Source organism: Paenibacillus solanacearum (assembly GCF_910593845.1).
Lineage (GTDB): Bacteria > Bacillota > Bacilli > Paenibacillales > NBRC-103111 > Paenibacillus_G > Paenibacillus_G solanacearum.
This window is the reverse complement of record NZ_CAJVAS010000034.1, coordinates 1-57671: the sequence shown is the minus strand read 5'-3', so window position 1 is coordinate 57671 and position 57671 is coordinate 1. Positions and strand designations below refer to the sequence as shown.

At 51.0% G+C, this 57671-nt stretch carries 47 protein-coding genes (1 of these 47 running past the window's edge); 5 read left to right on the top strand and 42 right to left on the bottom strand.

Annotated features, from left to right (window positions below):
• From KXG62_RS25625 to KXG62_RS25590, 8 genes are all read right to left on the bottom strand, one after another.
• A protein-coding gene (locus KXG62_RS25625) for a lamin tail domain-containing protein (RefSeq protein WP_218094874.1) crosses the window boundary here: on the bottom strand, positions 1–2301 show its 5' portion. Its footprint begins 834 nt before the window's first position; the window shows 2301 of its 3135 coding nt (coding positions 1–2301); it begins with the start codon at positions 2299–2301; its stop codon lies off the left edge, out of view.
• 281 nt (positions 2302–2582) lie between these two features.
• Positions 2583–2948, bottom strand: a complete 366-nt coding sequence (locus tag KXG62_RS25620) for a hypothetical protein (RefSeq protein WP_218094873.1) — start codon at positions 2946–2948, stop codon at positions 2583–2585.
• A 20-nt stretch (positions 2949–2968) separates the two neighbouring features.
• Positions 2969–3985 (bottom strand): FAD-dependent oxidoreductase, encoded by a 1017-nt coding sequence (locus tag KXG62_RS25615; RefSeq protein WP_218094872.1) that lies wholly within the window; start codon positions 3983–3985, stop codon positions 2969–2971.
• A complete protein-coding gene (locus KXG62_RS25610; protein ID WP_218094871.1) occupies positions 3982–5886 on the bottom strand; it encodes an FAD-dependent oxidoreductase in 1905 nt (634 codons plus the stop codon). Before KXG62_RS25610 ends, KXG62_RS25615 begins: the two co-directional genes overlap by 4 nt.
• 115 nt (positions 5887–6001) lie before the next feature.
• Positions 6002–6805, bottom strand: coding sequence for an AraC family transcriptional regulator (locus tag KXG62_RS25605; protein WP_218094870.1), 804 nt, complete (start codon positions 6803–6805; stop codon positions 6002–6004).
• A gap of 992 nt (positions 6806–7797) precedes the next feature.
• Entirely contained in the window at positions 7798–8439 is a 642-nt protein-coding gene (locus KXG62_RS25600) for a peroxiredoxin-like family protein (RefSeq protein ID WP_218094869.1), read from the bottom strand.
• Between the two features lie 34 nt (positions 8440–8473).
• Positions 8474–8998 carry a hypothetical protein gene (locus KXG62_RS25595; RefSeq protein WP_246627640.1) on the bottom strand — a complete coding sequence of 175 codons (525 nt, stop codon included), beginning with the start codon at positions 8996–8998 and terminating at the stop codon, positions 8474–8476.
• Between the two features lie 13 nt (positions 8999–9011).
• Positions 9012–9599, bottom strand: a complete 588-nt coding sequence (locus tag KXG62_RS25590) for a TetR/AcrR family transcriptional regulator (RefSeq protein ID WP_218094868.1) — start codon at positions 9597–9599, stop codon at positions 9012–9014.
• A gap of 774 nt (positions 9600–10373) precedes the next feature.
• On the opposite strand from KXG62_RS25590, the gene KXG62_RS25585 reads away from it, so the two are divergent.
• Entirely contained in the window at positions 10374–11645 is a 1272-nt protein-coding gene (locus tag KXG62_RS25585) for a phosphodiester glycosidase family protein (RefSeq protein ID WP_218094867.1), read from the top strand.
• Between the two features lie 581 nt (positions 11646–12226).
• Here KXG62_RS25585 and KXG62_RS25580 read toward each other — a convergent pair.
• Genes KXG62_RS25580 through KXG62_RS25560 form a run of 5 tightly spaced genes read right to left on the bottom strand, consistent with a single transcriptional unit; the run spans position 12227 to position 17402 of the window.
• Positions 12227–13513, bottom strand: a complete 1287-nt coding sequence (locus KXG62_RS25580) for a hypothetical protein (protein WP_218094866.1) — start codon at positions 13511–13513, stop codon at positions 12227–12229.
• 27 nt (positions 13514–13540) lie between these two features.
• Positions 13541–14449: a GNAT family N-acetyltransferase gene (locus tag KXG62_RS25575; RefSeq protein ID WP_218094865.1), complete on the bottom strand. Its 909-nt coding sequence runs from the start codon at positions 14447–14449 to the stop codon at positions 13541–13543.
• Between the two features lie 23 nt (positions 14450–14472).
• A complete protein-coding gene (locus KXG62_RS25570) occupies positions 14473–15339 on the bottom strand; it encodes a sugar phosphate isomerase/epimerase family protein (protein WP_218094864.1) in 867 nt (288 codons plus the stop codon).
• A 2-nt stretch (positions 15340–15341) separates the two neighbouring features.
• A complete protein-coding gene (locus KXG62_RS25565; protein WP_218094863.1) occupies positions 15342–16388 on the bottom strand; it encodes a Gfo/Idh/MocA family protein in 1047 nt (348 codons plus the stop codon).
• Positions 16389–16415: 27 nt separating this feature from the next.
• The gene (locus KXG62_RS25560; protein WP_218094862.1) at positions 16416–17402 is read right to left on the bottom strand and encodes a Gfo/Idh/MocA family protein; all 987 of its coding nucleotides are present in this window, start codon (positions 17400–17402) and stop codon (positions 16416–16418) included.
• 268 nt (positions 17403–17670) lie between these two features.
• Between KXG62_RS25560 and KXG62_RS25555 the strand changes: the two genes are divergently transcribed.
• A complete protein-coding gene (locus KXG62_RS25555; RefSeq protein ID WP_218094861.1) occupies positions 17671–18582 on the top strand; it encodes an AraC family transcriptional regulator in 912 nt (303 codons plus the stop codon).
• A gap of 210 nt (positions 18583–18792) precedes the next feature.
• On the opposite strand, the gene KXG62_RS25550 is transcribed toward KXG62_RS25555, so the two are convergent.
• The 7 genes from KXG62_RS25550 to KXG62_RS25520 all read right to left on the bottom strand — a co-directional run bounded on the left by KXG62_RS25550 (position 18793) and on the right by KXG62_RS25520 (position 26109).
• The gene (locus KXG62_RS25550; protein ID WP_218094860.1) at positions 18793–19578 is read right to left on the bottom strand and encodes an IclR family transcriptional regulator; all 786 of its coding nucleotides are present in this window, start codon (positions 19576–19578) and stop codon (positions 18793–18795) included.
• Between the two features lie 75 nt (positions 19579–19653).
• Positions 19654–20412, bottom strand: coding sequence for an SDR family NAD(P)-dependent oxidoreductase (locus tag KXG62_RS25545; protein ID WP_218094859.1), 759 nt, complete (start codon positions 20410–20412; stop codon positions 19654–19656).
• The gene (locus tag KXG62_RS25540) at positions 20396–21733 is read right to left on the bottom strand and encodes an aspartate aminotransferase family protein (protein ID WP_218094858.1); all 1338 of its coding nucleotides are present in this window, start codon (positions 21731–21733) and stop codon (positions 20396–20398) included. Before KXG62_RS25540 ends, KXG62_RS25545 begins: the two co-directional genes overlap by 17 nt.
• 24 nt (positions 21734–21757) lie before the next feature.
• On the bottom strand, positions 21758–23245 hold the full coding sequence (locus tag KXG62_RS25535) for a M81 family metallopeptidase (protein WP_246627639.1): 1488 nt from the start codon (positions 23243–23245) through the stop codon (positions 21758–21760).
• 4 nt (positions 23246–23249) lie between these two features.
• A complete protein-coding gene (locus KXG62_RS25530) occupies positions 23250–24563 on the bottom strand; it encodes a M20 family metallopeptidase (RefSeq protein WP_218094857.1) in 1314 nt (437 codons plus the stop codon).
• Entirely contained in the window at positions 24563–24958 is a 396-nt protein-coding gene (locus KXG62_RS25525; RefSeq protein ID WP_218094856.1) for a RidA family protein, read from the bottom strand. Before KXG62_RS25525 ends, KXG62_RS25530 begins: the two co-directional genes overlap by 1 nt.
• A gap of 50 nt (positions 24959–25008) precedes the next feature.
• Positions 25009–26109 (bottom strand): alanine racemase, encoded by a 1101-nt coding sequence (locus KXG62_RS25520; RefSeq protein WP_218094855.1) that lies wholly within the window; start codon positions 26107–26109, stop codon positions 25009–25011.
• 633 nt (positions 26110–26742) lie between these two features.
• Here KXG62_RS25520 and KXG62_RS25515 point away from each other — a divergent pair.
• Positions 26743–27252, top strand: coding sequence for a hypothetical protein (locus KXG62_RS25515; RefSeq protein WP_218094854.1), 510 nt, complete (start codon positions 26743–26745; stop codon positions 27250–27252).
• A 220-nt stretch (positions 27253–27472) separates the two neighbouring features.
• Here KXG62_RS25515 and KXG62_RS25510 read toward each other — a convergent pair whose 3' ends face one another.
• On the bottom strand, positions 27473–27691 hold the full coding sequence (locus KXG62_RS25510; protein ID WP_218094853.1) for a hypothetical protein: 219 nt from the start codon (positions 27689–27691) through the stop codon (positions 27473–27475).
• 244 nt (positions 27692–27935) lie between these two features.
• On the opposite strand from KXG62_RS25510, the gene KXG62_RS25505 reads away from it, so the two are divergent.
• The gene (locus KXG62_RS25505; protein ID WP_218094852.1) at positions 27936–28352 is read left to right on the top strand and encodes a VOC family protein; all 417 of its coding nucleotides are present in this window, start codon (positions 27936–27938) and stop codon (positions 28350–28352) included.
• A gap of 79 nt (positions 28353–28431) precedes the next feature.
• Here KXG62_RS25505 and KXG62_RS25500 read toward each other — a convergent pair whose 3' ends face one another.
• From KXG62_RS25500 to KXG62_RS25445, 12 genes are all read right to left on the bottom strand, one after another.
• Complete coding sequence (locus tag KXG62_RS25500) at positions 28432–28857, bottom strand: SRPBCC family protein (RefSeq protein WP_218094851.1); 426 nt, start codon at positions 28855–28857, stop codon at positions 28432–28434.
• Between the two features lie 77 nt (positions 28858–28934).
• On the bottom strand, positions 28935–29891 hold the full coding sequence (locus tag KXG62_RS25495; RefSeq protein WP_218094850.1) for a sigma-70 family RNA polymerase sigma factor: 957 nt from the start codon (positions 29889–29891) through the stop codon (positions 28935–28937).
• Between the two features lie 160 nt (positions 29892–30051).
• Positions 30052–30339, bottom strand: a complete 288-nt coding sequence (locus KXG62_RS34715; protein WP_218094887.1) for a DUF2185 domain-containing protein — start codon at positions 30337–30339, stop codon at positions 30052–30054.
• Between the two features lie 682 nt (positions 30340–31021).
• A complete protein-coding gene (fdhA, locus tag KXG62_RS25485; protein WP_218094849.1) occupies positions 31022–32236 on the bottom strand; it encodes a formaldehyde dehydrogenase, glutathione-independent in 1215 nt (404 codons plus the stop codon).
• A 566-nt stretch (positions 32237–32802) separates the two neighbouring features.
• A complete protein-coding gene (locus KXG62_RS25480) occupies positions 32803–33675 on the bottom strand; it encodes an NAD-dependent epimerase/dehydratase family protein (protein WP_218094848.1) in 873 nt (290 codons plus the stop codon).
• A 139-nt stretch (positions 33676–33814) separates the two neighbouring features.
• Positions 33815–34804 (bottom strand): phosphotransferase enzyme family protein, encoded by a 990-nt coding sequence (locus KXG62_RS25475; protein ID WP_218094847.1) that lies wholly within the window; start codon positions 34802–34804, stop codon positions 33815–33817.
• Positions 34805–35389: 585 nt separating this feature from the next.
• On the bottom strand, positions 35390–36268 hold the full coding sequence (gene sigJ / locus KXG62_RS25470; RefSeq protein ID WP_218094846.1) for an RNA polymerase sigma factor SigJ: 879 nt from the start codon (positions 36266–36268) through the stop codon (positions 35390–35392).
• 24 nt (positions 36269–36292) lie between these two features.
• Positions 36293–37483, bottom strand: coding sequence for an NAD(P)/FAD-dependent oxidoreductase (locus KXG62_RS25465; protein WP_218094845.1), 1191 nt, complete (start codon positions 37481–37483; stop codon positions 36293–36295).
• Positions 37484–37706: 223 nt separating this feature from the next.
• Entirely contained in the window at positions 37707–38390 is a 684-nt protein-coding gene (locus KXG62_RS25460; RefSeq protein WP_218094844.1) for a Type 1 glutamine amidotransferase-like domain-containing protein, read from the bottom strand.
• A 175-nt stretch (positions 38391–38565) separates the two neighbouring features.
• On the bottom strand, positions 38566–39405 hold the full coding sequence (locus KXG62_RS25455) for a PHP domain-containing protein (protein ID WP_218094843.1): 840 nt from the start codon (positions 39403–39405) through the stop codon (positions 38566–38568).
• 201 nt (positions 39406–39606) lie between these two features.
• Positions 39607–40521 (bottom strand): phosphotransferase, encoded by a 915-nt coding sequence (locus KXG62_RS25450; protein ID WP_218094886.1) that lies wholly within the window; start codon positions 40519–40521, stop codon positions 39607–39609.
• A gap of 65 nt (positions 40522–40586) precedes the next feature.
• A complete protein-coding gene (locus tag KXG62_RS25445) occupies positions 40587–41057 on the bottom strand; it encodes an NUDIX domain-containing protein (RefSeq protein ID WP_246627638.1) in 471 nt (156 codons plus the stop codon).
• A gap of 464 nt (positions 41058–41521) precedes the next feature.
• Between KXG62_RS25445 and KXG62_RS25440 the strand changes: the two genes are divergently transcribed.
• Positions 41522–42397 (top strand): AraC family transcriptional regulator, encoded by an 876-nt coding sequence (locus tag KXG62_RS25440; RefSeq protein WP_218094842.1) that lies wholly within the window; start codon positions 41522–41524, stop codon positions 42395–42397.
• Positions 42398–42644: 247 nt separating this feature from the next.
• Here the strand turns inward: KXG62_RS25440 and KXG62_RS25435 are convergent, their stop codons facing one another.
• The 9 genes from KXG62_RS25435 to KXG62_RS25395 form a co-directional block, all read right to left on the bottom strand.
• Positions 42645–44315, bottom strand: a complete 1671-nt coding sequence (locus KXG62_RS25435; RefSeq protein WP_218094841.1) for an endonuclease/exonuclease/phosphatase family protein — start codon at positions 44313–44315, stop codon at positions 42645–42647.
• Between the two features lie 355 nt (positions 44316–44670).
• Positions 44671–45966, bottom strand: coding sequence for an ABC transporter substrate-binding protein (locus tag KXG62_RS25430; RefSeq protein WP_218094840.1), 1296 nt, complete (start codon positions 45964–45966; stop codon positions 44671–44673).
• Between the two features lie 466 nt (positions 45967–46432).
• A complete protein-coding gene (locus KXG62_RS25425; protein WP_218094839.1) occupies positions 46433–47347 on the bottom strand; it encodes an anti-sigma factor in 915 nt (304 codons plus the stop codon).
• Positions 47344–47919: an RNA polymerase sigma factor gene (locus tag KXG62_RS25420; protein ID WP_218094838.1), complete on the bottom strand. Its 576-nt coding sequence runs from the start codon at positions 47917–47919 to the stop codon at positions 47344–47346. Before KXG62_RS25420 ends, KXG62_RS25425 begins: the two co-directional genes overlap by 4 nt.
• A 197-nt stretch (positions 47920–48116) precedes the next feature.
• Positions 48117–49733: a plastocyanin/azurin family copper-binding protein gene (locus KXG62_RS25415; protein ID WP_218094837.1), complete on the bottom strand. Its 1617-nt coding sequence runs from the start codon at positions 49731–49733 to the stop codon at positions 48117–48119.
• Between the two features lie 236 nt (positions 49734–49969).
• Entirely contained in the window at positions 49970–51988 is a 2019-nt protein-coding gene (locus KXG62_RS25410; protein ID WP_246627641.1) for a sialate O-acetylesterase, read from the bottom strand.
• Between the two features lie 18 nt (positions 51989–52006).
• The gene (locus KXG62_RS25405; protein ID WP_218094835.1) at positions 52007–54229 is read right to left on the bottom strand and encodes a tail fiber domain-containing protein; all 2223 of its coding nucleotides are present in this window, start codon (positions 54227–54229) and stop codon (positions 52007–52009) included.
• A 47-nt stretch (positions 54230–54276) separates the two neighbouring features.
• Positions 54277–55602, bottom strand: a complete 1326-nt coding sequence (locus KXG62_RS25400) for an ABC transporter substrate-binding protein (RefSeq protein WP_218094834.1) — start codon at positions 55600–55602, stop codon at positions 54277–54279.
• A gap of 329 nt (positions 55603–55931) precedes the next feature.
• On the bottom strand, positions 55932–57176 hold the full coding sequence (locus KXG62_RS25395) for an MFS transporter (protein ID WP_218094833.1): 1245 nt from the start codon (positions 57174–57176) through the stop codon (positions 55932–55934).
• Between the last annotated feature and the right edge of the window lie 495 nt (positions 57177–57671).

Sequence of the window (57671 nt, the reverse complement as noted above, 5' to 3'; positions counted from 1 at the left end):
AATCTTTGGAATTCGATAGCTTTTGCCTGTTGCTGCGCCTCCCGCCCAGACCGGCGCTGTTACAATGCGATGTCCATCCGCTTGCATGATTCTAGCGAAATAGTAATCGTGCTCAGCCGGGACGGTGATATCCCATACTACACTGTTGGACGGTTCACCTTCCCAAGAAGCAATTTTTAACCCCGAGTTGCTGATTATTTCGATCGTTTTAAAATAATCCTTCGGATCAGGATCATACATGTCGAGATGAATACGGAGCTCCTTCGGGGCATCAAGAATACTCCCCATTAATTGTCCGTTCACCGTATACATCACTTGTGCGTTGGCATCCTGTGTGGAAAGCGTTCTCCGCTGGCGAAACGCCTCATATATGTCCTGTCGTGTTTTTCGCGGAGCAATAACTACCGTACGCGTTTGATCCGCTGTGATCCAGTTGCGCGAGTGGTTGTCCTGGTTATTCGTCGGGCCGATATGCCAGCCCTTGTCCAACGCTCGGATATAATTCAAATAATGGTTGTTCGTATCGACCTCCAAAAGCTGTATATGCTCATCCATGGCAGCATCTAAAAGATCGAAATCGTTAAATTCGCCAAACACTTTTGACGGATGGTTAAATTGCGCTATCGAGCGCGAATTTTTTGGTGATTTCAGCCAATCATAAAAGGTTTTTAGCGAATAATCGTTCGGTGATGCCCAGTTATCAACTACGAACGAATTCATATGCCCGTATCTGCCGTTCGAGGATCCCCAGGAGATTTCGAAGGAGGGGATTGCAACAAATTTGTCGTCGTCGTTTATCAAGTCTGCCATGCGCAGCGTTTCCACCCATCTCTGCTTGCCGCCCGGCAATGCATCCTTATACGGAGGATTTGTATGGTCGGAAACCGCCAAAAAGTCAGCCTTCCCCTTATCTCGCGCGTACTCGTACGCAATCTGCGGCGTTTCTGTCTTTAGCCCTTGGTAATCAAGCGAAAACGCCGTATGCGCATGCAGATGGCCGTAGTAAAAGTAGTAGCCGAGCTGCGTGTTTCCAGGTATTTGCCGCTTAGCGTCGACAATGCCCGGGTCTGGCTTCTGATTGCCGCCCAACCTTCGCATCAGCACCGGATCGTCCGAAGCAAAGGGATATGAAAACTTGATGCTTTTCCCTTTTGCCCCGGTATCTTCTCCCGCTCGATTCGGGTTATACTCTGCGACAGCCACTCGCTCCCCGCTGCCATCGCGGTCAAGAGCGATTCTCGCGCGGACTTTGTCACCCTCCAAGCCGGTGCCCGCCAGCTGAAGCTCGTACACGCTTTCGTCTGACAGTGCAGATTCTGCAATGCCGAAATGCTTACGGAAGTCAGCCTTGGTTAATTGCGCAACTCCCTCTCCTTCAGGCTTCAGCCATATTACGGCTGCCTGACCGGCGTTAATCCATAAATGTTCCTTTAAATCCCACGATTTGCTTTGGCCTTCCGAGGTCTCGTAGACGAGCTGGTATTCCTTCAAATCGGCGGAAGATCTTCCTTTGTTAAACAATTCCACGTAAGCATATACATCCAGCGACCCGACATCGGACGACGAATTCACCATCAGCTCAGTAATCAGAAATTCCTTCCCGTTCGGAATTTGATTGTCGAGCAGTTTTCCCGGTGTCGGCAGCTGATTGCCGGATTTATACTGCATCTTTTTCGAGCTGTCCTCAGGATAGCTATAGACGATACTTCTTCCGGTTCGGGTGTCAGTCATCGATTCTGGGATCGGGTTATTGTAGGCAGCCTGAACTGCCTCCGCACCCTCAATAGTGCGCAGACTGACGGTCTGCGGCCCCTTTAGCCCGAGCCCTTCCCCTTCCGCGTACCATATTGCAATTCGCTCATCCGGCAAATCCTCAGCGCTCAGCTTGTAAAACTCGCGAAAGCTTTGCTTGCTCAATTTCCAATTGAGCTGCTCGCTGTATCCTGGCTGAATCCAGACGACTCCGGTTTGCTCCGGCTTCAGCGCAAAATCCGAAACAAGCCGCAAATCGCTTTTTTCGCTGGATCCGTTTTGCAATACAAGTTGATACCCTTTCATTTTCAGAATGGATGCACTGTTGTTGTAGACCTCAATAAATCCGAAAGCATCGCCGTTCGCCTGAATACCTGACACACCATCAACGCCTGTCCTCGGACTTATTTCCGTAATCATGACCACAGGCATTTTAGTCGGGTTGTTAATTTTCCCGTTTCCTAGCCCTGTAGCAGCGATCCATACAACCGCTGCAGCAAAAACAATGGATGCCGCAGCAAAAAACCAAATATGTTTAGAAAGTTTCATTTTCTATCACCTCATCATAAAAGCTTTCGGTATCGGGCTGCATTCTCTTGCTTGCCTAGAATTTCCGCAATGCAGATTGGCCGAACAGGAAATGAGCGCCGGTATCCCATAAATACTCGTCGTCCCCCTGATTCCAGATATATTCCAGCCAAGCTTTCATGCTCTCGTATTGTCCGGGGCTTTGAGGTAAAAATGAATGCTCCACAAATAGAATACAATGAAAGAATGTTCAAAGCCGAACCTTATGTCCGGCTTTGAACATTCTTTCACTTCGTTATAGGCTACTTAGCCAACTCTGCCAGTTTAATCTCCGCCCGCTCCTGCGCCTCCCGCAACGCCGTATTCACATCTTTTTTATTGACGGCGATTTCTTTGGGTATCCCGCGCAATACCGACAATATGTCTGTATCGTAGATGGTGTACTCAATAGCCCGAGTCAATGGATAATCGAAAATCGCCGACAAGTTTTTGTTACGCAACTGCGGAATATCTTGATCGAATTGCCGGATAACCTCCGGATCGCCCGAAGCAGAAATGCGCCCGCTGCGGCTTTGAATCAGCTGCGATTCCTTGGATGTCGAAAGCTCGACCTGAATTGCGCAACGCGATCCCCCCCCTTCTTCCCCCGCAGGTTGAAGTAAACTCATTATAGATTGATCATCATTTATCAGCTTATCGTTTCTGCTAACTGAGCGGCCGCCTCTCCCAGCTGCGCCAATTGAATGATCGTTCGTTCTTCATCCCGGATATCATAAGGAAAAGGCTCCAGCCAACCGCCGGCCAGCACCAGTCCCTTGAGAACCTGTTCATTGTACAGCGCGCCATGCTGAATGACATGTTCACGCTTCCCGTCTGTGCATGTGGCGGCTATCGCGGGACTTGCCCCATTCGCCTGCAATGCGAAGCCCGGCGCTGTCCATGCATCGCCGGCAACATGCGACAGTACCGCCTCTCCTAATCCGGCGATCTGCTGATGAAGCGGCTCCAGTGCGGATTTGACCAGCAATGCATACTCATGCCGCGACAATGCACTCGTGGTGTAAAACGACACTCGCCACTCCCCAGGCCAAAACGTGGGTCGGCACCGTACCGTCACCTCGCCAAAATGCGGCAGCTGCAACGTCAGTTCTTCCGGACACGACACAGCGCGATCCACATGATTGTAAAGTACATGGATAGCCCCTCCCTGCGCTTGAGCCGGCTTTTCTTCATACCAGGCACGAGCAATTTTGCCTTCCGCGGAAGCATCAATAACGAGAGGCGTGCGCAAAAGAGTATAACCGTTTTTCGAGGCAATGCGAATGCCGTTCACTGCTCCGTCTACTGTCAGGAGATGCGCCGGCAGCACCTGAAACCATACATCCACACCGGCTTCCTCCAGCAAATCGTCGAACACTACTTCCGAGCAGCACGTATCCGCCCCCCCGTCCGGAAACCATCCTTTCTTATCGCGCAAACCATTCATCCAGGCAGCAAGTGTCGCCGAACCATGCGAATGCCGCTCCAGGTCGACGAACATACTTCTCGCTCTCCCAATCTCGCGTCCCAAGGCACCTGAGGATTCAATAACAGCTGTCTTCAATCCTTGGTTTGCGGTTGTGCGCGCTGCTGCCAGCCCGGCAATGCCTCCGCCAACAATGACCACGTCAAATTCTCCGCCTTCGGTTTCCCTCAATGTATTCATACGGACGCACTTCCTTCCGGATTTGCCAGACGTGCAAGCATTAGCTCAGCCGCATTGACCGCATATTTACGCTCATCTTTCAGATAGTTGTCCAAAATCGCCTTGCCGCGATGGCCGAGCAATTCCAGAAGGTACGCTGCGCTCAACTCGATTCCCCATTTCATCGATGTACTTTTCCCTAGTGTTGGCGTGATCCCGTGTGAGCCTTTAACAATAAAATCGTCTCCAAGATCAGGCCGCTGCAATAAGGCGAGCACCGCTTCGGCCGTTTGTTTTTTTTGCTCGACAGACATCTTTGGCGAAATGCGGATGAAGTATTGCAGGATAAAGAGCAGGTGCGAGCTTTTGCGCTCCGAACCCAGAATTTGCACCGCATCGTCTATCACGGCATCGCTTTGCATCACGGTCAGCAAAATCAGAGCGGCAATAAAGCGCTCCTCGGAGCACGTAAGCGGATCCGGCTTTTTTGCAGCATCTTTACTGCGGAACGTCTCTGCCAATACGGGAATACCGGCCGGATGACGCAGCAGCCCAAGCGCGAACGCGATGCCTCGACGCTTGGCGCCAGTAGCGCTCGGCAGTTGCTGAAGCAACGGCTCGATACACGGTTCGCCCAATTGGATCATCCACCACAAAGCAGTATCTTCCTCGGGGCCACCCAAATGTGAAATCAACTGCTCCGCCATTTCAAGTGGAGACAATCGCTCGAGTAAGCGCTTTCTTTCATCCCTTGACTCTCCCTCGAAAATCATCCATGGCTCGCTCTCCCGCTGCAAATCTTCCGCCTGCAGCACACCGCGCTCAACGAGTCTGTGCTGCAAGGATTGCACATTTACATTACGGGGCAATACGCCTTCCCTTACACTGAGAGCGGCAGCGACTCCGGCTACCTCTCCAACCTTGTGTATATCGCGCTGCATTCGCAGCGCCATCCCGCAATCGCGATCTTGCGATAGCGCGCGACAGCCGATCAGAAGACCTTCAATTCGCTTTGGCACAAAGCAACGATACGGCACGTCGCCGCCGAACTTTTCCTTGCGCATCCCGAGCACAGCAATATAAATTTGCGTTAACTCGCTTTCATTGGCGTAATCGAACGCGTGGGTATCGTGATGAGAGAAACATTGCATCACTACATCATCAAACCGACGATCCAGCAACAAATCATCCTGGCCCAGTACATATTCCCCGACAATGTATCTCCCTTCACGCACGCCCAGCTGCGGTCCGACCGTCGTATAATGCGTGTTTTCAGGCGTCTCCTCGTATCGCCATGCCGTCCGGCGACCAGTGCGATACGCTCGGGACAAATCTCGCAAGTCCAGCGTGTCCGCCCAGCCGACATCAAAATTTTTGTAACGCAGCACCTTCTCATCATCAACATAACGAGGAACGAGCGAATACGTATGCAACGCTCCGTCCCAAGCGCGTCCCTTCGTGAAGTCGGCTCCGCACAAGTAAGCGATATCTCCGTCCCCTGTAGAATCAATCGTAACCTTCGCCTTCACCTGCAGTTGACCCGTCGCCGTCTCGACTAGTGCACCATGCACTTTATTTCCATCCATGTTCATTTGTGCAACTACCGCGTCATAAACAATGCGGATGCCCAGTCGCTCCATGTAATCGGTCAGCACCAGCCCCTTCCATTCGGGATGAAACCCTTTGCTTTTGCCTGCCGTCAGTTTGCTCAGTTCGCGAACCTGCCGGTCAACGCGGTTTTGAATGCCGCCGAGACTGCCGTAGTAATAAAAATGCACTCCGGCACAAACCCCTACGCCGCCTAGCATATTATCGCGTTCCACCAAAACGACGCGCGCGCCTTCCTCGGCTGCGCCGATAGCTGCCATCACTCCGGCTGTACCTCCGCCAACTACAAGCACATCTGTTTCCAATGTGTCCATTTCCTCTCTCCCTCCGTCTGGCTGAGTTGATTCTGTCTAGCTGCCCTCATCATATAATGGAGACAACCCATTGAACATACAGATATCACCGAAATAGCATGTACTTTATTTTTTCTTACACGCGATGCTGCTGCCGATAAGCAGAAGGACTCATATGCATAGATTCCGTAAAAACACGACTCAAGTAAAAACCGTTGTCGTATCCGCAACGTTTGGCAATCTCATCAAGCGTCCATTCTGTTTCCAGCAGCAAGCTGGCCGCTTTGCGAATACGCAGTGATCGGACCAGTTCGGAAGGCGTCTTGCGAAACGCTCTACGAAACCGCAACGTAAACTGCGACGGACTCAAATGCAACTGAGTGGAAATTTCTTTCATGCTGAATGGGGTTAGCGCTTTTTGCGTTAGCCATGCGGCGGCGCGATTCATCAGTTCATCCTCCGAATCAAACAATTCCCCTTCGGTAAACCTGCTCGTTCCCAATAACCATTCATCGCAAGCCAACTGCCAAATGTCGTTTACAATCCATTGCTTGCGTGCGATGCCATACGTATCGTTTACATAATGCAGTTTGCGCAAATAGGCAAAATTCGATTGTAGTCTGCGCTCATCCGTCGGACATATCTTATAAGTCGGAAGAGGTGGAACTTCGTCCTCGTCCACAAAGGTAAACAATACATAATGCAGCACGACGGAAAGAGTGAGCAACTCGCGATAAAACTGGTGCTGTGGAGCGCAGTAAATCAAATCACCAGCGGTTGCAATCCCCGTTTCATTACCAATCGTATAGCGAAATTCCCCCGCTTCCACCCCAAACATAACCCAAAACGGTGTCTGCTGGCTGGAATACTTGAACTTTCCGATTCTTTCACAGTACAGATGCGATCTTAAGCAAATCGTCTGAATATTGAGCATATCCATACGCATTCTCACCTTTTCAGCTGCGGAAATTTGTACTATTCGTTTATTAGCGTATAACTGGGCCACCAGATCAATCACGCAGCGGCCTTATGTAGTGTCTGCTGAGCTAAATCTGTTCATTCATAACGCCAATCACCATCTTACAAATTATAACATCTCTCACAAGCATATAAGTCTGTTTTTCAATTTTAATTGAGCAAATCTCCCTCTATGGAAAACCGCTTATCTCTTAATTGCTCCAAAAACAAGGATCCGTTCCGTTAGACCAACCTCCACTCTTTTGTTAGATGTGACGAAGGAATGACAGGGCTAGCCTCCAGCAATCGATTGCAGCGTCTCAGCAAACAGCTCCTTCAGTGCAGACTGTACGTCTTCGATGGTCTTCAAGTTGTTGTTCTTGACGAATGCCTTTACCTGTTGTTGCCCGTTACGGCGATAGCCGTTTTTAAACAATTTTATTATCAAATTTAAACGACTTTATTATAAATTCAACTTGCGCTGTACGTCGGTAGGATCGATCCTGCACCGTTGTGATATGTTAATATGCCAAGAGTACAAATTAACAGTTGAATTTACCGGATCATTATAATGAAAACACCTTGATATGTCCGCAAGTGTCTCCAGTTCTGAACCAATAAAACAAATGAAATTACTCAAATCCCGCTATATTAAGGCATTTGAAAGGCACGACAAATTTATGATCCTACATATTGCATGCTTATGCTTCCAAAAATAAAAAGCCCTTGAATAACAAGGACTTCTACGATACATTTCTATAGCTTCGACTCAGCATTACCCCATTGAACTACCGTCTTCGTTAGCGTAACGTGTCTGCCATATAAGATGGTTCTTTATGAAATGTTGGCTGTTATTAGCCCAGGTGGCCGATTACAGAGTGTTTTTCTGTAAAGAGACAAGAATTATTTCGCTTCTATGCATACTGTGCTTCAAGGGTTAGGCTATGTTTGAAGCTGAGAAAGTTGAGTCGACAATTAAAGCTTTCTCAATTCATGCAGAATATTCTCCGGATCCAACCGCTGCATAAAGTCCGGATTCACGTAGGCTGAGCGGATAATGCCGGATTCGTCGATCATAAAGGTGGAAGGAATCGGCAGGATCCAGCGGTTCGTCGCGTTGTATTCCGCCAAGTCCATGCCAATTTGTTTCATAATGTTCTTAATGTAATCTGGAACGTCGTAAAGAATGTTATAGAATGCGGCCACGAGACCGTGTGTGTCGCTAAGCACTTGGAAGGTCAGCCCTTCTTTCTCCTGCTGGGAAAGCGTGTTGTCAGGGCTTTGCGGGCTGATCGCGATCAACTGGCCCCCAAGGGCTTCGATGTCCGGCAGTACCTTCTGATAGGCCTTAAGCTGACTGTTGCAGAACGGGCACCATCCGCCCCGATAGAAAGTCAGGACAACAGGTCCTTTGGACAGTTCTTCATAAAGACTAATCGTTTCTCCCAAAGCATTCTTGAGTATAAAATCCTTTGCCTTCTGCCCCTCCTGTCGGCCGTAAGCAAAACCAGATTCTTGCTGCTCACGGATCTGACGAAACATCTCCGCTTGAATCTCCAAAGGGGTATGCGCGATAAATTCCTGTTTGGCTTCCGCTAAAGCTTGAGTTAATGACATGTCTTGTAGCTCCTTTTTCTTAGTTCATAATACTTCATTCGGCAGTCATCTCGGCTGGCGAGGTGAATGCCGCGAGCCTGTTTTGCCTTCGCAAATGGATGATTTGGGCTGATAGGCCAACGATGAGAATGACGAAGAGAATGCCCTGAGCGCCGAATAGAATAGGCGAATTCAAATTAGCGACTATGGGGTGGCCGTTCGGAACACGGGTCAGGGTTTCGGTAACGGTCGGCAACATCAGCAGAAACGCCGTCAGGCTAAGGAAGATTGTTTCTAGGTACTTGCCTGAACGCTCAAAGCTCGAAATACGCCCTATGCCGTATCCGGCGAGCAGCAGCAGGATCGTTGCGGCTCCAATGACATAACTGACCGACTGATGTGCGATGGGGAATACTGTGATAGCGCCAATCAGCATCGAACAGAAGTAGACGACACCAGGCTTTGACCGAGGCACTATCCGTCCGTAGCGAGCAAACATGTATAATGCCAGCGGAATGGCGGGCAAGCTGCTGAGCGTATGCACCCCTTTCATCTTGAACATAACTGCAACCATCGCCATCGCGGCTTTCAGCTCAAGGGAATCTCGAAGCGAGTCGCTCCAAGAGCGGGCTTGTTACGACGCCGAATATCTTCGGATCGCCATAAGCCCGCGCCGAAAGCATCGCGCCGTGAACTATCGCCATGAACGTTTCGGCCTCCGTATGAGGGGTAGTCATCAGTTGAAGTCGCCCGTGCCGCGCACCGCGCTCCAGCACAGATGTCAACCACGCGGACAGGTAGCTGAAATGCGCCCGGACCTCTAGAGCAACTTCCTCTGGCAGGACCGGGAGCTGGCTTGCCAACAACGCACAGACACAAAAAGGAGCGCTGGCGTCCGCGATACAGGCTTCCCAATAACCAGCATAGGACCGAAGCTGTTCGAGCGGATCGGATACGTGAAGCTCGATATTCGCCATACCTGCTTCAGCTTCTTTCCGATACCGGGCAACTAACGTTCGGACCAGATCGACCTTGCTAGGGAAATGATGATGGATGCTAGCCTTACGAATCCCAACCACATCAGCGATGTCGGCATAACTAAAACCGTTGTAGCCGCCAGCGACGATCAGATTACGCGCACAAGCCAGAATGTTATCGGAGGTGGTAAGTAAATTTTTCATACCATTAGACTACCATGTGGTAGGTAGGTTGTCAAATTTTATAGTTATAGCGGCATTCTTGGGCACAAATGCCCTAGAATGCCGCTGGACTATTCAACTTGAGTCCCAACTATCGTTCTCCGTCCCTCAGTATTAAGGATTTATCTCACGTATGCTTTCAGGATGTGAGCCCATACTTGCTTCCATTTCGGGATAGCGCTTGGCATGTTGTCGGGTGGCCAGCCTGTACCTTCTCAAAATACGGTCAGTCCTCGACAGGGATAATGGCCAAATTTTTGTCGGGATAATCGACAAGGCTTAAACTCACTCAACATGTGGGCCCGTTGTTATGCCGGGAATGGGATAAGGTTCTTGTCACCCGACACTTGTCGGATGAAAGAACCTTATTTTGATCAACTTAACTTCGTAAAGATATTTGTTGTTCTGTTTGAAGCTTTTCGAAATTTCTCATAGATACACAGCCACATGTTTAAATTTTGCAATGCCGACACCGATAATAAGCGTTGAAGAAGTGATTTGATGTTTTGAGTAGAATTCATCTTGTAGTCTTCTTGGTTTGTTTTGGATCCGTTCGCTGGTAAGCATCTGGAACCCATTAACATCATACCAAGGAGCCTTTGTGTTTCTCAAACCTCGTATAAATGTAGGATCGCCAAACCGACATTAGAGAAATTATAATTACCATATTTTCTGTATACCGGTATATAATGGAATAATCATCTTAAGAGAATCTACCAGTCTATCATTCTAAATGAACCAAGGAGGTAGAATGAAATGATCTCAAGAAGAAATGCGAGGAAGAAAGCAAGTTGGATTGCCCTGGTTGCCTTGGGTGCCGCGCTGGTTAGCGCCATCAACGTCAACGCCGACGCCTTGCCGCAAGCGGCTTATGCTGCGGTTTCCGATCCGGCCGATGGCGTCTGGTTCTCCGCCCCCGAAACGATCGCCCCAGGCGTGATCTACCGGTCGTTCCAGCTCACCACGTCGCACGGCTCGGCCTCCGGTCATCTGGTGAACGTGGATTTGCGCAACCCGAAAGTCTCGCTTGAGCTCCTGCACCCGGATGCAGTGGCCAAGAAGGATCGTATTTCGCAGATGGTTGGCAGGCAGGGCGCGGTCGCCGGGGTGAACGGTGACTTCTTCAACGTCAGCGAGACGCATGCCGGCGTTGCGCCGACCAACTCCGCAGTCGGACCGGAAATTACGGGTGGCAAATCCCTCAAGTTCGCGGTGCCAAACAAGCAGCGTTTCGGCCCCAAGCTCCCTGACGGCACGTCCACCCGGGATGTCTTCGGCCTCGGCGTCGACGGTCGGGCCCGGGTATCCAGCCTGGCCTTAAACGGTGAGCTGAAGACCAAGGATGGCCGGATCGCCATTAACGGACTCAATCAATATGCACTGCCGCAAGGCGGCATCGGCGTGTATAACCACGACTGGGGGACTGCTTCCCGGGTCCGGCCGACCTGCGGCTCCGACGCGAGTCGGAGCGCTCCTTGCAGCGCCGAGACGAAGGAGGTCACCGTGCGGAACAGCGTCGTCACTTCTGTGTACAGCCAGCCTGGCGCCGGTGCAATCCCGAACGATACGGTCGTGTTGGTCGGCCGGGAGCAAGGAGCCGCTATTCTCGGACAACTCCAGCCAGGCGACAAGGTGAAGGTCAGCTACCGTCTCGTCGCCGAGGACCATCCGCGCTTCTTATTTGCTGTCGGCGGTTTTCCGATTCTCCGGGACGGCCAGCTGTTAGCCGGTATGGATGACCCGGCGCTGGCGCCACGAACGTCGGCAGGGGTCAGCGCCGACGGCAAGCAGGTGTACCTAGCCGTGGTCGACGGCCGGACAGCCAACAGCGTCGGCATGACCGTCAGCGAGCTGGCTGTGCTAATGCAGACGTTCGGCGCTGCCAATGCAGTCAACCTGGACGGTGGCGGCTCGTCGACGCTCGTCACGCGGCAGCCAAAGGCGCCGGCGGCGACCATACGGAACGCGCCGTCCGACGGGTCCGAGCGCGCAGTAGCCAACGGGATCGGCGTGTTTGTCCGCGACTGACTCGGACGAGAATGTGTAATCTCTCCACGAACTGCACAATGCAACCCGTGAATAGCATAACGCCCCCTGGATTGAAATCCAGCGGGGCGTTTCTATTCACGAGACGAGCATATTATATTACCGGCCGCTCTATAACCACTTCTTGAAGATTGACACCACTGAGATAAGTTCTTCCCCTTCAAAAAAGTCCATTGTGAGTTCCCTGGTCAACATCTTTAAGCTTTATATAATCGAATTCCTTCTCCGGCCACAGTTAAACGGTAGCTTCAATATGACACACGCCGCTACGAACTTAAAAGGAACGACGTTAGAGTTCTCGCCGGCGTTCCCCTCGTAGTCGGGCGTAAATCTGGGGGTTGATGCTTTTTCATGCTCCAACATGCCTTGAATAAAATCTAATGGTGCTTTTGTCGCTTTGACGCAGCCTCCATCCCAAGAGAACGCTCAAAAGCATGGCATTACTGCTAAATTCAACACCAAGTCCTGCAACATCATCAGTCTGAGTGAGAAGAATGAATCATTTCGTGGGAACGCATCAAGGCCGCCTATGACACCGACACCTACATTTGGATGCTACCGTATTATTTCAACCGATTAAGCAGCTCCACGGCGAGCTCCACCAGGCGTTCGCCCGTCTCTTCGGGAAAACGATTACGGAACGTCATCCTCGGTTCATAACCGCCCTGACGATGCGCCTCTCGAGTACATATGTAAGCCCGGATGGTTCCGTTGCACATCGTGTCGATCATCGTATAAGCACTAGGAGATTGCTTCTTGACGTCCAATCCGAACTCGACGAATATTTCGCCGGGCAGGCCAACGACCACAAGCTCGCCGATCCGCAATGCCTGAACTTCCACTTCTCTTGAGGCTGTCGGACATTCTTCCATGATCTTCAATATTTCATGCGCGTATGTGGCTTCTCGAACATCGCTCGTCCCCTGTTGAAGAACAATCCCAGCCGCTTCCGCTTCTTCCGCTGTCGGGCTCCGCAGTTCCACGGTAAAAAAACCGCTAACAGCTTTTATAAGGGCTTCGCCGCTGACATCGATTTTTTCCCGGACTTTGACGACCTCCGCTCCCAGGATACGTCCCATCCAGCGATAATGATCGACAGCCTTTTTTCGCTTCCCGGATACGTCGATGTGATTGATGTTGCCGCATGCTCCAAGAAGAAACAGGCTGACCGCTTGATCGCCAAGCGTCCTTTTGACGAACCGGCTGAGCTCGCCCGGATAATCGGCGCAGTATTCGGACCCGCCGACAGTGTCCGTATGACAGGCGTAATTCGTAACGATACCGATTGGATCCCCATCCGCATCGTCGATCCGCATGACCAGTACCTCTGGGTCGATCGGGCCGGCCGCCCGGTCGATGAGCGGATTGCCGATGCCGGGATTCGTGCGGAATGTGCCGTCCTTCATGAAATATCGACGGTTGAATGCGATGTCCGCCTCATGGCCCCGGCCGAAACCGATCCTTGCCTCTTTGCGGGTATGATACGCCAAAATGGCGCTGTCGGCGGCCTTTTGCGCGAGCCATTCCAGATAAGCCGGATTTTCGATACAGCCCAAGCCCGTCGATACGGGACCACCCGTATGGGTATGCGTGGCGGAAACGAAAATGGCCGCCGGTTCGATACGAACCGCATCTCCCACCAGCTTGCGTATCGTTTGCACCGTCTCCCTCGGAACGGAAATCGAGTCGAGGACAATGATGGCGGCAATGCCGGTGTCCTTTTCCACGACCAACGATTTCGCAACTAACGGATCTTTTATGCCGCTCCCCAAACGCGGCCCGAAATATCCGGGGATCTCACTGCCAAGCACCGGAGTGATATCCACTTCGGCCATTCCGCAACGGATCATTGGTTGTCCTCCTCCATTCGATATCGGTCAGAGCTTTGCGATCATCAAATATTGCGTATAAACGGCTTCAAAACCGGCGGCTTCGAGCCATTCGATTACGGCCGGATCAGACATGGACAAGTTGCTGACGCTCCTCTGGCACGCTTCGTCCGAAGGACCAAAAGCTTCCGCAAGCACCGCGCAGAGCAGCTCCTTCCGGTCGGGACGGGACGAATCGGCCGCGCATTGGAATAACGTGACCCCCTGCAGCTCTCCGTTTTCCCCATACGTCTTCCGGACCAGCACATAGGCGCCGATAACGCCTTCCTGGTCGAGGACGACGATGCCTTCGCCGTCCTTCAAATTAAACCAGGCCGAAGTCCAGGCCGTTTCGTGTCGGAAGAACGGCAGCTTGGCGATTTGTTGCAGCTTCGCCCGTACGGTCGAATACGCTTCTGCCGCGTAGGGTTGAACCGACGAAATGCCGTTAAGTGCGCCCATCCGCTTCATGCCGATCAGCTCGTCGCAAACCAGGAACCCTGCGCTTTCGTAAGCTGCCAGGGCGGCGGCATTTTTTTGCACGACTTCCAGCAAGGCGGTTTCCGCCCCGCCTTCTTTCATCGCCGCGACCGCTTCCCGCATCAGAAGCTTTGCCAGTCCCTTTCCCCGATAAGCCGGATGGACGCCAGTACCGCCATTCCAGGCGAGGTTAACGCCGTCAACCTCCTTCACGGCAACGAGCACAAAGCCGGCCGGTTCGCCACCAATGAAAGCGGCGACTGACAATTCCGGACGAATCCATTCGCTTCCCAGCTTGGCTATGAACTTATCCAGCGTTAGCGTCATATCCGAATAGTAACCGGCAAAACCGAGGTTCCATAGCTCAACCGCCTGTCTGAACGTGCAGTCTGCCAATCGCCGGATTTCAACGGATTCCCGTACCGTAGACGGTTTCACTCGCACTCCCCCCATGCTGCAATCTATACTTCAAATCCGGCATCTTCCAGCATCCGTACCAGGTTGGCGTGAGCTTTAGTGATCTGCCTGTCCAGCTCTGCGGCTTCGATGTTCACGCCATAGGCGCCGTTCTCTCCGTCAAGGCGTTCAACGACGACGGGTCCTGTAAATCCGGACGCATGAAGCATACCGAACATCGCAGGGAAATTGATGTCGCCCTCCCCCGGAATCGGGAAATTCGACTCCGCCCGGTCACCGCGATGATCTTTGGCGATAAACGAAATCGTTTGCTCTGCGATGACATGAAAGTCGGAAACCGGCTCAATGCCTTCATAAAATCGCACGTTACCAGGGTCGTAAGATGCCTTTACATACGGGGAGCCGATGGTCCTAAGCGTATCGGCAATGACATTAGCTGCAGCCGTGTTGCCCGTATGCGGCTTGATCGTCACCATCAGCCCCCGTTTCCCTGCTTCCTCTCCGATTTGGCGAAATTTGGCCGCAAACGCTTCGTTGATCGGCTTCATCTCATCGTCGGTGAGCGGCTCATCGGGAAACCTCTTGTAGCTGGTCGTCCCGAGTGACAACAGCTCTTCCACGCCGATCGTGCGGGCAAAGTCCATCCGCCGCCTAGCCAGCTCGATCGGCTGAGTCGGGGCCAGAACGTCGGTGCTGACGAGCGTAACCGGCCGCAAGCCGTTACGATCCAACAGATCGGCGATTCTTTCGGCTTCCCCCTGCGCACCATCGTCGAACGCTCGTTTCCCTTCGTGCGGCAAACCGAACGAAACGTACCGGTAGCCGGCCCGGGCAATACCTTCCAACGCTCGTTCGAACGGATACTTATTATAAATCCAAGTCATGCAGGCGAGCTTAATTCTCGGCTTCATGGTCATTCCCCGCCTCCAGCCCGCGACGCGCCCAGCACGGAATAGTCAACTGCGACTTCGCGCCGTTCCTTCAAGGAACGATAAGCCGCCTCGGATACGGCGATGACCCGCAATCCGTCTTCTAAAGAGATGAGCGGCTGTTTGTTATAGCAGATGCAATCGATGAAATGCCCGTTCAGCCGAACCCACATGTCGTTATCGGAGAACGATGTTTTCCGTTCGGGACCGTTGTCGTCTTTTACCAGCACTTGTCCGTTGTTGTTCACGACGGTCAACTTCTCCGTCGCGACGCCCGTGATGTCGTACTCTACGCGGGTAACCCAAGGCGTGCTGACTTGGCCGATCCCCCCATTTGCAAAACGCAGCGATACAGTGAAGGCGTCGGCGGCGCTACCTGGCGGAAGCATATACGTGCCGCCGTATGCGAATACCGATTCGATTTCGCCGCACATCCACATCAGCAGATCATAGTCGTGCGAGCCGTGGGAAAATATGGGGCCTTTCGCATCAGCCTCGTTGAAGTACCAGCTCGGCGTATCGTAGTAATGGTCTCGGTATTTGTCATACACCTGTTGATTGGGATCCAGAAAATGGGTACGCATCGACCATGCTTGAATCGGCTTGCCGGCGTCGCCGCGCGAAACGGCTTCTTTCATCGCCAGATAGGCGGGAGCGAAGCGCAGCGGGTAACCGACCATCGCCTTAAGCTCCGGCCGTTTCGCCCCGGCCTCCACGATTTTCGCGCCGTCGGCCACCGAGGTGGCGAGCGCTTTTTCGAGGAACAGATGCTTGCCCGATTCAAGCACGGCAATGGACGCGTCCACATGCAAATGATCGGGAGTCGCCACCCACACTGCGTCCAAATCTTGAGCTAGCAGCATATCGTACGAATCGAATACCGTCGCTCCCACTTCGGCGGCCAGCGCCTCCGCTTTCTCACGGGTGCGGTTATGCACCGCTGCGACCTGCACGCCCGGCAAAGCATGCAGCGTACGCGCATGGAGCGAGCCCATCAAACCGCATCCGATAATGCCGACTTTGATCGTCATCGATTATAACCTCCTGTTCGCTTTCCTTTATAGATTGACGGGAACGCCAAGGCTAGCGTACATCGCCCAAATCGTCCGATGCGATTTCAATATTTCGTGGCCGTCGGTTTCCGGCCGCCGCCCGGTCGCGATGCTTTCCAGGAAATGCTCGATTTCGAATAAAACGTTTTGCCCGGGGCGAACCGGATATTCCTTGGGGCGTTCATACAATGTTTCGGTCCCGCTCTTGGAAACGGCTAGCACCTTCCACATGCTGTTGTCCAGCTCGAGCATGCCTTCGGTCATATGGAGTTGGAACTTCGCCGGCGTTTTCTTGTATTTCATTCCCCAGCTGCTGACGAGGTGCGCCAGCGCCCCGCTCTTGAATTCGATGATGCCGTGCGACGTACCTTCCCCTTCCATCCACTCGGTTCCGACCCGCGTCCCGAAGTGGGATACCCGGGCCGGCTCGCCGAGCAAATAAAGCAGAATATCAATGTAATGGCAGCCGTGGCTGAACAATACGCCGCCGCCGAGCTTCTCTTTGCTTGCAAACCACGTTCCCGGTACCGGGTTTAAATACGCCTCAACCCAGCCTTGCGCGCTGACCGGCCTGCCGTATTGGCCGCTATCTACCGCCTCCTTCAGCTTCCGAATCGCCGGCAGGAACCGGACGACGAAGGCAAGCATAAGCGTTACGTTTTTCGCTTCCGCGGCCCGGATGACGTTCATACAGTCTTGTTCGGAGTTCGCGAGCGGCTTCTCGAGCAGCACATGCTTTCCGGCGGCGATCGCCTGCAGCGCTTGGGGCGCATGCAGATGATGCGGCGTGCACAGGCTTACTGCATCAACGTCATCAAGAATGCTGGTCCAATCCGTCGTATAGCTGCACCCTAGCTCTTCAGCAACTTTTGCTGCCCTTTCCTCGTCCAGATCGACGACCCAGCGAAGCTCCGAACGCTCTGCCAGCTTGTAGGCATGTGCGTGTTCCAGCCCCATGTTAAGGCCGACTACCGCCGTACGAATTTTACTCAAGATCATTCCTCTCCTTCCATAAAGTAGAAAACGTTTGCTTTTCTGTAATCATAATGGTGCTCTTTCATAAAATCTTTGGCAAAAACGACGTAAAATTTGCACTTTTGTCAAAGCATTTGCACTTTATTGAAGCAATGCGATATCCGGGATTCAATTGACGTCTACCATTATATAAGCCATTTTTATGTTACAATATGTACAAAATCGTACTGCTCGCAGCGGGTGAAACGGTAAAGTTCGTTACGCAACTTTCGAAAGGGTGAGAAGCGTGAGCAATAGATACCGGCACATCAGGCTGAAGGAACAAATCAGCATCAATAAAATATACTCGTTCCATTACAATGAGCTGAACAAAGATTACGTTTATCTCGGTGAGCAGCATAATTTTTGGGAGTTTTTATACGTGGACAAAGGCGAGGTCGAGATTACGACCGACTTCTCCACGTTCCATTTGAAGCAGGGCGACATGGTATTCTATACGCCGAACGAGTTCCACAGCCTGAGATGCAACCGGAAAACGCCGCCGAATATATTCATCATATCATTCGACTGCCAGTCTTCGGCGATGCGCTTCTTCTCCCATAAAATGCTGCGGCTCGGCAACGACGAGCGCCTGCTGCTCTCGCAGCTTATTGAGGAAGGAAACAAGCTCTTCGTGATGCCGATCGTCGGTCCGCACGCCCATCCGCCCAAAAAACCGAAGCATCCGCTCACCCGGAAGGAAAAGCCAGAATTCGGAGCGGAGCAGATGATTAAAATTTATTTGGAGGCGCTGTTGATCCGGCTCATCCGCAACAATCGGGAACAGACGCCGAAGCCCAAGCTGTCCTCCATAACGAAGGAAAAAGGGGATCGGGAACTTGTCCGCCGGATCGTCGATTATTTGGAAGCCCATATGTCGGATCACCCGCCGCTCGACCGGCTATGTGCCGAATTCGCCCTAAGCAAGACGCAACTGCGCGCCATTTTCCGTGAGCATACGGGCTGCGGTATTACAGAGTACGTCGGGCGGCTGAGGATCGAGCGGGCGAAGCAGCATATTCGCGAGGAAACGAGCAACGTGACGGAAATCGCCGAGCAGCTCGGCTATTCGAGCATCCATTACTTTTCGCGCCAATTCAAAAAAGCGACGGGCATGACTCCTTCGGAATATTTGAAGACGATGAAGGCCCAAATGTAAATCATAATCCCCGAGAAGGCGCGAAAAAGGAACCTTTTAGGTTCCTTTTTCGCCCTCTCGGAGAAGCATTTCTTTTACAAAACAAGTTATTGGGGTGCGAATTCGGGCGGGCCGGGCTTCTCGATCACCCTTATTTCGGTCCTCGATTCTTACCGTCCCGTCGTCTCCCTGCTTCAGCGGCTAATATTCGGCTCGTCAGAAAACCGCCGCTTATCGGGCGTAATACAGCTTCATGCTGATTTCTTTAGCCCCCAAACTGACTGCCTGCACGATGCGGTCCCATAATTTCGGATCCCACCTCGCCTCGGGCATCGAAACGCCGAGTGACGCCGTAATTTTGTGCGGCGCCCCATAAATCGGAGCGGCTGCACAGCGGACGCCATGAACCGATTCGCCCATGCTGTATCCCACGCCCTCGACGCGGATTCGCCCGATCTGCTCCATCAATTCACCGAAGTCGGTAACGGTCGTTTCCGTAAGACGGCCAAGTTGTTTGTCCGGATACAGCGTGTGAATCTCTTCGTCCGTCATTCCGCTCAGCAGCACTTTGCCCATCGCCGTAGCGTGAAGCGGGAGCTGCATGCCGAGGTGGGATACGAAACGAACCGGGTGCGTGCTTTGTTTTTCCGCCACATAGAGCGCCATCTCTCCGTTACGGATCGTCATGAATACCGATTCATTCAGCTCGTCGACCATTTTTAGCGCAACATATTGAAATTCCTCGGCCATATCGGTCCGCCCGGCATATTTGCTGCCGATTTCGAACAGCTTGTACCCGAGACGGAACGTTTTCCCTTGTTTGTCCGTTTCCAAGTATCCGCGGGCAAGCAAGTTTTGCAGCAGCTTGTGCGCGCTGCTTGCGGGGAGGTCGAGCTGCCGCGAAATCTCCGACAAATTAAGCGGCTCGTGCCGGTCGGCAAATAATTCAAAGATGTCGAGCACCCGGTCGGCGGATTTTACGGTAGCGGTTGCGGTTAGCTTCTCTGTTTCTTTCATGCCTGCTCCTTTCCTGCTCGCATTTCTTGCAATAAGCCGTACATTCCTCATTTGTCATCCGAATAATGACTCGGATCACGACAGCTTGATCAGCTGGCCTCCGTCGACAACCATGCACGTGCCGGTCATATAGGACGATTCGTCCGAAGCGAGAAACAAGGCCGCGGATGCGATTTCTTCCGGTTGTCCGACCCGATTCATAGGTACGGTTCGTAAATAATCGGCGATCGCCGGCGGGTTATCGATCAGCGGCTTTGTGAGCCTTGTCTCGATAAAGCCCGGACAAAGCGCGTTGACGCGAATGCCGTGGACCGCAAGCTCCAGCGCCATCGACATGGACAAATTAATCATTCCACCCTTTGTCGTATTGTAGTGTGCCTGACCGGCTTCGGCTTGGATGCCGTTGACGCTCGACATTTGGATGATCGAACCGCCACCGCCTTGACGCACCATTTCACGGGCGGCACGTTGACTGGCAAGAAACGCGCCCTTCAGGTTGATGTTCATGTGACGGTCCCATTGCTCTTCGGCAATGTCCAGGAATGAGGCGATTTCGCAAATACCGGCGTTATTGACCGCGATATCAATGCGGCCCCATCGCCCGACGACGCCGTCGACAAAACGGTCAACCTGTGCTTTGTCGGACACATCGGCCTCGTACGCCAACGCCTCACCGCCGGTTTCCACGATTTGTTTCACCGTCTCGTCAAGCGCCGCTTTCCCTCTGCCGCAAAGGGCGACCTTGGCGCCTTCCCGTGCGAACAGGATCGCGACCGCCTGCCCGATTCCGTGCGAACCTCCGGTAATCATAGCGACTTTACCCGATAGTCTCATCCGATTCGGCCTCCTTCAGCCGGAAAAATACGAGGTCGATCGCCGTTAGCGTCGCTTCGATATGCTCCGGTTCATGTACGGCGGAAATGTACCACAGTCCGTTCGGGCGGACTAGGACGCCTTCATCCAGCATCAGCTCGGCGAATTTCGCGTATTTGGCCGCATCGCGTTTTTGGAACGTATCGAAATGAGTCACTGCGGCTTCGCGAATAAACATCATATGGAATACCGGCCCGATCTGGTTGACGACCCCGGAGATGCCGTGTTTGCCGAACAGATCGCGGATACCGTTCGCTAACCGAATTGCGGTATGCTCCATCTTGCCAAACACGGCACCGCCGTTTTCCGTCAAATGGTCGAGCACTGCCATTCCGGCCGCCATCGCGACACCGTTGCCGTTCAGCGTCCCGAGATGGCTGACCTGCTCCGAATCGATCAGCCCGAGAATGTCCTTACGGCCTCCTACGGCGCTAAGCGCGATGCCGCCGCCAAGAGCCTTGCCGACCGTAACTAAGTCGGGCATAATGCCGAAACGGTCATGAGCGCCTCCCGGACTTAATCGGAAGCCTGTTATGACTTCGTCGAGAATGAATACGATGTTCAGCTCACGGGTTAATTCACGCATTTTCTCAAGATAACCCGGATGGGGCATAATGCATCCCGAATTGCACATGACCGGCTCGGAGATGACGGCTGCAATATCGCCGGCGTGAGCGCGCAGCGTTGATTCCAGCTTTTCCGGATCGTTCCAAGGCAGCAGGATTACGTCCCGCAAGCTCAGCTCGCTCTGCCCTTTCGTGCCGGGAGGCACGTTGTCCACCTCGGCGGACGTCGCTGTCTGCATCATGTCCGGGCTCGGAAACGAAGTAAAGATCGAATCCGACCAGCCATGATAATGGCCGTGGAACCGGACGATTTTGCGTTTGCCGGTGAAAGCGCGGGAAAGCCTCAGCGCCAGCATGACTGCTTCCGTGCCCGATCCGCTGAGCGCGACTTTGTCGGCGCACGGTAATAGTTCCGTCAAACGCCGCGCCAACTCGATTTCCCCGTCGTGCTGCAAGCCGTACGTAATACCTTTGGCCATCGCGCGGCTTACTTTTTCGTTGAAGCCGGCGTGAGCGTGACCCAAGATCAGCGGGCCGTAGGCAAGCAAGTAGTCGATATATTGATTGCCGTCCATATCCTTGACGATGACTCCGGATGCGGATTCGGCGTACAACGGCGTCGGCTTCATCGAGCCGCGGAGTGTGCTTGCCACGCCGCCTGCCAATACTTGTCTCGCCTCCGTCAGCTTGCCGCGGGATTTTTCGTAGGATCTCATTTCGTTCTCCTCTCCTATTGTCCGCTATTCAATCGCGTCGAGCGGGTATATTGGCCGGTTCAGCGCTTCATAACGGAATCGCTGCATATTTGCCGAACAACATCCGGGAATATCGACGTCGATCGCCAGCTTCGCCACGTCTCCGAACGCCGTCTTCCAAGCAAGCGCCGATTTGGCCACAATGATGTGATATTGTTCGGGGTACAGTCCGACGGACCTAACATGGCCCGGGTCCCACGGAGCGACCCGTTTTTCCGTCAATATCAAGGTTACATTGCCGCACTGGACAACCGCGGTCAATCCCATTCTTACGTTCTGGCCGGTCATATATGCGCCGATATGGGTGTAATTGCCGTCAAACAACGTGCGGATCGTCCCCGTTACGGGGACCGGTTCGCCATGCAATCCGTCGGTTTTCCCGCCGACAGCGCAGCGCAGCTCCGCGCCGATGCCAAGCTTGGCCGCGAGCCGAACCGCTTCCGGATCGCAAAGGACCATCAGGCTCGTCTTCGGCGCTTCCAGCAAAAACGGTAGCAGATGCGTCGAATCCGCCGGAGATCCGCCGCCGACGTTGTCGGAGCTTTCTGTCAGGACGATAGGGCCTTCCGCATGCTGCAGCGCAATCGCGACCGCCTCGGCCGGCTCGGCCTGCCGGACCATGAACCGTTCCCTGCGCTCCCAAGCCGCCGCCCGCATCCGCTCCGCACATCGCTCCGCCAATGCCGTGTCGCGGTCCGCTGTCACGACGATCGACATCCCTGCATCCGCGACATCGCTGTACGGAAATCCTCCGGCCACCGAAATGTTCAGCACGCCGGGCTCTTTTTCCAGCGCGAAGGCGAGATCCATCAATTCTTTCATCGCCCCGGAATCCGTTAGCATCGCCTGTGGAGGGACAAGCATTCGCGTATGGACCAGCTTGTGGACGGGCTTGATTTCGCCGTCAAGCTGCCGCTTCAGCAGGCGGACCGCTTCCACCGCGCGATCAAATATATCCACGTGCGGATACGTGTCGTAAGCGACGATCAGATCGGACAAGTCGACCATGGTCGGACTGACGTTGGCGTGCAAATCAAGCGTCACCGCCATCGGGAGGCTGCTGCCGAACTTAGCGCGGAGTCTGCGCAATATTTCCCCTTCTGCGTCACGGTACGAAACCGCGACCATCGCGCCGTGCAAAATGACGACCAACCCATCAATACTGCGATCTACCGAATTCACAAGACCGTCTGCGATCACATCGAACGCCTCATCGGTCACCATGCCGCTCGGCGTCGCTTGAGTGTACAAGCCTAGGCGCAGTTCCAGTCCGAGCTCCTTCGAAGCATCAATGACGCCGCCCATTGATGTTTTGGTACCCGAATAGCGGTCGATAAACGCGTCCTTCCCGACGATCCAGTCGTCCATAAATGCATCCATCCCCGTCATCCCCGGAGCGAACGTGTTCGTCTCGTGGACGACACCTACGACGCCGATTGCCTTCTTCGGTTGATTCGATATCGAATGATCCACAGTCTCACTCTCCTCCCACGCCGCACCAATCGACCATTATTTCCGCATACCAACGGATCAGCTTAGTATAGCTGTCCAAATCCATATGCTCGTCTGCGGCATGGGCGTTCGCCCCGGACGGGCCGAGCACGAGTGCAGGCGTCGGGCTGTATAAGTTGAACATAAAGCCGTCGCAGGCGAATGGCGCTCCTTGCGGAGGCGCAGGTTCCCTTTCGAGCGCGATCGTTCCCGCCCGTTTGACGGAATCGAGGAATCGATCCGTCTGTTCTCCCGCTCCCATCTCACTCCCAGACAAATAGCGAATCAGCGGAGTAAGCTGAGGGCGGCATTTTTCCAAAATCGGGAAGTTTGGCAGCTCGCTTTCGTAAAATTCCTGCAGCATGCCGATAATTTGCCGTTCCGTCATGCCCGGATAGCCTTCGATCCAAAAATTCAGCTTGCCGTCGGCCGGCAGCTTTTCCTGGAGCTCGCGCTTCGTGTCGCCCGATAAGATGGACAGCACGACAACATCGATGCCTCTGTCCGTATGGCTCCACAGCGCATGAGGCTCCACATGTTCATTCAGCCGCCTTTTGAATTTTTGCAGCAGCATGGCAAACGAAACGGTGGCGTCCAATGCGCTGAGAAGCACTTCTCCATTGAATCCGATTCCGCTTTTCCCGGAAAACTCCGCTTTCCAAATGCCTCCTCCCAAATGCCCCGAATACGGCACGAGATTGGTCGGTTCGGGAATGATGGCCATGTCCGGGTTGATCCCCATGAGCCTCCCGGCCAGCGTTCCGTTCGCCCCGCCGTGCTCCTCGTCGACGACGCTTTCGATATACACGGTTCCGTTCAGCGGTATGCCGCATTCGTTCAGGCACCTGACCGCTTCGAGCGCGGCCGCCATGCCGCCCTTCATGTCGTACGAACCGCGTCCGAACAGCTTGCCGTCACGGATCGTTCCATTGAAAGGTCCATCCTGCCAAGGTTCCACGCCTTCATATACCGTATCGGCATGACCGGAGAAAACGAGTGATCTTCCTCCTCTCTTGCTCGGGAACATTCCGTGCACATTCGGACGGTTCGCGTAGTTTCGTCCGCTCATGAACGCAGGATGCTCGCGCAATCCGGGGACGCTGTCCAGCTCGTAGACAGACACGATCGCCCCCATCGACCGAAGCCGGTTGGCAAAAAACAATTGGTAAGCGAATTCATTGCCGTTCGGAGGATGATTGACGCTCGGGATTCTGACCAAATTCGAGGCCAAGGTTGTGGATTCATCCTTGTGCCCTTCGATCCATCCCCTTATCCGTTCGGATATGAGATCCCGGTCCACTATTCGTCTTCTCCTCTGCGCGTCGGCGCATAAGCGATCACGTCGATCTCGATCAAATATTTGCCCAAGCCGCTCTGTACGGTCGTTCTCGTTGGATAGGGCTTATTGAAAAGCGTTTCGTATACTTTGTTGTAAGCCGGAGTATCGCTAAGGCTGCTCAGGTGCGTGTTCACTTTAATGACGTGGTCGAGCGTAAGGCCGGCCGCTTGTAAAATCGTTTCGATATTGCGGACGCTCTGTTTCGTCTGAGCTTCGATCGTGTCCCCAACGAGCTCGCGGGTTTCCGGGTCGACTCCGACTTGTCCGGATACGTATACGAAGTCGCCCGCACGAAGCGCATGGGAAAAAGGAAGCGGGAATTGCGGTGCATGGGGAGCTTTGATTTCGATAGACATGAGTGAACCAATCCCTTCATAAGGATACATGGAATGTATTGCCGAAAAGATTATTGCACTTTCCCTCTCGCATCGACGGGTAACCATTTCTCAAACCGTCCGTTGCGAACGCCGACAAGCCTGTCGTGCAAGTTCGTCACGACGCAGCAATGGTTAGGTACGATTCGAACCTCTTGACCGATCTTGAACGCTTCGTTGTCTGGAACCGATATGATGCCGTGCTCCTCGCTAAGCCTTTCGATTACTGCGCCTTCGTGCCCCAAAAGAATGCCATATCCGGGGTGATATTTATTCATGTCGCTACTGAGCGTCTTCGAGCCCGCGTCGATAATGATCGTTCCCTGACGCGGGCGTCCTACGACGGTCGCCGCAATCGTCATCGCTAATTGATCGAGACCGATCAGTCCCATCTTCCACTGTCCGCCGTCTCCAAAGACGTAAGCTCCCGGACGTATTTCCGTCACGCCGGACCCTGCAATATCCGCGACATATTTCGAGGTCGGCGTCGAACCGACGCTAATCTCCTCGATCGGGATCCCATCCTTCTCGAGCCTATGCTTCGTCATAATCAAGCTTTCCGCTTCCTTCTTCGCAACCTCGCGAATCCCGCTGGCATCGTTATGGCCGTATGCATGCCCGGCATGCGTCATCAGCCCGGCGATGCGTATGTAAGGCAATTGAGCGATTTGTTTAACCAACTCCGCCGTCTCTTCGCCCGGCTCCCGGCCGCACCGGTTAAGTCCGGTGTTCACGTCGACATACAGCGGGATGTCTCGGTTCAAGCTTCTGCCGAGCGAGGATAACTGTCGCGCTACCTCTTCGTCATCCGTGCTCAACGTGACTTTTGCCTTCTCCATCAATCGGCCTAGACGTTCCAGCTTTGACTGTCCAATGACTGGAAACGCTATCAAAATATCGTTAATGCCGCCTTCTGCCATGACTTCTGCTTCCCCGAGCTTGGCGACCGTAATACCGGCCGCTCCGTACCGGAGCTGCTCACTCGCGATCCATACGCTCTTGTGCGTCTTCGTGTGCGGCCGAAGCTTCACCCCGGCGCGAGCCGCCGAAGCTGCCGTTTCCTTCAGGTTGCGGTCCAAAATGTCCAAATCGATCAGGACGGATGGAGATTCCCACTGCTCATTGGAGCTCATTCGATTCACTCCCGGAATGGTTTGAGTGTATCCCGGTTTCTCGTAGGAGCGGAATACGCTTTTCACGATCATAGTATCACAACCATAAATTTCACATCAAGAAATATTTTTCTTGTACAGGAAATTTAAGTAACAATAAACAACTGCCTCAGCAACCGCTTTATGTTACCGATGATTGAGTCAATTGCAGATTGCGCATGATCTTTGGAAGTAAAAATAGTCGCTGTTTCCTTCGTCCATTTTATCCCTTCACAGCCCCCGCCGTTATCTCTTTTCAGTTGACCGAAGACCACGTTGAGTCTTGTTGTGATCGCAACTTTTACGGTAGAGGGCAACGGCATGCCTTCAAGCACCGTCACTTTTTATAGACGCTGGCCCTTTTTGTACAGACGGCAAGCTCTTCGTCAGCGCTATGAGCAGCTGCAGCGACGGGTTTTTATGATTCGACATTATTTTACATGAGTTAGAGGGAGTACCACATTCTGGTGATCCCACGCTTAGCATTCACGGACATAGGCCTGTGGTTGGTTTTTTCTGGGAACTACAAATTGTTACACGTTTTTGGTTACTTCGACAAATGCAATATGCTACTCTATCTCTGGCTTCAAAAAACAAACTGGGAGGATGATAGATGTGAACCATCAAAACAAATCAAAGGCTAAATGGTTGCGCACGATGCTAGCCGTCCTGACACTTGCAGTGGCAGTTCCTGTTTCCACGGCGTTCGCCGACGGACCCGCAGTGGAATCCAGAGCAGTGGATAAAACGGCTGGCACCGCCCCCAACGTCACGATTATTCGCGCTAACGGCGTAACCACGATGGGAGCCGGCGAGTGGGATTACCTCGGTCAGCGCTCGACAGTTTCTTCGCAAAACCCGACCAATTATGTTCACTCTGGCGGCGGCGACTTTAAATTCCAGGTTGTTAGCGGTCCAAGTGGCGGCGCCTGGTATCAGCTGCGGGAATACGATCCGGGCAGCAATGCGGATGAAATCGTGACCGGTTATGAGTATTTCCTGTACCCTGGTGATACGCTGATCTATCGGGGAATCAGCAACTATGTCGACGGCGACAACAAGAAGGCAGAATTTTATGTGTACGAAAGATTCAGCGGATCCGGTTCCGTGAAATATTGGGATTAAATCGGTTTCATCCCAATGCGAATAGAGACAAACAGGGGCGTACCGGTAGCGGTACCCCCTTTTTATGCAAGTCTCAGCACTTCTGGTGGTTACTCTCTCATAAAAACGGGTTTGCAGATCAGACGTCTATACGATGTTTATTGGCAATATAGTCTATTAATTATATTTTGGTCGCCAGTACTCTCTGAAGATTTTTCTCATGGCTTGGTTTTATCCCGAGTCAGCCAACTTTGCCGCGTTGGGCTTGCTGCGCGGGGAGCTGTACCTTGCGATTCATCGTTAGATACAGATTCTGCCCCTTGACCGGCTTGGTCAGCTTCATATCGCCGTCGATCCGGCTCATGCCGTCGATTTGATAGGATTTATAACCGTTAAGCCCCCGCATCTCCTTCTGATACATCAACTCGATGCCGTCGTAGCCGACCTCCTCGGAATCCAAATACTTAAGCGTGGGATCCGATTGATCCGCGATAATTTCCTTACCGTTCCCTCATTCCGTCATTCGATACCCATCCTTTAATTGTCATATATTCAGACGCATTCCTCCGAACTCAATACCAAGTTATTTTTCAAAATTTACGTTTCCGAATTCATGAGACCGATGAATTCTCGGATCGGCTGTCGTCTATATAAACGAAGGCATAAATGAACACAAACTAATTTGACGAAGAGGTGTTTTGAAAATGACATTAAGGTCCGCATTCACGAGTTTCAATCTGCCTGTAAAAAACGTAGAACAATCGAAAGCGTTCTTCACCGGACTCGGATTCGAGCTCAATCCGCAATTCCCCGATAACGAGAATTCGGTGGCCATCGTGATCGGCGACAACCTGCAGGTCATGCTGATCAGTCAAGCATTCTTTAATACGCTCACGGAGAAGGAATCCGTCGATACGAGCAAGTATGCGCAGATGACGATCGCATTGGCCTTCGAGAGCCGGGAAAAGGTCGATGAAATCGTGAATACCGCGGTCTCCTTGGGCGGGAAATTACACGCTGAACCTGAAGATCATGGGTTCATGTATCATTGGGGCTTCGTGGACTTGGACGGCCATCTGTGGGCCATTAACTACATGAACATAGATGCGGCACAAGGTTAAGTCTAACGGAGAGCACGCTCGTACGAGGGTTCAAAAAGAAAGACGCCGGGCATCTTCCCCGGCGTCTTCTTCGCGATGATTAGTTTTGTTCGGTATAGGCTTTGAAATTGTCTATGATCGCTTGCCAGCCTGCTTGCTGGAACTCGACGGGATTGGAGCTTTCCGCGTCGAACGTTTCAATGACCTTCGTCTCATTCCCTTGATCGACGAAAGCAATATCCACTCTTCTTCCGTCCTCCATGGTGTAGCCGATCGCTTCATGCCGATTGACGACATCGTAGACGCCGCCAAAATCAAAACCCATGCTGCCATCCTTCGCTTCCATCCGTGTCAGAAACTGGCCGCCGACCCGCAGATCGTTTTCGGCTCTCGGCGCATGCCAATCCTCGGACGCTTGATTCCACTTCGTGATGTGATCCGGCTCGGTCCAACAGCGCCATACCTTCTCGACAGGGGCTTGAATGACGGTTTGCACGGTTACTTTCGTCGGTTGACTCGTTTCCAATTTAAATAGACACCTCTCTCATGATATTCGTCGGTTTGGTTATTCTCAATAATATAGACGTAAGCCAATGACGAAATTCATCGGTCAATTCGCTCAGGCAGCCCAAATCGCGAAAATAATGGCGTATGAATGAAGTTTTGAACGTGCAGGATTTGATTTTCTTTGGTCTCGATGACGTGGATGCCCCAGGGTACCAGGCCAGATCCCTCTTTGCCCGGCATATACTGGGCCAACGCCGGATAACCGCCATTCACCGTAATGGGCACAAATCGCGAACCTTCGCAATGCCAGCGAGTAAGCGAATAGAAGGCGGACAAAGCTTCCTTGCCGCGGATCCACATCTCGAAGGGCGGCATCGACATGCAGCCTTCCTCGTGGAACAACGCGACGAGCGCAGCAATATCGAATTGCTCGAAGGCCTCCACATACCGGGACAGCAGCTGCTGCTCCGGTTGAACGTCCATGCTGCTGAGCTCATCCGAGCGAAGCTGCGCCCGGTCCATCGTCTCTCGGGCTCTTTGCAAGGCGCTGTTCACCGCTGCCGGCGACATCGCCAACGTTTCCGCGATCTGCTTGGAGGACCATTCAAATACATCCTTCAAAATGAGTACCGCGCGCTGCCGCGGAGGCAAGGTCTGCAGGAGAGCGATGAAGCACAGTTGAAGGGTATCTCTGCGGACGAGCCGATCCTCCGGATTGCCCCCAAAGTCGGGAGACGGCCAGATCCAGGCAGAATCCGGCAGCGTGTCGCGCGGTTCGACGATGGCGACGGCCGGATCGAACAGGTCAACGGGAAGTGCGCGGCGTTTGGATTGTCTCAGCTTGTCCAAGCACAGGTTGGAGGCAATCCGATAGACCCAAGTTTTGAACGAGGAATCCTGTCTGAATGTGCTCCAGCTCTGCCAGACACGAATACTCGTCTCCTGAACGGCATCATCCGCATCGTCCATGGAGCCTAGCATTCGGTAACAGAACGAGGTTAAGCCCGGCTTCAAGCTTGAAAATAATGGTTCGTCAAATGCGGTTTCGTTCATCTCGGTCTCCCTTAACGATCTCCCCGAAGGGTGGTACCTTCATTATATGCAATGAAGCGGACAGCCTCAATACAATAAATAAGCAGGATTATAGGTTCATTTATCATGGGCCTTCGAGGACTTGGACGGCCATATGTGGGCGATCAGATTTCTTCGTTCTTCAGTCTTCTGGATTCTCCCACTCCTCATCAAGTTCAAACTTCGCATCTGTCCCTCGAAAGTAGGCAGTACCTGGGGGTGAATCCAAGAATGGGATTGTTTCGGGATCGTAGTTACATATCGTATTTACCTGGTAAACGTTGTGATTATTAGGGTTATCCATGTATTCCTGATCTTCATCCCCAGCCATAAACTGCCATCCACTATCGGGCCGCCCATTTTGATAAGGCTCTTCCCTATACATGAACTCGACCTTACAGCCATCAACCGTTATTCGGTCCGTTGCAATGCAGCCCTCTTGGCAATCGAACCCTTTTCATATGCCGGCTGTGTTGAGTCAGCCACTACGTTAGTAATATGCGAAAATCAATCGGCAGCATAGGGTCATCAGAAGCGGCTACTCGTTGAAGCTCTTTTAACCAATTCATTGATTTTTCATCCAAATTTGACACATCGTTTGCTTGATGAAAATAAATATACAGCAATACTCTTTGTCGAATGACAAGATCGACGTAACTTCGTAATTTGTTGTTTGTTTGAGGCTTTTCAAAATTTCTCATAGATACACTTAGTGGCGTGAACAAATCCATACTTCGTAATTATTGCCTAACTCGGTTTGGATTAAAATGTTAACATAATTATTGTTATGTTAACATTTTAATTATTCCTTAGGAAAAGTAAAATATAGCGTTGTTGCTCGGATGCGGTCTATCTCTCCGCATACTGTCAAACAATAAGGTGATTCCATTGCCCATCTCGACTCCGAAAAACGGTCCGATCCTCGGAAGACCCTTTGTGTTGCTGATCCCTGCCCAATAGATTACTATGCTGCTTCCGGAGCAATCAGCAAGCTGCCGCTGCAGATCGCCAAGTTTTGGCGGCATTTAGCCGGAGAACGGCATAAACTAAAAGCTGCCCATGCCGTATCTCTTTCTACGGCGGGAGCAGCTTTTTTGATGGATATGAATAACTTATTTGATCAGTCCGTGAGGGTCGATGACGAATTTCCTCGCCGCCCCTTTATCAAACTCTTGGTAAGCTCTTGGCGCATCATCCAGGGAAATCACGGTGGCGTTCACCGCTTTTGCGATTTGGGCTTTTCCGCTCAGAATCGACATCATAAGCTCCCGGTGGTATTGCATGACAGGCGTTTGTCCCGTTACGAACGTATGAGACTTGGCCCAACCGAGGCCGAAACGGATTTTAAGCGTACCCACTTTCGCATCGTTATCAATCGCTCCGGGATCACCCGTTACATAAAGTCCGGGAATGCCGAGTCGTCCGCCGGCTCGGGTTACTTCCATAATGGAGTTCAGTACGGTCGCAGGTGCTTCCGTATGTCCGTGCCCATGGCCGTGCGCTTCGAATCCAACGCAGTCAATGGCACTGTCCACTTCGGGCACGCCGAGTATTTGCTCGATCTGCTCTCCGAGGTTCGCATGATCGCTAAGGTTAACGGTCTCGCAGCCGAAGCTTCTTGCCTGCGCAAGCCGCTCGCCGTTCAAGTCCCCGACAATGACTACCGCCGCTCCAAGCAATTGGGCGGAATGAGCGGCCGCCAAACCGACTGGGCCGGCCCCCGCTACATAAACGGTAGATCCCGGGCGGACACCTGCACTTACAGCTCCATGGTATCCGGTCGGGAAAATATCGGACAGCATCGTAAGATCTCTTATTTTCTCCATTGCCTGCTCTTTGTCCGGGAACTTTAACAGCTGGAAATCGGCGTATGGCACCATCACATATTCCGATTGTCCGCCGACCCAGCCGCCCATGTCGACATAACCGTATGCCGATCCCGGCCGGTCCGGGTTCACATTGAGGCAAACATTCGTATTCCGTTCTTTACAGCTCCGGCATCTTCCGCAAGCAATGTTGAAAGGGACGGATACGAGGTCGCCTTTCTTTATAAATTCCACATCCCTGCCCACTTCGATAACCTCACCGGTAATTTCATGTCCTAACACTAATCCGCTCGGCGCAGTTGTCCTTCCTCTTACCATATGCTGGTCGCTTCCGCAAATGTTCGTAGAAACGACTTTAAGAATGACGCCGTGCTCGCATTTTCTGCCGACATTTCTCGGATTTACACCCGGACCATCCCTCAAAACCAAACCCGGAAAATCAATATCGGATACTTCCACTTTGCCTGGTCCAGTATAAACTACCGCTCTATTTCCTGCCATGAGTTTATCCTCCTATTCACTGACAATAGAGTATTTTTCCATGAGAGCAGATCATGCTGTATAGAACCGTACGGACATAAATCGAAACTGTTCGGGCCTCACCTCCTTACATTCTTTTCAACTGAACCGGTACCTTTACCGTGACCCCACATAATTCAATCCCGCACTCTTTTAAGTAGGAGGCAACTTTCCTCCGTTACGTTTATACATCTTTAGCCCGCCTTCGGCCTCATGCTTCCTCTCACCCCGTTCTCCTGACCGGGTTGCGGTTCCATACCGGTGATCCTATGTGGGATGCCGCTAAGCGTGGTGCTTCCCACAGAACCACCATTCTTCCAAAATAACGTTTCCATATATTCCTTATATATAATTTTAACAGGTAAGCGCTATCACAACAATTTGAATTATGCACCCCGCCGCCAGCACCACGATATACTGCAGACGTCGTCGCCGTTCGCCTGATCGCCTGTACCATGTGCAGTCAGTCTTCCCGGCTAATGAGTCCGCTTGATTACTCAAGCTTTTTCGAATTAGTTAATATAGGGCACTTTTGTGTCATTAGACAATTATATTAACGGAAGTTCTGAAGGGACCCATAAATTAGTTACATCGAGTCCTTTCTCATCTCGTGCTTTTAAGTCGCAGAGGAAGTCAAGGAATCCAACAGTAGGTTTCCAGCCAAGAACGTGTTCCGCTTCTTCAAGGTCGTGCTGCTCCACCTTTTCGGGTAGCGAAATTTCATATTTTTCAATAAGGCGGCGTGCTCCCGGTAACTTTTCCTCGCACCAGCCAATTCCAAGGTTTCGGAAATTTTCCACTACGTCTTGCGGCATTCCATGATCGGTGTGAACAATAGTTCGGAAAAGTCCTACGTTTCGCCCTAATACTGCTTTTACGGATGCTAATGTGGCTGCCGCGACATCTCGCCTGTCTACGCCGTTTCTCAATAACCGCGCCCCAAACTCCAAATAAGGTCTTGGAATAAACTCATGATAACGCAGCATAACGATGGAAGCTCCCGTCATTTCATGATAGGCTTTACAAAGGTCTTCTCCGATTACTTTGGAAACCCCGTACACGGACCACCATCCGTAAGCCATAGATGACGCATACACAATCGATTTAATCCCTTCCTGCCGGCAGGCCTCCAAAACGTGAAACGTCCCGTCCACATTGACCGAAAATATCGTTTCGTCACTAACTGGAGGGTTGTGAGCGCAATGCCAGGCAGCAAGGTGGATAACAGCATCCACTCCCGCCACAGCGCGCCTGACGTCGGATGGTGTCCGAGTATCACAACGTACGAACTCTAATGATTGTAGATCATCTGAATGTGTTGGGACAACATCCGCCATGCGTACGGTATACCCCGCATTCATCAACTCACGGCAAACAGCCTGACCACCATTGCCGGAGGCCCCTGTAACAAGAACCTTCATGTTTTGTTAGCTCCTTTACACTTTATCCAGATTGAAAACGCGGGCCGTCCTATTTTCAAATATATTTTATATTTAAGTTCAAAGATTTGGAAGTATTACGTACGTATTCGATCTCGTTCTGCTCGTTTCTGTCCGTCTCCTATAATAAATAGTAAATTTCTTTCCCCGTCAGCCACTGACTCCACAATTCTATTTTTCTGACTACGTGGTCTTTAATCCAACTATTTCTGTCCGAATCACGGATAAAAAACGCATAGCACAGGCATATATCCATCAGAATCAGTCCTTCAACGTATCTTAAACTTTCCTTGGAAAATGGGGCTTGTGACGTGTAGCCCTTCAGAAATATGTCTCGCTGTTTGCTTTCAATTTTCGTAGATGCGCTTCCAATATCGAATAAATAGTAACCATAGCCGGATAGACAAAAATCGATAAAACAAGGCTCACTGCTTTCAGTGATGACGATATTACCACGCTGAATATCTGCATGGATCAACCCCCATGCTCCTTCCTGCGAGTCCAGTTCTCTCATGAATCCCTTCACCTGAGCAAGCACTTCGGTCATGATCCCGTAATGTTCCAGACTGTATAAGTCTACTTCTACGCCATACCTCAGCTTCTCAAGCGTATTATCGATTTTTTCTGTGCCGTATACGGGTCTATGCAAATCCTTTAAGACCTCACTCGCTCGAGTGAAGCGATGAAATCGCGCAAGATTGACTCCAATTGCATACACAATTTCATCCAAATTCTTTTCTTCATGTCTAAAAGTATCACCATCAATCCACTCCAGCAGCGTTGCATAAAAAGCTGCTGCACCCATGTCCTCCAGACGACATACAGATACATACTCCCCGAATCTATTCGCAACAGGCATTTGTACCCCCAACACTCGATTGCGACCCAACTCCAGCAGAAGTGCCGTCTCGGATTTCAGCCCCTCTAGCGTATGCTGAATGCCGAAAAACCCTTCTGTAACGGGCTTATGGATCCGCAGTAAGAAGGTGCAACTATTGCCACGGTCAGTAATTTTGTATGTCATATTTTCGTTGTGCCTCATGAACTCAAGAACTGGATCTGTGAACGAATAACTCTCGAGCACTTTTCGGGCTATCCATTCGTGATTCACCTTGTTCACTCTCCCCCCCAAAAAACTTAACGAGATATAACAAATTATAAAACAAATTTGTAAGGAAAGAGTCTCCAATATTCTTTTGAATATACTGCTGTTTGGTAGTTTACTTCTTGTTGAACTCCTATCCTGCCCGTTCGTATAACGAACGAAGTAGAGCTTGCGTGCGGCAAGCTTCCCACTATCGTTTTCGTTAGTTGAGAAATTCCCACGATAACAAAACTAGCGATGGATAGGTTCCATCGCCACGCTCAATCTGGTCATATACTTCTATAAGGTAAATATCACTGCGATCCCCCTTCAGCGAGGATACCGTAGACGACAAGGCCTACGAAATCTAATGATGTTCTTGAAGGGCGCCCGTAATATTAAAAAAATGCGCTTACCAGAGTATATAAATATAAATGGGAGCCAAAATCCCAATGACTACTTAGCCTGAAGTGTAAACCATTTTCCGAAGTCTTTCATGCATCAGATTCACCCCGCGCTCTCTGAAATGTTACTCGTTGGGACAAAAGAATAGCAGCTAAACCTAGATACGGCAATAGGATAGAACCCGAGTTTGCATATGAAAGGCTGCCCCTACGACAGTTGACCATCTACCCGGGTAAGCTTATCCGGGTTTCTTACGATGTAAATTCCAGCAACCTTTCCGTGTCGGCGTTGTAAAAATATAGCTGCCACAGTTTCGTCCCCTGAGCGGAGTACTATACAAGTCTCGCCGTTCAGAGGGGCAAACTCGGAGTAAAGACTTCCCTGATAATAAGGTTTTATGCCCTCAAACGCGCCGGCAAGAATTCGGGCCACTTGATCGCGCGTTTGTATCGGACGCGTAAAGGCAAGTACTTTTCCACCTCCGTCAGAGACGAGCATGACATCTTCGGTCAGCAGGGATAGGATCTGATCGACGTTACCTTGCTCGAAGGATGTGAGGAACTGGCTAACCCATTCCAATTCGGCCGCTTCGGCAGCGACCGGCTCCCCCTCGGATATTCCCACCTTGCTTCTTGCCCGGCTCATTAGTTTTCGGCAATTCGCCTCTTGCTTACCGAGCAGTTCGGCTATTTCGGGATAATCGAAGCCTAGCGCCTCACGCAGGACGAAAACCAATCGCTCTGTCGGTGTCAGTCTCTCGAGCAAAACGAGCATGGCGTAAGACAGCAGATCGCGGCGGACGACCGTCGTCTCGAGCGTATTCTCCTCCGGCGTCCGAATAGGTTCGGGAAGCCACGGACCGACGTACATCTCCCTCCTCTTCCGCGCCGACTTCTGCAGATCGAGGCAGCGATTGGTTACCATTTTGCATAAATACGCCTTAGGCTCCTCTAAACGTTCGGGATGTGCGTCGCACGCCTTAACAAACACGTCCTGCACCACATCTTCCGCGTCTGCTGCGGAGCCTGTCATCTGATATGCCAGCGTGAACAGCAACGATTTATATTGACCGTACAGTTCTTCCAATCGCTGTCGTCCCTCCTTTCATTTCTATCTAAGCATACTGGCAGTATCCTCTACCAGCTTTTTGATTCTCCCCGGAAGCTTTCCTGTCATGACCATGTCGAGTCCCCATGTGCGTATCCAGAACACTCCATTTTGCCCCAGTGCGATGGTGAACGCATCCATATTCGATTTGGCGGAATGATGACTCGGAGCCGGACGGCCCTCTAAATCCGCCATTACGATTTTACCCAGCCGAAGCCCCTGCTCTCCCGCTTCAAAACACGTCATTTGAGTTGCTCTGCCGTCTCTCGGATCGACGATTCCCGAACAGTCGCCAATGCTGTAAACGTTCGGCATCCCTTTGACGCGATAGCATTCATCCACCAGTACCTTCCCCTCGGGAGTAAGAGGTAGATCCATGCCCTTAAGTCCTGGATTGGGTATCAAGCCCAAAGTCCAAATACATAGGCCAACCGCCAGACAATCGCCGCCACTGAGTGACAACGACCCTGCTTCCTCCCGAAGCGCCTTACGATTGTGAAGCACTGTTACTCCACATTCGGTGAGTTGCCGATCCAACTTCCGTCTAAATTTCTCCGACACTTCCGGGAGCAGTCGTTCCTGTGCATTCAGCAAATAGACGGAGACATCGGACGGGTTCAGCCCTAACGCCGTTGCTTCCTTCCTCATCGTGAGCGCCAGCTCGGCGGACGTCTCAATGCCGCTGATGCCTGCTCCCGCAACCGCGATGGTCATCAATTTCTTGCGTTCCTCAGGATTCGTCGCGCGGGCAGCCTTCCGAAGGTTGGCACGCCAGCACTCCCGGATGTCTGCCGCGGCTTGCGGGTCGGTCAAAGCGACACCGCCTTGATCGGGATCCGGTCGCCTAACTATGCTGCCCACCGTCACGACTAGAAGGTCATAACGAATTCGGGCATCGTTGCCTTGCGGACCTATATATCGAACCCGCTTTTCCTCTCCATCCACGGACGTAACCGTACCTTGTACGAATTCGAAATCTTTAAGAGTTAACTGATTCCAGGGAATCATAATTTCTTCCTCGGTCGCCGTAGGGCGGAACATTCTTAATTTGCGCAAATGACCGGGCTGCATGTCGATCAGAACAAACCGAATCCTCCGACCATTCGCTATGCCGTTGGTCTTTTCCTTTATCGCTTTGAGCGCTTGCAGCCCTGCATAGCCGCCTCCTATGATAACACATGTCAAGTCGTTCATCGTTCCTCAGCTCCTTTTGCGTTTTGCACATAGAACGATGTAAAGCTCCGATCTGTGACATTAGAAACGAACAAAAAAATACATGAGCTGTTTAAAAAGTCCATTGTTTCGTGCCAGTCTGTTGAGTAAAACTGCACTTTCGTAACGAAGCCGCCAGATCGATCCCGCGGAGACCCCATTAATGCGTTTTCCATGCAACCGTTACTAATTAGAGTCTAAGTTTTCAGCGGAGTACTATCAGGGCGAAAAAAAGTTTCCAATGCCCTTCGGAAACAACTTCGACTGCTCCGTCGATCACTTTGATGGCGGTCTGATCATCAATCGCATACGCCGGCTTCTGCATCCCGGCCGCCCATCTCTCTGCAGCAGCCATTGTGTTATGCGGCAGCATCTCGTGATCCAGATGCGGAAACATTGCAAAATCAACCAGTCCCAGTGCTTCATCGCCGCCGTTGGGTGGAGTCCAGCCAACGAAGAATTCCCCGATGCTAGGTGCCATCACCATACTCCCGGCGCTCATTCCCACATAGACTGCCTGCAGTGACGGCAAGAGATCTGCCAGCCCGGATTGCCGCATCCAGTAGCACAAGTAGAGGGCGTCGCCGCCCGCCACCAGCAGGACGTCCGTCTCCCGGACCAGCGGCATCCAGCGGTCTTCGCCGATGCTTGGCAGTGCTGTGAGCTCCAGCACACCGACGGACTTCCAACCCAGGGCGACCATGGGATTCGCTTCTTTCCCGCTGATGAATTCCCAGGCTTTGACGCCGGGTCCGACCCAGGGGTGTCCGTACATCGCGGTGGGGATGCACAGGGCGTTGGAGTCGGCGATCGGCTTGCCCAGCATGCCAACCAGCGCGTCGTTTATACTTTTGTTATTGATGCCGCCAGATGTAAGCAGAAGTTTCATAACTTCACTCCTTTTCTTTGAGTGCGTCTGGGGTTTATTCCATTAGATTTTTCAAACGAGCGGTGGACGTCTAATGGGACAGCTTAAGCTGGAATAAAACCCAAACTGACCAGACTTTGTGTCGCTCTTTTAATTACTTCGGACATTATTCCTATCAAACATTCTCTGTTCTTACTTAATTGTGACTTAAAATATCTCCAAGATTTAACCAGGAAATCGGAATTTCCATCTCTCCAATTTCGGTTTTTCCAAAATTACCATGGCAATCAGAGCCTGCTGTAATTAACAAACCGAGTTCTTTGCAAATGGACAGGCAATCTTCTGTGACTTCTTGAGAATGCGTTGGATAATAACATTCAATGCCATCAATCCCTAAATCAATTAATCTAGTTATTTCTCTCTTAAAATCGTTCCTTTCAGTAACATGTATAACTCTTCCTGGATGAGCAAGAATTGCCTTCCCACCTGCACTGTGAATACTATTACATACCATGCTTACAGAGGGGAATTCAATACAGTCAAATGATAGTTCGTACTTTGAATAGAATGCAAAACCGGCTGTCAAGCTGCTGGTAATCCCCTTTTCCACAAAATAATGCAAAGCCTTCCAACCACCGTTTGTTCTGTCATAATTATAATTTAAGTATTCCTCTAGAGATATGTTATTGTAATCCCTTTGCATCCTTGCTATGAGTCGCTCATCTAAAGACTCAAAAAGCAATCTGTTATTTTCAGTAAATTCTCTGAACCTTTCATTAGTTAAATCCACTCCATAACCTAATATATGCAGATTTTTTCCCCTATCTAATGCGTCCAGTTCTACACCAGATATTAACAATAGTTCTTTTTTATCATTTAGCTTTTGTATTTCTCTTGAACCTTCTAGCACATTGTGGTCAGTAATCGCTATTAATCCTAACCCTTTCTCTACTGCAATAGCTATAATTTCTTTGGGAGACAATGTTCCATCGGAAAATAAAGAGTGAATATGTAAGTCTGCAATTTTATGATTCATTTTAATATCAGCTCCGTAACAAATTTATATATAAATCAACATTCGCCATTGAGGGTAATAATCCTAACTCAATCCGATTCCCATCCGGGTCATTAAGAACAGCATTAGAACCCCAATTAAACCTGCCTAGGGCAGACCGAAAAGCCGCCAGTCCCACAGCGTGGATACAATGTTCATGCCTTCAGCGAAAAGCATGATAAATTAATCAGCGAGAGCACGTATTATGTTCGTTTTTGCTTCATTGATCAACCTTTCATCGTTATCATCAATAGCCTGCATCATTATCCCGGTTGGAATATACATGGCTATCAATCGAGCTAATATCTTCGTTTCTTCATCTACATCCCCATATACATTGAAAAAGTCAGAACGCGCATCCGGGGGTAAAAAGCTATACACAACATTCAAGTCACAACCAGGATGTCCTATATTAACATCTCCCCAGTCAATAACCCCTGAAACTTTTCCATTCTTATCTACCAGTATATTTTTAAAATGAAGGTCACCGTGAAGGAATACGTGCTTTTGTTTCACTCTTTCAGTTCTGAGCTGTTCCAAATAATTCGTTATGGCATGATACTCTTCTTTACTAAAATGAGGGGCAAGGTCGGAAATGAATTTATGCATCTTTTCCTTGCGCATCGCTATATCAGTCAGATTTCTATGGTCATGTTGAACTCCAATTTCTTGAGCTGCTTTCACAGGAAATGCATGCAAACGTTTTAAAAATTGTGCCAGCGTTGTTGCTGAAAACGCACGCTGCTTGTCAGTTAATCCGACTGGAAACTCCCCGGATAAATAGGGGTAGCCAAGGAAGGGCATAGGATAATCATCGTCCCCTTCCCCAAAAAACATGGGTAAAGAATAGGCTATGGAAATGTAATCTTTAAGCTTAGGCAGTATCTTTCCTTCCATCCTTAAAGAACTGAGTGCAACTTTCCTTCTTGGAAAGCGAAATACATATTCACCCCCGACAAGAAAAACAGTGTTATCCCAGCCATGTCCCAGTTTTTCAACGCTTTTTGAAGCTAACTGAGGAAATTGACTGCTTATTAATTTATAAGCCAAGTCTTTGGATACTTCCCATTCTGCATCCCATTGATTCGAACCGCCCATTTCCCTCATATCGCCTCCATCACATATTTACTATCAAAAGCACAATGAAACATCATTCGTTCCGTTCAAACAAATTCTATTAGTTTTTTATCAATTCCTGAAATCTCTCCAATGTCTGATCTTCCATCCCATAAAGTAATTGTTTTCGCCTCGTCGTTTTCAATAAAAGCATCTAGTTCATCGAGTTCTCCCGAAAACAAAGCGCCATACTCAGTCCTCTCAGGTCCATGATAACTTGGTTGAAGTCTAACTTTCATTAAGCCCTTGAATTCAACAATACCAATTTTTTGATTGGTTTCTTCAAACAATTCCCTAATAACACATTGCCTAGAAGTTTCCCCAATCTCAATAACACCACCAGGCAATTCCCAACTGTTTCTCCATTTGTTATACATAAAAAGAAAAGCATACTGACACTTTACCACAATCAAGGCATGTGTTAGCGGGGCATCGAGTGAAGCTAGATCTAACTGTTCCTCTTCGGTTCTTATGAATTCTAAGAAGATATTTCCCTTTTCATCTGTCATGATTGCCATTTCTTTAGCCCTCCATTTTCTTATGTGCTGAAACAAAAAAACGCGCTAGACCCATTGAGTCCTGCGCGTTGTATGTCGCAGGATGGGAAGCGCGAACAGCGCTAACCCATCCCTGATCTTTAGGAATGTGTTAACGCCTCTCATGATGATGAGGTTGTTTCATAATCAAGTTATACATTTGATTACCCCATTTCACTAACATTATGGTAATAGTAACCATAATGTTGTAACGCGTCAAGGCTTAAATGATCCTGGCCTTTCGCTTACCTTCCCCGCTTCCATTTCGAAGCAATCGGCAAGCGCTGCCGCGCGTTTCTTATCCTGCCTGCCTATGCATCCTGCCGTTCCGACCAGTCCATTCCAAGGAGCGCAGAGTCTAACTGTGACAGGGCGTGCGATCAGTGCTATCGTGGTATAATAAGCAGGTGAGTCTATATTCATGTATATGGAAGGGGATCCATTCGATGTCTACCGTGGCAAACAAGAAAGTAGAGACATTTGAAAGCAAGCGCTTTCCTTTCTTAATAAGCATACAGCGCGATCGGCATATTTTGGTCAATTCACACTGGCACGAGCATTTGGAGTTAATAAAAATAGTACAAGGACCGGTGTGGCTTCAGATCGATCAGCATAGCTTTCGCGCTGAAACTGATGAAATATATTTCATTAACAGCTGCCAGGTTCACTCCGTTACCTCCTTCCGCGGGGTCAACTGCGTAATTCTAGGCATGGTGTTTGACAAAACGCTGCTGTTCTCTCAGGAAAATATGGAAATGAAACATCTGGTCTCTCTCTTCCTGAGATCAGATAAAGTGGAGAACAAGTATACAAAGACCCATCCCATATGGGCTGACCTGAATAACGAGATGGATAAAGCTTATCAGGAATATACGTTGGAGGAAGCGGGGCATGAATACTGCATACTCTCCAGCGTATATAGAGTTATATTCCCCATCCTGCGTCTCTACAAACAAGAATTGAACAGCAGCCCTCCCCAGCATTATGCCTCTCATTACATGCGGCTTAAGCCAGCCATCGACTACATGGAGGAACATTTAGCTGACAAAGTATATATGGATACGGTTTGTGAGAAGGTCAATTTGAGCCTTAACTATTTTTCCATCCTGTTCAAAAAAGTTTTCGGCATGCCACCCGTGCAATACATGACCCAACTTCGAATGAATCGCGCCAAGCGGCTGCTGCTCGATGAGGGAAAGTCCGTCACGGAAATTGCCGAGCTTTGCGGATTTTGCAATATCAATTATTTTGACAAAGTATTTAAAGAGAAGAACGGTTTCTCACCTATGGAATTCCGCAAACGCTTTGTCCATCCGAGTTAATCATTCAACCTGCTTTGTTACAGCTAACTTTCACGCAGATCCTGGAAATATCCCCTAAACACGCCGCTTCTTTATTGGAAATGGAATAAAGTTCTTGTCATGAACAGAAAGACAAGAACTTTATTCCGACGGGTTCATTTTTAAGCATGTGGTGCACGACAACATTTATCACTGGTTCTGTACCTGAAACAGCCAGAGCGGCGCTGACTGGCGAAGAGTATTTTTACCAACCGGTATAGAGTCAGCTTTATTCCTCATATGGCGTAATCTCGGCGAGTGAGGACGCGCCGCCCATGCTGTACTCTACGCGAAGGCGCAAATAACGGGCACGGATACCGTGAAGGTCGACATCTTTGGGAGTCGAGGTCCGCGCCCAAATCACGTGCTCAACGTCTTGGAATGTCGTGCCGTCTTCACTCACCTGGACGACGCCTTCGAGCGGGGTTCCGTTCATGTTCCAAACCATTTTCGGCTGAAATCGTACGGCTGATAGCTGCCTGACTCGACCCATATCCACGGTGATCTCGTGCGGCTGCGGCGGGATGTCGGGATACATCGAGTGCCACATGGTCTGCGGATTGCCGTCGACGGCAAAGGAAGCCTCACCCGCACCCGGCTTCTCCGTGGAGGCAGAGGCCGTCAGTTCCTTGGGCGGTACCGGCTTACCTGCCGGAGGAGCCGGCCAGGCCGTATTCTGGTTATCAGGTTCATCGAAGGTAGGCGTTCGGGTCGTCCCGGTACCGGCACCTTGGATCAATACGTCAGAAATGACGGCTCCATGATCGGAGTAGAACGGGAAGAGCCGGTTCAAGTCCGTTCCCTGATGTCGCTCAAGACGACGGACGTCCGTGTGTGAGGAAACAACTCTTACCCCCTTTCCTCGAGCGAGAATGTAGTCGATGCGTCCAGGGGCATATCCGAACCCGCTGATGGGGCTCCATGTCCGGCCCGGATACTGACCTGCGTCCGGGTTCGCGTAGCGATACGTATCGATGAACCCGGCCTCATCGAACAGCTTCAACGTGGACCACGATAGCGTAAGTCCGCCATGTCCCGGTGCAGCGGCAAACTGCTTGGTCCAGTCCTGGTGCGACTGGGTGTTGAAATCGCCTCCGATAAATACGGGGGCGTCATCGTTTTCGATATAGCCTGGTAATTGCTTCTGAAGCAATACTTTTGCCATCCCTACTCGGCGTATCTCATCGGTAGCGATAACCTGCCGGTCCGTATACGTCCGTTTAACCCCCAATGCGGACTCAATGGCGGACTGGTGGTTAAGCCCCCAAGCGTAGTCGGCATGATACAGCCACGCCGTGAACGCGTTGATGTGCCTGCCGTCGGGCAATCGGAGTCTGGCGCCGCCAAAATTGAACGACGTCAGCACTTTGTCGCTCGTGCGCGGATACACCTTCTCGACCTCTAGCTTGCTTATTAGCCATAGATTGTCCCTGTCCGCCGCCTGTCCAGTCTCCTTGGTAATCTGTACGCCGGTATAAGCGGCATCTCCAGCCCTTCTTGCATTCAAGCCGTCGACGATCTGTTGCCCCGAGCCGTATGCTTCCACCAGGAACAGAACGTCAGGATCTTGCACAGATACGTACTCGATTAACTCTCTAAGGTTTTGCGCACCGACTTCGTTTCGGTCAAGTGTACCGCCCCCATAGATGTTAAACGACATCAACCTTAGCGGCGTACCGGCCTGAGCGGCCGACAGCGACGCGGTCTCGATGTCTATCTGGACCGGTTGCTGCGGCAACACGAACGGCCTCGATTCCGCCTGGCCGTCACGGGAGTACAGCGTCTGTCGCGCCCAGATGTACTCCCCCGCCCGGACTGTAAACGCTAACTCTTGAACGCTGTCAGGCTGCAGCGACGTTGACCACTGAATCGTGCAGGTTTTGCCCGTTGCTTCGTGCAACGCAGTAACCGCCGTACGACGCGATTGGTCTAATTGCACTTGCGCTTCGGACTGTCCGTCGCATATTAGCCGAATATCGTACTGCTGCGAAGGAACGTTGTCCGCGTTTTTGGTCAAAGCGAATGTGATTGGGGGATCAGAGGCTTCACGTCTGCTGCTGATTTCGGCAGGAGCAATGCTTTCGACCGGTTTGTCAGGTTCCGGTTGTACTTGGCGTTTTTGACTTGAATTTGAACTGTTCAAGCAAGCCGAAACTAACAGGATCAACGTTACTAGAAGCAACGTCATAACGATCTTGTTCATGGTCTTCTCCTTCAACTTCTTCGGTATGACATGGCTTTGACAGCGGGACACATTATTTCCCCACTTGTGCCTCCTGAATTTGCTTGTTCACTTTTTCATCCGCTTCTCTTAGGACGGTGTTAATGTCCTTGCCTTTTTTGATTACGTCGTCCAGTGCTGTTTTGATCGCAGCCATACCGAGCGAATCGTATCTGGTGGGGACAAATGATTTGGCCGGCTTCGTTTTAAAGACCGCCTGAATATTTTTCCCTTTCAGGTAGGCGAGATCGGCTCCGAAACTGTCGCGAATTTTTTGATCCTTCAATATTGGAATTCTTCCTTGCCGGGAAAGGTTCATCTGCACCTCATCGGAAAGGATCGTCGATAAGACAAGGAAACCGTCTTCTTTATGTTTACTCGTACTGGTCAATGTGAGAACATGCGCGTCGATTCTCATGCCCAACCCTGACGCCTCAGGCCATGTCGGGTAGGATACCCAGTCCCATTTCAAATCGGGAAAGTCTTTAAAGTTCGCCTCGTATAAGATGTTGATCGTCGGCTCCATCGCTAACTTTCCCTCCAGAAACAGCTTATCGGCTACCGTGTGATAAGCAATCCGCTCGTTTCCAGGGATTTTGTGCACTTTCGTTAAGAATTCCATAACTTTTTTCCATTGATCTGTCTGGAGCTGCGACTTCAACGTTTTTGAATCGACATACGGCAGCGATAATTGGGAAGAGGGACGTTCCGGAACATTAGGTTCCAACCCGCGATATTGAATGCCGTTTTCTAATTTGGTCACCTTTTTAGACAGCTCGTACGCCTGATCCCAAGTCATATTATCCGTCGGATAAGGGACGCCGAACCGGTCAAATAAATCTTTGTTATAGAACATCACGCTAAAATGCCGTGTATACGGTAATCCGATCAAGTCATCCCTGCGGGTAGCCGCTTTGACTGCATCGAGCGATTCTGGTTCAATCCGGTTTAAATCGAACTTGTATTTCTGGATCAATTCTGTAAGCGGTGTTGCAAGTCCCAATTCGATATAATCACCGAGCGAACTGCCGATATTATTATGCCATACGATATCCGGTGTCTCGCCCGATGCAACAAGCTGAGCCAAGCTGCGTCCCTTCTCGAATAATTCACGCTCGATCGTAATCCACGGATACTTCTTTTTGACCGGTTCCACGATATACTGGTTGAATTCTTCATCCGAAAGCTTGCCAGCAAACATGCCTAACCGTAGTGTGACAGGGTCGTGTTTCTCCGACGCCGTTCCCGTGTCCAATGTCTTATTATTGCAGCCAGTTACAAGCGATATCCCGGCTAGAGCCGCCAACCCAAGTGTTAACCAACGTTTCAATCGACTTCACTCCTCTTTTTGTTTTTCACTAATTTCGAATGTACCTTCAATCAGGCACCCAAGTGAACGTATAACCGGCAAAGCTGTTTGACACGCCAGATGTACACCACTTGACGACCGCCCACTCTTCGTTGCAATCTTCCACCCCCGGATTCATGACCAAATATGCTGAGAAATCTGAATTCTGTAAGTCTTTTCTTCGTATACCATCTCGTGAATGTCTGCCAAGTGTTTTCAGTTTTCATCTACACTATAAGGGATGAGCAATTTGAATGACTATCTAGTTTTATTGCAGAAATTTATGTTTTTTTACTGTCCATGTGAGGATCGCTATTACGTAGTGTATATGACACTATAAGCAAGCCAACTCCATTTGAAAAAAATCTCCTCCCGTTTCGCCCGAAAACAAAAAATCCGCCAGCTTAAGCCGGCGGAGGACTAAAATCTATAGTAACCATGATATACGTTATGTGCCGAGCACCTTTTTGCCCCTCGGCTTCGTTCCTGTCGGATCCGGTTCGAGCGTAATCCCAATCGTATCGAATGACCGCTGGGATTCATCGATTTTGTACGTCAGTACCCCGTTACCCTGCGCATCGACCCGGAACGTGCCGCCGTTGACGCGATCGCCGTTCTTCACAAGCCATACCTGATAGGCTTGCTCATCTTGCAGTTCGGGCAGGCCGCTCGTCTGCAGCACAAGCAGCATTGTGCCGCCCTGCTTCGTCAGCCACGCTTGCCCGCGCGCTGCAGGCATGGACGGATCGAACGGTTTCAAATCGTACGCACCAAGTACCTGGGCCGGCGATCGCATATCGGGCTGTATCCGCGATGCTTGCTGCCACTGCGAAAGCTGCTGCCAACCGGCGTACCCCAGAAGCAATATCAACAGTACAACCGCCACATTGTAGCGAGCAGATCGGCGCCTGACCCGCTCCAGCATCGATTCGGGACGCTTCACGACAGGTTCAATCCGTACCGCAGGTACTGGCTGCGTTTCCGGCCGTTCGGAGTGTCCCGCTAATTGTTGTCGCGCCAGTTCGTTTGGCGGCGCAGCTTCAAATCGTTCCTCTGAATGCTCGTACTTCTGCACCAATTCGAGCCCCTGATCTGATATTTGCGGTAGTCCGTCCGATATATGCGGCGTCCCTTCCGAGTCTTCGAATATCGCTCCTAGCACCTCGGCTTTCAGTTCTGCCGGAGGTTCGTATGGATCCATCGAATAAGGCAGGGCATTCCACGCTTCCTGCAGCTGCTTCAGTTCTTCCCGGCAAACGGAACAATCTGAGATATGTTCTTCAAACGCCGACCGCTCCTCCTCCGTCATCTCACCCAAAAAAAACGAAATCAACTGCTCGCAGCGATTGCGCTCCTCGTTCATTCGAACCCCTCCCCTCTAGCTGAACCGAGATGCTTCCGTAATACTTTCAACGTCTGATGCAGTCTGCTTTTCACCGTGCCAAGCGGCTCGCCGCTTCGCTCCGCAATTTCGCTAAGCGTGTAGCCTTCCCAATATAACGCTTGAATCAGACGCACCTGGCTGTCCGACAAATGCCGGTAAGCTTGCTCGATATGCTGCTTCCGCCATTTGCGGGATATGATTTCCTCGGGGTGCCCGTGCGGATCGTCAGGCAGCCGTTCCCAATCCGATGGCTCATAAGGCACAATGGCAGCCTGTTTTTTCAATTTGCGCAGCTGATCAATCGATACGTTCCTCGTCACCGTCAGCAGCCAATTGACGAACTGTCCCTTTTGCGGATCGTACCCTTTGGACGTCGTCCACAGGCGCGTAAATACGAGCTGAACGACCTCTTTGGCAAATTGCGTATCTTTGTTTGCTTTCATCGCGAACGAATAAACGAGCTTCGCGTAGCGGTCGTACATTTCCTCGAGCGCCGCGCTTTGCTTTTCCATTATCATTCGCATCAACTGTTCATCGGAAAATTGTTGCACGATTAGGCACTCCCCGCGTCGATCAACGACCCTTTTAGAATAAACTCAAGCTGTACAAAACACGATCCGGTATAACGATCTTCCTATATCCCGGCTTGTTTTGCAATATGTTGACCGTAAAAAGAAAACCGGCATTCCCGGAAAAATATGCTTCGGGAATGCCGGACTCGTGATGAGTTCGGAACGCGGATGCAGCCTTATTTTACGATGATTTTGCCCTTCATCATACTTTTATGCGGTGCACAGTAATACGTATATTCACCCGGTTGGGCGAATGTCAGCGTAAACGTCTCGCCTTTTCCAAGCAACGGCGTTTCGAACAGCGGTTTGCCGTCCGTCGTCGCATCGGATACGACGTTATGCTTCACGGCGTCTTTGTTGGTGAACGTAATGCTCGAACCGGCTTCTATCGTTATTTCCGGCTGAGCGAAGGCAAATCCGGCGATATCCATCGCGTACGCTTTACCTCCGGACGCTTTCGGCTGTTCCGCCTGCTTCCCGGAAGCAGTAGGATCGATAACATACCACACGTCGTTAACGCCTTGCCCTTTGACGTCACCGGCTTTTTCATCTTTTGCAAAGTAGTATAACGGCATTCCTTGATAAGTCGTTTGCTTCGTGCCGTCTTCACGGACAATCGTGCCGAAATCTTCGGACTTCACACCGGTTCCGGAAGCGATGTGATCGGTATAAAAAACAGGCCAGTTCGTTTCGCACATCCCATAGCATGCGCTTTTATCCATGCCGTCTTTTGTAAATAAATACAATGTTTTTCCGTTCGCATCGACCAAAATATGACCGAGTTTTTCCTGCGGGGATACGGATACCGGCGAGAAGTTCGCGACATACCAGACATTATTGAGCCCCTGCCCTTTGACATCTCCACTCTTCTCGTCCTTGGCGTAATAATACAGCGGCATTCCTTTGTAGGACGTCTGTTTTTTGCCGTCTTCCCTAACGATCGTTTTGAAATCGGCGCCGTTCAGCTCGCCTGAAACCAGGATGTGATCGGCATAATAAATCGGCCAATTGGCGACACATTGGTCTTTGCACGTACTCATATCCGTACTGTCTTTTGTAAAATAGTACAGCGTCTTGCCCGTCTCATCGGTCAAATACGAACCGAGCGTTTCATCCTTCACGATTTGAATACGGGCGTACGAACCCAGCGCCAATTTGCTCCCGTCGATGACTTTTTGCTCGGCGAGCGTATCCGCAAGCGTCTTGCTTCCGCCATTCACTTTCGCTTTCAATGCTTCCAAAGCCGCTGTAGCGATGTGGCCGTTTCTCAACGCCCCCGCACCGGAAATTTGAGAGAGCCCCCGGTTTTTCGCGTATGTAATGACATCGTTATACGTAAAATCGGTATCCTGCTTGTAGCCTAGCGTCTCCAGCAGCACTTTATAATACTGCTGCGCGGTTATGCCGGAGAGCGGATCGAATTTACCGTCGCCCGTTCCGTTCCAGCCTAAATTCGGGTTCGCCTTCAAGTACGACATAACGGCTTTGTTGCCGTCTCCAACCGTACCGGCATCGGCAAAATTATCCGCCCCCTTATAAGCGAGCGCCGTTTGTTCCAGACCTTTCATTCGCAAAAACAATATCGCCGCCTGGATGCGCGTCGTCGGTTTGGCCAAGTAGGCCGGGGTAACCCCGCTTCCGTCACCCTGCAGTACTCCGAGCTCTGCCGCTGCCTGCGCGTCCGTCCTAACATCGGTCGGAACAGGCGCATCGGCGGCAAAAACATGCAAACCGGACGACATCATCATTGCACCGGCCATTAGCGCGACCGCCATTTTATTTTGCTTCTTCATCGCGTCGAATCCTCCTTATTCGTTTATACGGCTTTCCGGTGAAAACTGCTTACACCGAAGTAAACGAAGAAACGATGCGATCGGTTCGATGCGATGAGAAAATATTTTACGGAGGTATGGGGATGAACATATTGTCGAAAATTTGGCTCATGTTGACGCAGGCCGGGAGCTCTCGGCGCCGGGGGCTGAACATTTTTGCTGAAGTACACCAAATCAATGTGAGCGGCGGCGGCACCTCATGACCGGTCCGTTCGAAACGGGCTCGCGGGAAGCCCTTCCCTGTTGAAAAGATTGGCCTCCGGATAACCTTCGTAAGCATAGCGAACCGCGACCGGGTCCGTAATCGTTTCGTGAAAAACGACAACCTCGTCGCCTTCTATCCATACATCCGCATCGACAAAAGCATGATCGGACCCGCTGATCGTAAAACCCTTCAACTTTTCTCCTTTAACCATAAGGCCGCTGCCGATATGCTCGAATCGGATGAACGCACGGTTTCCTTTAATCACCATGTCTTTATATATCGGCCCCATATATTCGACGGGCTTGCCATACGCGAGCGCATCGGCCATCAGAGACAAGCGGTACCCTGCCTCCTTTTTATTGCGCGGATGAATATCCGTTATTTCCCCGTTATCCATCGTCACCGCCATGCCCGTATTTTTCGTCAGGGTCAACGTCATCAATTGTTCATCCCGTAAAGCAGGAAAGTCGACGTCATTATAGCTCGAAAGCTGCACATACAGAAATGGGAAGTCACCCTGCCCCCATCTCTTCCTCCAGTCGTTGATCATCGAGGAAAACAGCAGGCTGTAATGTTTGTCTTTATTCGATGCGTTATGTTCACCCTGCCACCAGGCAACTCCCGCAATGGCAAATGGCTGAAGCGGCGCAATGCGTGCATTGTAAAGATAATTCGGGCGCTGGCGGTGAACCGGCGAGATGAGGCTCAGCTCCTTGACAAGCTCTCCGCTCATCCACATGAGAATGTCGGTTCCGCCGACGGCGGTCGCTATGAGTCCGATCGGCACATGGTGCTTTTGATGCAGCTCTAGGCCAAAATAAAAGCCTGCCGCCGGAAACTCCGACACCATTTCGGGCGTAGCGGCTGTCCAAGCGCCGCCTGCAATATCCCATTGGGGCGCTTCGAACATATTGAGCCTGGAAGTGAATAACCGAATGCGCGGATAATTCGCCTGAACGACATCCGCCGGATCGCCTACGCGCTTCATCGAAAACTCCATGTTGGATTGGCCGCTCAGCACCCAAACCTCTCCGACCAGCACGTCACGCAGCGTAATCTGTTCCTCCTTGCTGTGCACGGTCATTTCATAGGGTCCTCCGGCCTCGACCGGATCGAGCTTCAGCAGCCACTTTCCGTTATGCACAGTCGTCTCCGCAGTCTGCCCCGCAAAACTAACGAACACCCGTTCCCCTTCCTTGCCTTTCCCCCATACCGGGATGCTCTTTCTTCGCTGCAGCACCATGTGATCCGAAAATAGCGTCGGTAAAGCCAGCTTCTCCGCGTTCTCGTTGTCCCGTGCGACAGCTCTCACAGAATTGGTAGCGATAGCATCTTGAGGCCGTATCGACGGCTTGCTTTTCAGACGGTCCCATTGTTCCAACGTCAGCAGCCTCATTCCGCTGAACAAAACGGAAGGCTGAACATCCGGAGATCCGGATGCTCCGACCTGCGGTCCGACATCGCGATTTCTCAAAATGCGGTAAGGGGATCGATCGATGAAGTCAATGAGCGGCTTCTTCCCTGTTTCCGGGTTTTCCGGGTCATCCAGGTAAAATTGAATATGAACATGGGTCTCCGCCGTATTCCGAATCAGGATGCTCGCCGTGTAGGTCTGCCCCCATCTCAGCAGGTAAGGGATCTCGCGTCCGGCTCCTGCGGCGTTGTTGAAGGCGGCGGGGGCGGCCGAATTGATCAGCCGCCACTTGAGCCTGCCTTTATCGAGCACATACTGGATGGCGTAATGATGCATTTGCTCAAAATTCATCGTGCGCGGGATGATCATGACCATCGGCTTTAACACTGCGCCCAGCCGGTCGATTTGAAAGGAGGTCTCGAAAACGAAATCGTCCTCTTTCATGCTCTCGCCGCACAGCAGGCCGGCGTAAGCAGGTCCGGTTTGGCCGGAGAACAGCAGACCCCGCTCTCCGACAATATCCATTTTCGAGCCGTAAGGCTTGATCAACGACCATACCGGCTTGCCATCTCTGTCATCCATGCTGCAAAGATTCATAACCAATCTACATCCTCCCTACGCTTTAACCGAATCGCCTTTCAGTCTCCGCAGCTCTCTGCGCATCAATGCCGCTTCCAGCATTAAACATTCGTCGGGGCGTATGCTGTACATGCCCCCGGCTTCGCGAATCCGCTTTTTCCTGCCCGTCTTCCTGTATGTCGTACATGTCTCGCCCGTTTCTTTGTCAACGACCGCTTCGGCCACCTCTTCTTCCTCTTCGATCGCATCCCACTTGTCATATCCGAGAATCCCGTACTCGAATGCATTGAGTCCGTGTCGGGCAAACGCTTCCTCGATCCCCTGGGCGATGATGCCGAAGTGGGTCCGCGCTTTATCGCCTTTCTCATCGACGGCGTCGTTAAACTTGAATCGAGAATAATTCACTTCCGACCAAGCATCCAATACGATGTCATCGATCGGCTTGATTTGCTGCTTGGCATTGCGGTCGGATGTGTTGATCGTGCCGGTGGCGGCGTACAATTGTGTGAATCTGGCTCCACTGCTGCCGAGCGAAGTCGTATTGTCGGTCGCAGCTCTCCAACTGGCCGCATCGAACATGGCAAACGAACTGCTGCCTTGCCGGAATCGAAGCGGCGATCCATTCGCCGAACGCAGATCCAGTTCCCCTGTGCCCGCCGAGATCGAGGGATTCGTATAGCTGCTCATCAATAGTAGACCCGAACTGTTCAACTGCACCTTGGATTCGCTTCCGAATCGAAACCGGATCGGATCGGCCGCCCCTGCAGAGCGCAGGTCGAGTTCGCCGCTGGTGGCATAAAAGCCTTTCGCTGTCAACGAATCCGTTGTGGAGCTTCCCTTTGTCGTTCCCGACGGAAACAGATTATGGATCCTGACACTTGCCGGCATAAAGGCAGGCTCGATCACCCCTCCTGGATACCCGACCAGCACGACATGATCCGTGTTGGCCGTACCGGAGATAAAGCCATATGTATCGGTATTCTCGAACAGCACGGCCGTGCCATCCTGATTTTTGCGGTTGCTTCCCGAACGGTACTCGATATGACAGCCGTAAAACTGGACTCTGGCCGCCCGGTCCAGCCTGACGCGATAAGGCTCGAATGAAGCGAAGCGGGTGGAAACGTGCCGGTGCCCCCACACCGCATCTGTTGCGTTCGCCGCCGCACCGTCCACATACATGGCGCCTCCCGCCTGATCGTTCAAGTAATCGCCCGTAGCCTTGTTTCTTCTATACAAGGAATGATGATCTGTGCCATAAATGGAGCAGGAGTATGTAGTAAAGTCCGAGAAGCCGAACGATCCCCGATAGTCAGGCACGACCGCTCCCGATAATCCGTCGTAATAATTGGGATTGGTTGCGCTCTTGATCGCACCGGCAACAAATATGCCCCATTTTCCGCCCCAGGCCATACACTTGAACATCGTGCAGCCATCGCCGCCGCTCACATTGAATGTATTATCGTAAGGATTGCCGTTCAGATCTTGGAAGCGTTGCAGGTTAGTTGCGTGGGTTACGTCGTAGTAATAGCTCGCTTCTCGCCAATAGCCCATCACATGAATGTTTTCGAGCTTGAAATGCGTGCGGCACCCGACGAAAATACCTACATCCCAATCCGCGCCGTAATGATTCGGTGAATTGTTCTGCCGATCGAAGTCGAGGAAAACGCAAAAATCTTTGAATACGACATTTTCCGCCTGTACGTTAATCGCTACGGACAAAGCCGCGTCCTGCGGTTCCGCAGCGCTGGATCGGTGCAGTCTGCGGGTGCGGATTCGCTTGACGCCCACGCCTTTCACGAGGAAGCCGCTCCTTTGGACATAATCCTTGATTCCCGCGCTCGTATATCCCCGTCCCGGCCCTATGCCTTGAACGACCATCGTTTTCTTGATTTCCACCTCGCCCGTAATGACGGATATGCCGGGAATGAAAAGATTGGCGTTCATTTGCTCTGCATAAGCAAGGATTGCCCGAATCGCCAGCGTATCGTCGGTAACTCCATCCACCTTCGCGCCGACCAAAGGGGCGGGAGGATACTTAATATTGATTCCCCTGCCGTCCATGTTGTCGCACGTCTCATTGACACTGCTTACGAGGCTCGATTTGTCTTTTGTTTTCAGATCGGACAGTTCGCCGATTTTATCGTGCGGACTGTTTCCTGCGGCTTCTGTAGTGGATAAAACGGGAATCAACCCCGCCGAAACAGCCAAAACGCCTGTAGCACCCAATGATTTTATCAATTCTCTGCGACCTTTATCCATTGCCCTAGCCTCCCGACTTTATAAGAATAGGTGAACAATCATGCTATCTATCTCATATTTTCCTGAACCATCTTGTTGATTTCTTCGTCGACTTTTCTTGTCGTAGTATTCATGTCAGCTTTGCCGCTAACAAAATCCTGCATATATCTTTGCACGATTGTGAGCGCCTTCTTGTCCCATGTCGTTTTCGCGTAAGGGTCGGCATTTCGCAGTTTGTAAATGACGCTCAGATCTAGATCCTTCACCGCCGGGTGCCCCTCGAACAGCTTGCTGCGGACAGCCTCGCTCTTGAGCGGCGTAACGACGCCGGTTTTAGCCAGCTGCAGCTGCGCCTCCTCCGACGAGAAATAATCGGCGACCTGAAACGCAAAATCCTGATTTTTGGAAGTGGTGGATACGGCCAAACCTGAAGCAAACAAACCGGTGCTCGAATTCTGGATGTCCTTAAATACAGGAAAGGTGGTGATGCCTACGCGAATGCCGCCCTCGATCGCCTGCAAAGTTCCGAGGCCAAATAAATTCGGATACATGGCCAATGTTTTTGTTTGTATAAACGCTGTTGCGCCGTCGCTATATTGAGCTTTCTCCGGAAGGTTGCCGGGAACGCTGTAAATGCTCTGAAACGTTTGATATAAACGCTGCCAGCCCGGGTTGCCACCCACGGCCGATTTTCTGGTTGCAGCATCTACAAACGGCAATGAAAGCTGTGTTTGGATCCGATTGACCGAGGTTCCTGCTACAAGCCCCCGGTATTCGACACCGTCAGATGTTCTGGAAACTTTTTTGGACAGCTCGATCAGATCTTCCCAGGTGCTGCCGGCCTTCGGATATTCGACTCCGAATTTGTCAAAGATGTCCTTATTATAGTGCAGGACAAACGGAGACGTGAGATACGGCATTAAGAGCAGCTCGCCCTTATTGGAGTAGGAACGAACATCTTTCAACACAGACGGCTCGAAACGATTCAAATCGGATTTAAATTTTTGAACGAACGGATCCAGATTTACGGGTATTCCCAAATCGATAATGGTCTCCAAATTCGTAATCGAGTAATCGATTAAATCAAACGGCGTCGCGGTAACTAAATTGGCGAGAGTCACCTCCTTGCTGGTCGTTAACTGGGTAATTTTAAGCCCTGGGTATTTTTTGCTCAGTACCGCGACATATCTGCTTTCAAAATCTCCTGAAGGCATGTCGGCCAGGATCAAAATCTCGTCCGGGCGCTTGACGTTAGTTTCCTGCCCGGTCTTACTCGACGTATCAGGAGCATTGTCCTGGTTCAAATTCGTCCCGCCGCCAGAATTCGAGCAGCCGGACGCCAGCAGTAAAGCCATCCCCGCTGTAAATGTAACCGCTGTTATTTTATTGCGCATAGAATAGTCCCCCGTTTGTTTAATCATACTCGATGGTCGAAAGTAAGCTGCGACCAATTAATGTTCTTTAATATAGAACAATGTTCTTTAATATTTATTTTAAACTACGTCCCTCTTGATTACAACCATTTTTTCAGTTGTAGCGGAACCGACACATCAAATCCTTCGCGATTATGCACATATACCTGTGTCATGACACTGCGACAGAAACATGGTGCTTCAATGTCCGTTGAAAATAAAGTCTTAGACTGCCGCTGTTTGTTGTCATTCAACTAACGTTCCCGTTAGCGTAACCAATGAGGTGAACTGTGGAAAGACTCGATCCACCATCATGAAGAGACATTTTCGTCAATTTGAGCGTCGCGCATTGGTGAAAGAGTGAACCAAACTCCGACAACAGCCAGCCCAGCAATGGCAACCCACAACGCCGTGCGGAATCCAAACACGTCGGCAATTATTCCACCTAAAGGTGCTCCAATGACGATCATGCTTCGGTTGATTGACCGCTTAGTGGCATTCATACGCCCTTGTAAACGCGCTGGTGTGATAGATTGTTGATATCCCATTTCAAGGGGGCCCTCAATTCCTAAAGCAAAACCGTAAAGGAATTGGCCGAACCCGATCATGAGTAATGTGACGGTCAGAAGAACACCATGGTTAGCTGATGGTGCAAGAACCATTAATATGCCCGCTGGGCAGTACAGGATGCGCGAAAAAGCCATGCTTCGTCCAATTCCAAAGCGCTGGGCAGCACGGGTAGAAAACGTAGTGCCAATTACAGCACCGATACCGGCTAATGTCATCACCAGACCCAGGGTCGATGTATTGAAACCTAGCTCGGTGAGGGCGAAGGTTACGAACACTGTGTTTATCATGCAGTTGAATAAGAACCAAGCGTGTGTATTTAATGCCAAAGTGCCAAGGTAGCGGTGCCGGTACACCCAACGCAAACCTTCCTTTATTTGTTCACTCAGGCGTTCGTCCGATGCTTTTTCCCGTATGTGCTGATGCTTAATAGAAGCCATTACCAGTCCCGAAAACACATAAGAAACCGCATCGATCAAGATCGCGAACGGAGCACCAATGAAAGAGACTAATGTACCTGCGATAGCTGGGCCACTGGTTTGGGCCACGGCTGCGCTCTGTTCCAATCGTGCATTAGCCCGCGTCAACAATCCTCTCGGCACTAATTGAGGCACGAAGGACTGGTACGCAGCATCATTGAATAACGACATAGCCCCAAAAAGCATCATGATGATAATCAGCCAGCCTATATTGATTAAATGGAATGCCGTCATTAAGCAGATCATTGCAAGCAGCACACCACGGCCAATATCGGTCACTACCAAAACAGGCCGGCGACTAACACGATCAAGAAGTACACCCGCCACTAATCCAAGCAACACGTACGGCAACCACCTAGACGAATTAATCCTTCCCACATCGACTGTGTTGCCATTTAGGTTAACCACCACCAGAACTTGGAGAGCGAGCGTGGTAATATAGGTGCCAAAGTCCGAAGTTGTCGAGGCAACCCAGAATCGTATATAATCCTTATGGTCGGTGAGTTTCACTTCAATCCCCCGTTCTGAGCACCGTATCACATCACTATGAAAACACTTACACACTAATATCATATTATAATTTTGAAGCATATTGTTTCTTGTATTGTTACAGAAGATTGTAATTCACCACCCTCATATTTTAACTAACATGCCAGTTACTTCAATGAAAAAGCAGACTGCCGCGGCGGTCTGCTATTTGTTGACAAACTATTAGCTGGTTTTAGTGCAATCGCAAATACGTTGTATATCTGTTATACGGCAATTAAAAAACACGACTTGCTACTTGTCCTTCATATTCCATAGCGTCTAACGCCCGTAATCGATGAACCTCACTTAATTCCGATAAATGCATCCATTTATATTCAGAATGCTCAGAGCTAAGAATTATTTTATAATGCTACATAGAATCTAGACAGCAAAAAAGGAGTTCTTTAGTTGTATGTCATCTACTAGACGGAGATTTACACCCGAAGAGAAGGCTCAGATTGTACTGGAAATTTTAAA

Coding starts and splice junctions, on each gene's coding strand:
- KXG62_RS25460 (WP_218094844.1), bottom strand. CDS start 38,390: ATGAAACTTCTGCTTACATCTGGCGGCATCAATAACAAAAGTATAAAC.
- KXG62_RS25585 (WP_218094867.1), top strand. CDS start 10,374: ATGATCTCAAGAAGAAATGCGAGGAAGAAAGCAAGTTGGATTGCCCTG.
- KXG62_RS25505 (WP_218094852.1), top strand. CDS start 27,936: ATGACATTAAGGTCCGCATTCACGAGTTTCAATCTGCCTGTAAAAAAC.
- KXG62_RS25600 (WP_218094869.1), bottom strand. CDS start 8,439: ATGTCATTAACTCAAGCTTTAGCGGAAGCCAAACAGGAATTTATCGCG.
- KXG62_RS25520 (WP_218094855.1), bottom strand. CDS start 26,109: ATGAGCTCCAATGAGCAGTGGGAATCTCCATCCGTCCTGATCGATTTG.
- KXG62_RS25495 (WP_218094850.1), bottom strand. CDS start 29,891: ATGAACGAAACCGCATTTGACGAACCATTATTTTCAAGCTTGAAGCCG.
- KXG62_RS25455 (WP_218094843.1), bottom strand. CDS start 39,405: ATGAATCATAAAATTGCAGACTTACATATTCACTCTTTATTTTCCGAT.
- KXG62_RS25570 (WP_218094864.1), bottom strand. CDS start 15,339: ATGAAGCCGAGAATTAAGCTCGCCTGCATGACTTGGATTTATAATAAG.
- KXG62_RS25610 (WP_218094871.1), bottom strand. CDS start 5,886: ATGGACACATTGGAAACAGATGTGCTTGTAGTTGGCGGAGGTACAGCC.
- KXG62_RS25440 (WP_218094842.1), top strand. CDS start 41,522: ATGTCTACCGTGGCAAACAAGAAAGTAGAGACATTTGAAAGCAAGCGC.
- KXG62_RS25400 (WP_218094834.1), bottom strand. CDS start 55,602: ATGCGCAATAAAATAACAGCGGTTACATTTACAGCGGGGATGGCTTTA.
- KXG62_RS25445 (WP_246627638.1), bottom strand. CDS start 41,057: ATGGCAATCATGACAGATGAAAAGGGAAATATCTTCTTAGAATTCATA.
- KXG62_RS25540 (WP_218094858.1), bottom strand. CDS start 21,733: ATGAGATCCTACGAAAAATCCCGCGGCAAGCTGACGGAGGCGAGACAA.
- fdhA (WP_218094849.1), bottom strand. CDS start 32,236: ATGGCAGGAAATAGAGCGGTAGTTTATACTGGACCAGGCAAAGTGGAA.
- KXG62_RS25425 (WP_218094839.1), bottom strand. CDS start 47,347: ATGAACGAGGAGCGCAATCGCTGCGAGCAGTTGATTTCGTTTTTTTTG.
- KXG62_RS25415 (WP_218094837.1), bottom strand. CDS start 49,733: ATGAAGAAGCAAAATAAAATGGCGGTCGCGCTAATGGCCGGTGCAATG.
- KXG62_RS25580 (WP_218094866.1), bottom strand. CDS start 13,513: ATGATCCGTTGCGGAATGGCCGAAGTGGATATCACTCCGGTGCTTGGC.
- KXG62_RS25545 (WP_218094859.1), bottom strand. CDS start 20,412: ATGAGACTATCGGGTAAAGTCGCTATGATTACCGGAGGTTCGCACGGA.
- KXG62_RS25595 (WP_246627640.1), bottom strand. CDS start 8,998: ATGGCGATGGTTGCAGTTATGTTCAAGATGAAAGGGGTGCATACGCTC.
- KXG62_RS25465 (WP_218094845.1), bottom strand. CDS start 37,483: ATGAACGACTTGACATGTGTTATCATAGGAGGCGGCTATGCAGGGCTG.
- KXG62_RS25450 (WP_218094886.1), bottom strand. CDS start 40,521: ATGGGCGGTTCGAATCAATGGGATGCAGAATGGGAAGTATCCAAAGAC.
- KXG62_RS25480 (WP_218094848.1), bottom strand. CDS start 33,675: ATGAAGGTTCTTGTTACAGGGGCCTCCGGCAATGGTGGTCAGGCTGTT.
- KXG62_RS25405 (WP_218094835.1), bottom strand. CDS start 54,229: ATGGATAAAGGTCGCAGAGAATTGATAAAATCATTGGGTGCTACAGGC.
- KXG62_RS25525 (WP_218094856.1), bottom strand. CDS start 24,958: ATGTCTATCGAAATCAAAGCTCCCCATGCACCGCAATTCCCGCTTCCT.
- KXG62_RS25550 (WP_218094860.1), bottom strand. CDS start 19,578: ATGAAAGAAACAGAGAAGCTAACCGCAACCGCTACCGTAAAATCCGCC.
- KXG62_RS25565 (WP_218094863.1), bottom strand. CDS start 16,388: ATGACGATCAAAGTCGGCATTATCGGATGCGGTTTGATGGGCTCGCTC.
- KXG62_RS25620 (WP_218094873.1), bottom strand. CDS start 2,948: ATGAGTTTACTTCAACCTGCGGGGGAAGAAGGGGGGGGATCGCGTTGC.
- KXG62_RS25615 (WP_218094872.1), bottom strand. CDS start 3,985: ATGAATACATTGAGGGAAACCGAAGGCGGAGAATTTGACGTGGTCATT.
- KXG62_RS25605 (WP_218094870.1), bottom strand. CDS start 6,805: ATGGATATGCTCAATATTCAGACGATTTGCTTAAGATCGCATCTGTAC.
- KXG62_RS25410 (WP_246627641.1), bottom strand. CDS start 51,988: ATGAATCTTTGCAGCATGGATGACAGAGATGGCAAGCCGGTATGGTCG.
- KXG62_RS25590 (WP_218094868.1), bottom strand. CDS start 9,599: ATGAAAAATTTACTTACCACCTCCGATAACATTCTGGCTTGTGCGCGT.